The following is a 44,654-nucleotide window of genomic DNA, read 5'->3' as shown; positions in this document are numbered from 1 at the left end:
GTGTTGTCGTCCGCCGGCGGGCTGGTGGGTTGAGTTGGTAGTGCCGGCCGCTGGCCGGCACCCCCCCTCAATCCTGAGGTTGCCGGCCAGCGGCCGGCACTACCCGCAGCACTTGCGCTAAGCTCGGCCTGTCATCGACCTGCAATACGCGGCGCGCGCCGGGGAAGGCGCGTGCCGTCCGGGGATGGCACACAGGGGAGCGTGCCCGTCAGGGCGCGCCGGCATTGCGCATCGAGGGAGGGGGAGGCAATGGCATTGCTGCACGCCAAGACGGCTGCTGGCCGTCAGGAAATCGAAGACCGTGGCCGGCGCCTGCCGGCGGCACTGCGTTCGATCCTGCTGATGGTCGACGGCCATCGCGATGACACTGAACTGCGCGGCCTGTTCGAAGGCCTGCGCGCACCACCGGACGCACTGGAGCAGTTGTCAGCACAGGGCCTGATTGAAGTGGTCGGCGGAAGTGCCGAAGCCGCACCGACGCGCAGCATCAGCGCCGGCCGCGAACAGGACCCGGCGCTGTACCAGCAGCTGTACGACGCGATGAGTGAGGCCGTGCGTCGGCATCTGGGCCTGAAGGGCTACTTCATTCAGTTGAAGATCGAACGCTGCACCGATGCGCTGGCGCTGGAACGCCTGTGCCCGGAACTGCTGGCGGCGGTGGGCAAGGCGCGCAGTCCGGCGCTGGCGCAGCGCTGGTGGCAGGAAACCCAGGCGGCCGTGGTGAATGGTGGCGATGAGGTCGTGCAGGCCTGAGCCACCGCGTAAAGTGATCGGTTCACTTCCCCACAAGGAGTCCCGTGTGCAGGACGACCACGACGTCACCGATACCCCCGGCTGGGACGCGATCAATGCGGCGCTGGCGCCGCTGTATGCCGGGCAGGAGCCGCGCCACTACGGCACCGCGCTGCCGTATACGCTCGGTGGGCAGGATCCGCTCGATGGCATCAGTGTCTACTGGGCGGAGGCGCCGCTGCCGCATTGGCACTACATCACCTATGGCTTCTCCGAGCTGTATGCCAAGGAGAGCAGTGATGCCACCGCCAGTGGCTATGGTTTCGAGCTGACCTTCCGCCTCGCTGCCGACGCCGGTGAGAACGCTGGCAGCGCACCGCCGGTGTGGCCGATGAACCTGCTGCAGAACCTGGCGCGCTATGTGTTCGGCAGTGGCAACGTGTTCGAGGATGGTCACCACCTCAATGCCAATGGCCCGATCGCGCTGGAGACCGACACGCGGTTGTGCCACCTCGCCTTCATCGCCGACCCGCAGCTTCCCGCGCGTGATACCGCCAACGGTCATCTGCAGTTCCTGCAGCTGGTCGGGTTGACTGATGAAGAAATGGAGGCGGTCAAACGCTGGTCGACGCGCGGCGTGCTGCAGGCGCTGCAGCCGGCGATGCCGCTGTGGATCAGCGACCTGCATCGCGGCAACCTGCTGGAGGATCCGGTACTGGCCGCACAGGTGCAGGCCGGCAGCGAGCGCGAGGGCTCCAGTACCGGCATGTTGTTCATCGAGACACTGGATTGGCGGCAGGAGGCGGGCGTCACCACCCTGGTGCTGGGGGGCGGCCAGGTCGCCAGCGTGTGCGAGCTGCTGCCGCTGCGCCTGCGCCATGGCAAATCGCTGGAACTGGTCAGCCGCGAGCGGCAGTGGGAGTTCATCCCGGCCGGGCACGGTGAAGTGGGCGACGTCTCCGCCGACAACGCGCGCTGGGCACTGGATGAGGCGGGACTGCAGGCCCTGGCGGGCGTGCGTGCCGAGCGCGGTATCTACCCGGTGGCGGCGGCGCTGCGCATCGAAGTGGTGCCGACCTACCTGCGCGATGCCAAGGGCGAAGTGATCCGCCAGATCGGCTGATCACGCTGTTGGAACCGAGGGGGTCAGAGCCGCCTGCTGCGCAGACGGATCCGACCCCGGGTCACGCTCAGGCCAGGCCTTCCGCCTTCAGCGCGGCCTGCACGCCGGCGTCGGCATCCATGCGCGCCTTGTAGGCGGCCAGGTTGTCCAGGCCGGACAGGTCGACCTTGGTGCCGGCGGCCCAGCGCAGGGTGATGTAGAAGTACGGGTCGGCGAAGCTGCGGAAACCGGCCAGCCAGGGCTTGTCAGCCAGCTGCTTGTCAGCGGTTTCGAACAGGCCACGCAGGCGCTTGTGCGCGGCGGCGCGGATCGCATCGAACTGGCTCTCGTCGGCGATGAACTTGCCCGGCGCGAACAGCGGCGAGAAGGCCGGATGCACGTCCGAATTGACGAAGGCCAGCCAGCGGGTGGCTTCGGCGCGCTGGCGCGGGCTACCGTCGCCGCCGAGGCCGGCCTGCGGGAAGCTGTCGGCGATGTAGCCCATGATCGCGGCGTTCTGCAGCAGCACGAAGTCGCCGTCGACCAGTGCGGGGACGGCGCCGGCCGGATTGATCTTGAGGAATTCCGGACCCTTCAGGGTGTCCTTGTTCAGCAGTTCAACCTCGAACGGCTGGCCGGTCCACTGCAGGGCGATGTGGTCGGCGGTGGAACAGGCACCGGGCTTGCTGTACAGCTTCATGGGAACTCCAGGTGATGCGGGCGGGAAGCGCCCACTATCCCAGAGCCTGGCGGCGGGCGGCAACGCTGCCGCCAGCACGGATCGTTACGACTGCCGTGGCTTGAGGTTCTGCACCTTATAGAAGGTGTGATCGCCGATGGTGGCCACCTGGTACGCGTTGCGCCAGTTCGGGCTGGCGATGGACAGCGCGGCGAAGTGGCTGGCACCGGGCACGATCTCGCGGCGTTCGCCGGCCGGCAGCGCCCAGTTGCGCTCGGCGTCGAAGGCCACGTTCATCGCCTCGCTCCAGGCCGCGTCATTGCCCAGCTGGGTGCCGGGGGAGACGATGGTCGGCGCGAACTGCTTGCGTGCGGTGACCACCTGGCACATCGAGTCGCCCCACAGGCCACTGTCGAGGCGGCGCAGGGCGACCTCGGCGACGGCCTGCTGGCCACGCAGGGTCTGGTCGCGGGCTTCCAGGTAAACGGTGGTGCTCAAACACAATGAATCAGCGGCCGGCTGCGGCAACAACTGCGACAGCCAGAGAATCCAGGCCAGTTTCATATAACTCCTTGCTCCGTGTGGGCCGCACCCTCGGGTTCCGGCCGCGGGGGCGACAGGAGGCGGGGTACGACTTGGCGTCATGGGGAGGCGGCCATCGGGGCCGCCCCGTGGGCAGCCCCAAAAGAAACGATCAGTACCGATCGAGGGGCTGCGCCGGCTCACCGGAAACTGGCTGGTGAGCGGAAAGATGGCGCAAGGTAGGGGGGCATAGCCGAACGCATCGTGAACCGTCCGGCTTGACATTCAGGTTCGGCAGGGCTGACGGAAATCACATTCCGCCCCCCATTCAGGCGCTCATCAGAGCGCGGCGGCGACCCGGCTGCCCTGGTCGATGGCCCGCTTGGCGTCCAGTTCGGCCGCTACATCGGCACCGCCGATCAGCTGCGCGTTGATGCCGGCGGCCTGCAGTTCGGCCTGCAATGCACGGTTTGGTTCCTGCCCGGCGCAGATCACCACATGGTCGACCGGCAGCAGCTGTTCGCTGCCTTCCACGCGGATGCGCAGGCCTTCGTCGTCCACGCCCAGGTACTCGACGCCACCGAGCATGCGCACGCCCTTGGCCTTCAGCGTGGCGCGGTGGATCCAGCCGGTGGTCTTGCCCAGTCGCGCGCCGGGCTTGCCCGGGCTGCGCTGCAGCAGCCACAGCCGACGCGGTGACGCCTCGACCTCGGGCCGGCCCAGTGAGCCGCGGGCCTCGAAGCTGGCATCCACGCCCCATTCGGCCATCCAGCGCTGCGGGTCCAGCGAGGGTGACTCACCGGCATGGCTGAGGAACTCGCCGACATCGAAGCCGATGCCGCCGGCGCCGATGATCGCCGCATTGGTGCCCACTTCAACCCGGCCCAGCAGCACGTCCAGGTAGCTGACCACCTTGGCGTGGTCAGCGCCGGGGAAGTCGACCTTGCGCGGGGTGATGCCGGTGGCCAGCACCACCTCGTCGAAGCCGGCCAGGGTGGCGGCATCGGCGCGGGTGCCGAGGCGCAGCTGCACGCCGGTTTCGGCCAGCGTGTGGCGGAAGTAGCGCAGGGTCTCGTAGAACTCTTCCTTGCCGGGGATGCGCTTGGCCACGTTGAACTGGCCGCCGATCTCCTCGTTGGCATCGAACAGGGTGACCTGGTGGCCGCGCTGGGCAGCGACCGTGGCACAGGCCAGGCCGGCGGGGCCTGCGCCGACCACGGCGATCTTCTTCGGCGCGGCAGTGGGGTGGTAGACCAGCTCGGTCTCGTGCGCGGCGCGCGGGTTGACCAGGCAGCTGGCCAGCTTGTTCTCGAACACATGGTCCAGGCAGGCCTGGTTGCAGGCGATGCAGGTGTTGATCGCCTCGGCACGGCCGGCGCGGGCCTTGTTCGGCCACTGCGGGTCGGCCAGCAGCGGGCGTGCCAGCGACACCATGTCGGCGCCGCCATCGGCGAGGATGCGCTCGGCGACGTCGGGCATGTTGATGCGGTTGGTCGCCACCAGCGGCACCTTCACATGCGGCTTGAGCTTGGCGGTGACCCCGGCGAAGGCAGCCCGCGGCACCGAGGTGGCGATGGTCGGAATGCGCGCTTCGTGCCAGCCGATGCCGGAATTGATGATCGTCGCGCCGGCCGCCTCGATCGCCTGCGCCTGCTGCACGATCTCTTCCCAGTTGCTGCCGTCATCGACCAGATCCACCAGCGACAGGCGGTAGATGATGATGAAGTCCGGGCCGCAGGCCTCGCGGATGCGGCGCACGATCTCGACCGCGAAGCGCATGCGCTGGCTGGCGTCACCGCCCCAACGGTCGGTGCGCTTGTTGGTGCGCGGGGCGATGAATTCGTTGATGAGGTAGCCCTCCGAACCCATCACTTCGACGCCGTCGTAGCCGGCCTCGCGGGCCAGCTTCGCGCTGCGTGCGTAGTCGGCGATATGCCGCTCGACGCCGCTGGCCGACAACGCACGCGGGGTGAACGGGTTGATCGGTGCCTTCAGCTTCGACGGCGCCACCGACAGCGGGTGGTAGGCGTAACGGCCAGCGTGCAGCAGCTGCAGGCAGATCTTCGCGCCGTGCTGGTGCGCGGCGGCGGTCAGCTGGCGGTGCGGCCGCACTTCCCAGGGCCAGGACAGCTTGCCGCCGAATGGCTTCAGCCAGCCGACCACGTTCGGGGCGAAGCCACCGGTCACGATCAGGCCGACACCGCCCTCGGCGCGCTCGGCGAAGTAGGCGGCCAGCCGCGGGAAGTCGCGGGCGCGATCTTCCAGGCCGGTGTGCATCGAGCCCATCAATACGCGGTTGCGCAGCTGGGTGAAGCCCAGGTCCAGCGGGGCGAACAGGTGGGGATAGGCGCTTTCGTTGGCTGGCGACATGGTCGATACGCTTGCGTACGGAAGCGCGAAGCGTGCCGCGAAACGGCGGCCGGGGCAAGGGCCGCTCTTGGGGTAGTGCCGGCCGCTGGCCGGGTACGCTCGGCACATGCGTGCTGTCGCTCCCGCAATTCGCTGCGCGAACCGCGGGCCCCACTTACCGGCCTCCAACCCCCGCGCCTGCGGCGCTGCCCCCGAACTCCGGGGGGTAGTGCCGGCCGCTGGCCGGGTACGCTCGGCACATGCGTGCTGTCGCTCCCGCAATTCGCTGCGCGAACCGCGGGCCCCACTTACCGACCTCCAACCCCCGCGCCTGCGGCGCTGCCCCCGAACTCCGGGGGTAGTGCCGGCCGCTGGCCGGGTACGCTCGGCACATGCGTGCTGTCGCTCCCGCAATTCGCTGCGCGAACCGCGGGCCCCACTTACCGGCCTCCAACCCCCGCGCCTGCGGCGCTGCCCCCGAACTCCGGGGGTAGTGCCGGCCGCTGGCCGGCATCCCGTTCAGCTCAGGGGGGACTGCGGTTGCCGGCCAGCGGCAGGCACTACCGGGGGACGACCAATCCCGAACCAGCCCAGCGTCACCCCGCACAGCGGGCCGATCAGCAGGGCGAAGGCGAGGGTGCCGAGGCCGACATTGCCGCCCAGCCACCAGCCCAGCAGCAATACGCTGCCCTCGATCAGGCTGCGCACCTTCCAGATCGGCCAGCCGGTGCGGGCGTGCAGGCCGGTCATCAGGCCATCGCGCGGGCCGGGGCCCAGCTTGGCGCCGATGTACAGGCCGGTGGCCAGCGCAACCAGCAGCATGCCGGCACAGAACATCGCCAGCTGCCAGCCCAGGCCGACCGCCGGCGGCAGCAACCACAGGCCAAATTGTGCGGACGGGCCGATCAGCATCACGTTGAGAACGGTGCCGACACCAGGTTTCTGTCGCAACGGCCACCAAAGCAGCAGCACCAGCGCGCCGATCACATTGGTGGCCAGGCCGAACGACAGCGGCGTCTGCGCGGCGATGCCCTGCGACAGCACGTCCCAGGGAGCAACGCCGATCGCGGCACGGATCATCAGCGAGGCACCGAAGCCGTACAGGAACAGGCCGACGGTCAGTTGCAGCAGGCGCAGCGGAAGGGCAGTGGGCATGGGGCACTCGGGGGGAGGAGGATCTGTTCCCACCGTAAATCCGATTCAGTCGCTTCCATAGATACAGATGCCGGCCAATCCGCTGTTACAGGCAGCCTTGATCCTGCATGTGGGGCTGTTCTGCGGAGCCGAGCATGGGCTCGGCTCTGCATCGGCGTTCCAGCCTGGCTAATCGTCCCAGCCCGCCAGTGCCAGCTTGCCAAGCGTGCGCCCGCTGGCCAGGCGCTGATGCGCGATGTCCAGGTTGGCCGCATTGATCGTGCCCAGTGTCTCGCTGAGGGTGCCGCGCAGCTGGCCGGCGTCGATCATGCTGGCCGCGCGGCTGAGGATGCGGTGCTGTTCGATGCGGTCGGCGGTGGCGAAGCGCGCGCGCGCGAACATGAATTCCCAGTGGATACCGATGCACTTGGCCTTGTACGGATCTCCGATGCGCAGCGCGCCGCGCGGTTCGACGATCAGGCCGACATGGCCCTGCGGCGCCAGCAGCTGGCCCAGTTCATCCCAGTAGTGGTCGGTGTCGGCCAGATTGAGTGCGACATGTACCGCATCGATGCCCAGCGCCTGCAACTGCGCCAGCAGCGGTCGGCTGTGGTCGATCACATGCTGCGCACCCATCTGCCGGCACCAGTCGGCCGAGGACGCGCGGGAGGCGGTGGCGATCACCTCGAAGCCGGCATGGCGGGCCAGCTGGATCGCCATCGATCCGACGCCGCCCGCACCGCCGATCACCAGCAGGTACTGGCCGGCATGACGGCAGTCATCCAGCTGCAACGGCATGCGCTGGAACAGCAGTTCCCATGCGGTGAGCGTGGTCAGCGGCAGGGCGGCCGCTTCAGCGAAATCCAGCGTGGTCGGCTTGCGTGCGACCAGGCGTTCATCCACCCATTGGTACTGCGCATTGCAGCCCGGGCGGGTGACATCGCCGGCGTAATAGACCTCGTCGCCGGAGGCGAACAGGCTGGCCTCTTCGCCGATGGCCTCGACCACGCCGGACGCGTCCCAGCCGAGCACGCGGGGCGCCTCGAGCGTGGCCGGATCAGTGGCCGCGCGCTGCTTGCCATCGACGGGATTGACCGAGACTGCTTCGACCCGGATCAGCAGATCACGACCGCGCGGAGGCAGGGGTGGGGGCAGCTGGACATCGCCCAGCGCGGGGGCGGATTCACGACTCAGGGCGACGGCTTTCATCTCGGCTCCGGCTGGGTTCGTGGCCCCATCATAAGGTTCCTCACGTTTCCGCAAGCGCGCTGAACCGTGTGAAGCAATCCGTTGCGGAATATGTCGCTTCCGCCGCCTAAACACCGTCAAACCCTTGCAGCGCGAAGGTCTTGCGGATTTTCATCATCCTGTATAGGGTTTCAACGTCGGACCGGTGGAGGGTCGGGCACAACACTTCACATGTTACGGGACTGTTAACATGACCTTCACCCGCCTGAGCATAATGTTCGCGGCGGTGGCGTGCTGAATCGGCTGTCGAACATCGACGCAGTAGTGCTGGCCCATGCCTCTACCGGTTTCATACCCCCGAAATAGGAGCTGTACTCAATGAACAAGAAGATCCTTACTGCCGCGCTGCTGGGTGGTCTGGCTTTCGCCCAGGCTGCCTCCGCGCAGGAGTTCGATGACCGCTGGTACCTGACCGGTTCGGCCGGCTTCAACTTCCAGGACAGCGACCGTCTGACCAATGACGCTCCGTTCGTGACCCTGGGCCTGGGCAAGTTCATCAGCCCGAACTGGTCGCTGGACGGTGAGCTGAACTATCAGAACCCGAACTTCGATTCGAACAAGGACCTGAACTGGTCGCAGTACGGCGTCTCGCTGGACCTGCGTCGCCACTTCATCAAGGAAGGCCGCGGCTGGAACCCGTACATCCTGGGTGGCCTGGGCTACCAGAAGTCGGAAGAGTCCTACCCGTTCGATGCCACCGGTCCGCGCAAGCGTAAGGACGGCAACGTTGCCGCCAAGCTCGGCGTCGGCCTGCAGACCACCTTCGAGAAGCGCGTTGCTGTCCGCGCCGAAGTTGCCTACCGCGCTGACTTCGACGACCAGAGCGTTGCCGCCAAGAAGGAAGACTGGTTCGGTGACGTGCTGGCTTCGGTCGGTGTCGTGATCCCGCTGGGCCCGGCTCCGGTCGCGGCTGCTCCGGCTCCGGCTCCGGTTGCCCCGAGCTGCGCCGACCTGGATGACGACGGTGACGGCGTCAACAACTGCGACGACAAGTGCCCGAACTCGCAGCCGGGTCAGACCATCGGTCCGGACGGTTGCCCGGTGCCGGTCTCCATCGACCTGAAGGGCGTCAACTTCGACTTCGACAAGTCGAACCTGCGTCCGGACGCCGTGGCGATCCTGAGCGAAGCCACCGAGATCCTGAAGCGTTACCCGGATCTGCGCGTTGAAGTTGCCGGTCACACCGACTCGAAGGGTACCGACGCTTACAACCAGAAGCTGTCGGAGCGTCGTGCTACCGCCGTGTACAACTACCTGACCAAGAACGGCGTTGACGCCGGTCGCCTGGTCGGCCCGATCGGCTACGGCGAGAGCCGTCCGATTGCTCCGAACACCAACCCGGATGGTTCGGACAACCCGGAAGGTCGCGCCAAGAACCGTCGTACCGAGCTGAACGTCCAGAACTAAGTTCTGACGCTCTGCCAGTAAGACACAGCAGGACCCGGCTTCGGCCGGGTCTTGTTGTTTCTGCGGCCGGGAATCTGGAATTTCATGCGTCAGGGCAACCGTTCGTCGGGATTTTTTCCACAAAACCAATGAGTTGCCGTATTCATTGAAAGTGGCGCTTGAAAGCTGGCGCGGCATTGCTAAACTCGCCGCGTCACTTCCTTCCGTGGATGTCCCTCATGCTGCGCTCTGCATCGGCCGCCGTTCTGGCGCTGGCCCTGGTTCCCGCCGCCCACGCCGCGGTCGATTGCTCGGTCAACACCAGCGCATCGCCGCTGCCGTTGCCGGCCACGACCATCGCGCCGGTGGCCGACGAGCTGTACATCCGTGGCAATCAGCTGGGCATGCCGGCCGGCGTGCTGAGCGGCAATTACGATCCGTCGCAGTCGCTGGACCAGGTGCTGCAGCGCCTGCGCATCGATGGCTGCCAGAACATCGCCAAGGCCATCCCGAGCGCGCCGGCAGTGAAGCCGAACGATCCGGCGGCCTACAAGCCGCAGACCGAGTTCGACAATACGCCGTGGCGCTTCGACATGAGCCAGAACGGCAAGCGCATGACCGCCGAAGAATTCGACGCCTGGATGAAGGCGCGTGGCGTGCGTGTGGTCAAGGCGCGTCCTGCTCCGGCCGCCACTCCGGCCCCGGCCGAAGCACCGGCTGAGACCAAGCCGGTCGACAAGAAGTAAGCGCCGCGGGGAGCAGAGGCTTGCGCACGCGCCGCCCACCTGCCGCCCCCGCCGCCCGCTCCCACGCATTGCGTGGGCGTGCGACTCCGAATGTCTCCAGTGGCGTGCGCCATGGCCTGGCGCGCGTGCTGTCCAAGGCCGGCGTGTGCTCGCGCAGCGAGGCCGCGCGCTGGATCGCCGAAGGGCGCGTACGTGTCTCCGGCCGCATCGTGCGTGATCCCGAGTTCCCGATTGGCCAGCCGGCGCCACCCATCGAGGTCGATGGCCAGCCGATGGGCGCGCCGCAGCGCCTGTACCTGATGCTCAACAAGCCGCGCGGGGTGGTGACCACCGCGCAGGACGAGCGTGGTCGCGACACCGTGTACCGTTGCTTTGATGGTGCTGGCCTGCCGTGGATCGCGCCGGTCGGGCGCCTGGACAAGGCCAGCGAAGGGCTGTTGCTGTTCAGCAACGATCCGCAATGGGCGGCGCGCCTGACCGACCCGCAGACCGGGCCGGACAAGACCTACCACGTGCAGGTTGATGGCCTGCCCGATGACGCCACCCTGGCGGCACTGCAGGCCGGCGTGGAGGACGAGGGCGAGTTCCTCGTTGCCCAGGCCGTGCGCGTGCTGCGCAGTGGCGACAAGACCGCATGGCTGGAGGTGGTCCTCGACGAGGGCCGCAACCGTCATATCCGCCGCCTGTTGGCGGCCTTCGACCTGCAGGTGCTGCGCCTGGTCCGGGTCGCGATTGGTGGGCTGGTGCTCGGCGATCTCGGCAAGGGCCAGTGGCGGATGCTGGAGGTCAGTGACCAGCAGCGGCTGGGGGCCGCTGCACCGGGCTGATCATCGCCCGCGGCCGGCAGTTGCCGGCCACCGTTCCAGGCGTAGGGGGCGCCTGGTTGTTGAATTTCCCGAACGGAGCCTGCCATGTACCACCCGACCCTCAACCAAACCCTGCGCTGCGCAGGCCTGCTGCTGCCGATGATGCTGCTGACCGCCTGTGGTGGCCACAAAAAGGTGGCCAAGGCGGAAACGCCGGCCGAAACCCCGGTGGTGGAAGTGAAGACCCCGGAGCTGGATGGTCGCGGCAGCTACCGCTTCCTGATGAGCAACGGCGACAAGAAGATGACCGCCGACGAGTTCGATGCCTGGATGAAGGCCAATGGCATCCGCGTTGCCAAGGGCAACGGCCAGGACGCTGCCGCCAAGCCGGTGGTGGTGGCCAGCAAGGACGAACCGAAGGGCAAGAAGAAAAAGAAATGACGCCTGTGGGTGTCGGCCCGGGTCGGCACACCATCAAGCTCCGGTAGGTGCCGACCTTGGCCGGCACGCCTTGCCTGGTGGGGTCAGAACCCTTTCCGCAGGAAAGGGATCCGGCCCCGGCCATGATCAGCCCTTGATCACGCCCAGCTCGACGCCGATGCGGGTGAACGCATCGATCGCGCGGTCGAGATGCTCGCGGCTGTGCGCGGCGCTGATCTGGGTGCGGATGCGGGCCTGGCCCTTGGGTACCACCGGGAAGAAGAAGCCGATCGCGTAGATGCCTTCTTCGAGCAGGCGCTCGGCGAACTTCTGCGCCAGCGGTGCGTCGTACAGCATCACCGGGCTGATCGGGTGCACGCCCGGCTTCACGTCGAAACCGGCTGCGACCATCTTTTCGCGGAAATAGCGGGTGTTCTCCACCAGGGTGCCGCGCAGATCGTCAGCGGCGGCCAGCATCTCGAACGCTTTGATGCCGGCGGCAACCACATGCGGCGGCAGCGAGTTGGAGAACAGGTACGGCCGCGAACGCTGGCGCAGCAACTCGATCACCTCGGCGCTGGCGCAGGTGAAGCCGCCCAGTGCGCCGCCCATGGCTTTGCCCAGGGTGCCGGTGATGATGTCGATCTTCTCCAGCACACCTTTCACTTCGGCCGAGCCGCGGCCGGTGGCACCCAGGAAGCCGGTGGCATGGCATTCGTCGATGTGCACCAGCGCGTTGTACTTCTTTGCCAGCGCGGTGATTTCGTCCAGCGGGGCGATGAAGCCGTCCATCGAGAACACGCCGTCGGTGGTGATCAGCTTGGTCTTGCAACCGGCGGCATCGGCGGCCTGCAGCTGGGCTTCCAGGTCGGCCATGTCGCAGTTGGCGTAGCGGAAGCGCTTGGCCTTGCACAGGCGCACGCCGTCGATGATCGAAGCATGGTTCAGTGCATCGGAAATGATCGCGTCGTTCTCGCCGAGCAGCGGTTCGAACAGGCCGCCGTTGGCGTCGAAGCAGGCCGCGTACAGGATGGTGTCCTGCTTGCCGAAGAAGTCGGCGATCTGCTTCTCCAGCTGCTTGTGCAGGTCCTGGGTACCGCAGATGAAGCGCACCGAGGCCATGCCGAAGCCGTGGGTATCCAGCGCATCCTTGGCGGCCTGGATCAGGTCTGGATGGTCGGCCAGGCCCAGGTAGTTGTTGGCACAGAAGTTCAGCACCTTGCGGCCGTCCTCGAGGGTGATCTCGGCCGACTGCGGGCTGGTGATGATCCGCTCGGACTTGAACAGGCCCTGGGCGCGGATGGCGTCCAGTTCCTCGGCGTAGTGGCGGGTCAGGGCGGAGGAGGCGTCGGTCATGGCGTGGGCACGGCTCTGAACGGGGAAACCGCTGATTCTACCGGGCATCGCCGCTTGCCGGCCGGCCTGGCCGGGGCATCGCCACGGCCGGCACATGTTGCATCGCAATAGCAAACTGGTTAAGAATTCGTGAACCGGAGCTGTCGCAGCTCCGGCTGCTCCCGCCTTCCACGCCACGCCACCGCCCCCACCGGAGACGCTCATGAAGCACGCCCGTGCCTGCCTCGCCATTGCCGCTGCCCTGACCCTGGCCGCCCCGTTCGCCGCCAGCGCCCAGGAAAGCGAATCGCCGTACAGCTGGAACGTCACCGCTGTTTCCGATTACCTGTTCCGTGGTGTGTCGCAGACCGATGAGGATCCGACCCTGCAGGCTGGCTTCACCTACACCAGCCCGGTCGGCCTGTATGCCGGCGTCTGGGGCTCGGGCGTGGACTTCGGTGCAGGTGATCCGAAGACCGAGGTCGACTACCTGATCGGCTACGGCGTGGACGTCACCGAGCGCGTCAACTTCGACGTGCTGCTGAACCGCTACACCTACCTGAAGTCCAGCCACCAGAACTACAACGAGCTGATCACCACCACCACGCTGGATGACACCTACAAGCTGACGGTGGCCTACACCAACGATGTATGGAACAGCAGCACCGATGGCTGGTACTTCGGCCTGGGCGGCAGCTGGGGCCTGCCGAAGGACTTCACCCTGAATGCCAATGTCGGTCGCAGCACGTTTGAAGACGGCATCGCCAAGGATTACACCGACTGGAATGTCGGCGTTGAGCGCCAGTTCGGGATGGCCAAGGTCGGCCTGGGCTACTACGGCACCGACGGCAACGGCCGCGACAACTCCGGCAAGCTGGCCCACAGCCGCGTGATGCTGAGCGTGGCCATCGGCAAATAACCCTTGCGTCGGTAGGTGCCAGGCTTGCCTGGCACGCTTTACGAAAAAGGCGCCCATCGGTGCCTTTTTCAGCTTCAAGGTGTGCCGAGCAAGCTCGGCACCCACCCATCGCGCGCGGCGAAGGGTCAATTCCAGCTCAATACCACCTTGCCGGCCTTGCCTTCTTCCATCAGGTCGAAGCCCTTCTGGAAGTCGTCGATCGGCAGCTGGTGGGTCATCACCTTGCCGAGCGGGAAGCCGGACAGCACCAGCTGGGTCATCTTGTACCAGGTCTCGTACATCTTGCGGCCGTAGATGCCCTGCACGGTCAGGCCCTTGAAGATGATCTTGTCCCAGTCGCAGCCGGCGCCCTTGGGCATGATGCCGAGCATGGCGATCTTGCCGCCGTGGTACATGCAGTCGAGCATGTCGTTGAACGCACGCGGGTTGCCGCTCATTTCCAGGCCCACGTCGAAGCCCTCCATGTGCAGTTCCTTCATCACGTCCTTCAGCGACTGGTTGGCCACGTTGACCACGCGCGTGGCGCCCATGTCGGCGGCCAGCTTCAGGCGGAAATCATTGACGTCGGTCACCACCACGTTGCGCGCACCGATGTGCTTGCAGATGCCGGCGGCGATGATGCCGATCGGGCCGGCGCCGGTGATCAGCACGTCCTCGCCGATCACGTTGAACTCCAGCGCGCAGTGCGCGGCGTTGCCGTAGGGATCGAAGAACGCGGCCAGCTCGGACGGAATCTGGTCCGGGATCGGCCACAGGTTGCTGGCCGGCATCACCATGTATTCGGCGAACGCGCCGTTGACGTTGACGCCGATGCCGACGGTGTTCGGGCACAGGTGCGGACGGCCGCCACGGCAGTTGCGGCAGTGGCCGCAGACGATGTGGCCTTCGGCAGAGACGCGCTGGCCGATCTCATAGCCGGTCACGGCCGAGCCGAGTGCGGCGACGCGACCGACGAATTCGTGGCCGATGGTCAGACCCGGCTTGATCGTGCGCTGGCTCCACTCGTCCCACAGGTAGATGTGCAGGTCGGTACCGCAGATCGCGGTCTTCTCGAGCTTGATCAGGACCTCGTTCGGGCCCGGGGTCGGCACCGGAACTTCTTCCAGCCAGATGCCCTTGGCCGCTTCGCGCTTGACCAGGGCCTTCATCGTTTGCTGCGCCATCGGGGTGGAACTCATCAGGGGGAAAACGCGGATTATAGGCCTCCCCGGCGATTTCCCATGTTGCGCTGCGGGTGCAGTGGCGGAACGAAAGGCGTGCGCCGGCGGGCGTTTCGAACGTACTGCGAACAGCGGCGTCGCTTCGCTCGCCGGGCATGGCTCGGCGCTACCGTCCGGGGCCAGGGGACTGTGGGGAGGCGAGAGGCCAGGCCGATGCAGGACCGTGAGTGCCATGGATGGCGCGACCGAGCCCCCATGGATGGGTTTACGGCGTGTCCTGCATCGGCCTGGCCTCTCGTCTCTGACCGATCGCAATGGAGACGCTGAACGGTGGAAGCACCTGATTGCATGACTTCCGGGGTTCGGGGCGGGGCAGGGCGGCGGGCTACAATCGAAGGTTCCACTACCAGGGGCCGCTCCATGCGCTCGAACCTGCTTGCATTCTCCATCGTCGCCAGCCTCGGGCTGGCCCAGGTCGCCCATGCCGCTGAAGGCATGTGGGTGCCGCAGCAGCTGCCGGAAATCGCCGGTCCGCTGCAGAAGGCCGGCCTGAAGCTGTCCCCGGAACAGCTGTCCAACCTGACCGGCGACCCGATGGGCGCGGTCGTCGCCCTCGGCGGCTGCACCGCCAGCTTCGTCTCGCCGCAGGGCCTGGTGGTCACCAACCACCACTGCGCGTATGGCGCCATCCAGCTGAATTCGACCGCGCAGAAGAACCTGATCAAGGACGGCTTCAACGCGCCGACCCTGAAGGACGAACTGAGCGCGGGCCCCAACGCCCGCGTGTTCGTGCTCGACCAGATCACCGACGTCACCACCCAGGCCAAGGCTGCCATCGCTGCCGCCGGCAACGACCCGCTGGCCCGCAGCCGCGCGCTGGACGCCTTCGACAAGGCCCAGGTGGCCGCCTGTGAAGCCGACGCCGGCTTCCGCTGCCGCCTGTACAGCTTCTCCGGCGGCAACACCTACCGCCTGTTCCGCAACATGGAAATCAAGGACGTGCGCCTGGTCTACGCGCCCCCGGGCAGCGTCGGCAAGTTCGGCGGTGACGTCGACAACTGGATGTGGCCGCGCCACACCGGCGATTTCTCGTTCTACCGCGCCTATGTGGGCAAGGACGGCAAGCCGGCCGCCTTCGCCGCTGACAACGTGCCGTACCAGCCCAAGCACTTCCTGAAGTTCGCCGACCAGCCGCTGGGCGCCGACGACTTCGTGATGGTGGCCGGCTACCCGGGCCGCACCAACCGCTATGCACTGGCCGGTGAGTTCAACGAAACCGCCAGCTTCACCTACCCGACCATCGCCAAGCACTACAACGCGGTGCTGAAGATGATCGCCGACGCCGGCAAGGCCGACGCCGACGTCAAGGTGAAGTACGCCGCCACCGCCGCCAGCATGAACAACGTGGCCAAGAACTACCTGGGCCAGCTGGAAGGCTTCAAGCGTATCGACGCCGCCGGCCAGAAGCAGGCTGAAGAAGCCGCCGTGCTGGCCTGGCTGAAGAAGCAGGGCGCTGCCGGCAAGCCGGCCCTGGCTGCACACGCGCAGCTGCTCAAGCATCTGGATACCAGCAAGTCCACGCGCGAACGTGACCTGTTCGTCGGCCAGTTCAACAACACCTCGGCCGTTGGCGCAGCGATCACCCTGTACCGCCTGTCGATCGAGCGCAGCAAGCCGGATGCCGAGCGCGAAGCCGGTTACCAGGAACGCGACCTGACCACCATCGAAGGCGGCCTGAAGCAGATGGATCGCCGCTACGTGGCGAAGATGGACCAGCAGCTGCAGACCTACTGGCTGGACCAGTACGTGGCCCTGCCGGCCGCGCAGCGCGACAACGAAGTGCTGAACAAGTGGCTGGCCGGCAGCGATGCCGCTGCGGTCAAGTCGCTGGTGAACAAGCTGGGCGGCACCGAGCTGGGCAGCCTGGACACCCGCCTGAAGTGGTTCAAGGCCGACCGTGCTGCGTTCGAAGCCAGCAGTGATCCGGCCATCCAGTACGCGGTGGCCGTCATGCCGGCGCTGCTGAAGCAGGAAGAGCAGAAGAAGATCCGCGAAGGCGAATCGCTGACCGCACGTCCGCTGTACCTGCAGGCCGTGGCTGACTACAAGAAGAGCCAGGGCGAGTTCGTCTACCCGGACGCAAACCTGTCGCTGCGCATCACCTTCGGCAACGTCATGGGCTATGGCAAGGACGGCGTGAAGTACACCCCGTTCACCACCCTGGAAGGCGTGGCAGCGAAGGAAACCGGTGAAGATCCGTTCGATTCGCCGAAGGCGCTGCTCGATGCGGTCAAGGCCAAGCGTTACGGCGGCCTGGAAGACAAGCGCATTGGTTCGGTGCCGGTGAACTTCCTGTCCAACCTGGATATCACCGGCGGCAACTCCGGCTCGCCGGTGCTGGATGCCAACGGCAAGCTGGTGGGCCTGGCCTTCGATGGCAACTGGGAATCGGTCAGCTCCAACTGGGTGTTCGACCCGGTGATGACCCGCATGATCGCCGTCGACAGCCGCTACATGCAGTGGATCATGCAGGAAGTGGCGCCGGCGCCGCAGCTGCTGAAGGAACTGAACCTGGTCAAATAAGGTTCGCGGTTCCGGGCGGTCCATCCACGCATGGCGTGGATCTACTGCCTGTACCGATGGTAGTGCCGGCCGTTGGCCGGCACCCTCGACTCAATGGCCGGAAGTTTCGAAACCCCGCGACCCATGTCGCGGGGTTTTTTCATGCCCGGCCCGGCCGGGTGCGCCGAACAGGTATCATCCCTGTTCCGCGTACTTCACAGGATGTGAACGAAACGCGGAAACCTCCTCCCCCCAGGACCCCTTGCACGCATGCGCATCCTGCTTGCCCGCCACGGCGAAACGCCGTGGAACGCCGAAGGCCGCTACCAGGGCCAGATCGATATTCCGCTTTCGCCGATCGGTGAAGCCCAGGCCCAGGCACTGGGTGCCCGCCTGGCTTCGGTCGACATCACCCGTGCGGTGGCCTCGCCGCTGTCGCGCGCCCAGCGCACCGCGCAGCTGGCGCTTGGCGCCGCGCGTGCCGACATGCTGCTGACCGAGCCGGAGCTGCAGGAAATCGCCCACGGTGAGTGGGAAGGCCTGCTCGCCAGCGAGATCAACGAGAAGGACCCGTCGCGCCTGCAGGCCTGGCGCGAGGAACCCGATACCGTGCTGATGCCCGGCGGCGAATCGCTGCGGCTGGTGCTGGAGCGCAGCTGGCGTGGCCTGGCCCGTGCCACCGAAGGTCTCGGCGAGCACGACACGCTGCTGGTGGTTGCCCATGACGCGGTCAACCGCGTGATCCTGTGCAAGGTGCTGGGCCTGCCGATTTCCCGCCTGTGGACCTTCCGCCAGGCGCCGACCACGCTCAACCTGCTCGAAGGCGCCGACCTGGACAGCCTGGAAGTGGTGCGCCTGAACGACTGCGCCCACCACACGCCGTTCTTCGGCGAAGCCAAGCACCGCGCACTCTGACCTGCCACACCGAACCACCTGTACCTGTTGGAAGCACTGCCGTGACGAACACCCCGACCACCCTGGCCGATTGGCTGGATTACATTGAACGCCAGCACCCGGCGACCATCGACATGGGCCTGGAACGCGTGCGCACCGTGGCCACGGCGATGGGTCTTGGCGCGCCGGCTGGGCGCACCATCGTGGTCGGTGGCACCAACGGCAAGGGCTCCACTGTGGCCTTCATCGAGGCCATCGGCCGTGCTGCCGGCTGGAAGGTCGGCGCGTATACGTCGCCGCACCTGCTGCGCTACAACGAACGTGTGCGCATCGATGGCCAGGATGTCGACGATGCGGCGCTGGTTGCTGCGTTCAATGCCGTCGAAGCGGCACGCGGCGACACCACGCTGACCTATTTCGAGTACGGCACGCTCGCTGCTTTGCAGCTGTTCGCCGACGCCGGTCTGGACCTGGCGGTACTGGAAGTGGGCCTGGGCGGGCGTCTCGATGCGGTCAACATCGTCGACGCCGACGTGGCGGTGATCACCACCGTGGACATCGACCACGCCGAGTGGCTGGGCGAGGACCGCGAAGCGATCGGCGCCGAGAAGGCCGGCATCATCCGCGGCTGGAAGCCGGTGATCCTGGGCGAGACCGATCCGCCGTCCAGCGTGCTGGCGCGTGCCTACCTGGTGGGTGCCAACGCGATCCGCGGCGGCAGCGATTATTTCTACGAGCCGATCGACGCCCAGCGCTGGCGCTGGCGCGACGTCGGCCTGCGCATGGAGCTGCCGACCCCGGCGCTGGCCGGCCCGATCCAGCTGGCCAATGCCGGTGCCGCCATCGCCGCCCTGCGCGCGCTGGACAAGCCGGTGCCGCGTGCGGCGTGGGCCGCCGGGATCGCGGCAGCGCGCATTTCTGGGCGCATGCAGGCATTCGAGCGGGATGGCGTGCAGATCCGTGTGGACGTGGGCCACAACCCGCAGGCGGCGGGCCAGCTGGCGCGTGCGCTGAAGGCCGAGGTCTCGGCCGGGCGTACCCTGGCAGTGTACGCCGCGCTGCAGGACAAGGATGCGGTGGGCGTGGTGCAGGCGCTGCAGGATGTGGTGGGCGAGTGGACCCTGGCCGGGCTGGATGGCCTGCGTGGGCAGAGTGCCGCCCAACTGCAGTCGCGCCTGGCCGGCACGGCGGCGGCCAAGGCGCCGCTGGCCGATAGCGTCGAACAGGCACTGGCGCAGGTGCTGGCCCAGGCCGGGCGCGGCGACCGTGTGCTGGTATTCGGCTCCTTCCATACCGCCGCGGCGGCCCTGCAGATGCTGCAGGGCGATGCCTGATCCGCGTTCAGCCAACGCCGACGCCGTCCGGTCCGGCACCCGTATAATCGACCGCAACCCCCGGACAGTTGCCTGCCTCACGTGGATACGCCTCTGAAACAGCGTCTGATTGGTGCCATCGTGCTGGTGGCACTGGCCGTGATTTTCCTGCCGATGCTGGTCAAGGGACCCGCACCCGACAGCGGTGTCGCCAATGTGCCGATCGCCGCACCGGATGCGCCGGCCGATGGCCAGTTCGAAACCCGTGAGCTGCCGCTGGTCGCCCCGGCCGGTGGTGCCACCGGCCTGCAGACCGGGCAGGCCAAGCCGCTGCAGGACGCCGCCCCGCCGGCCACGCCGCCGACCGTGGATACGTCGCCGGCGGTCGCCGCCGGCAACTATGCGGTCACCTTCGGTGCCTACGGCAGCAAGGCCGATGCCGATGCCGTGATCGCCTACCTGAAGCGTTCGCAGCTGCCGGGCTTCACTGAGACCGCCACCATCAGTGGCCGTCAGGCATGGCGTGTGCGGGTCGGACCGTATGCCGACCGTGCCCAGGCCGAAGCGGCCCGCCTGCAGGCGGTGAAGATCCGTGCGGATGTGAAGGCCGAAGTGATCACCCTGGACGCGGCGGCCGGCAGCAGCGCCCCGGTTGCGGCCACCCCGGCACCGGCTGCGCCGAGCGCCAGCACCCCGTCCGCAGCCACTGCGCCCTCGGCCAGCAGCAATCCGGTCCGCAGCGAAAGCCTGCCGCCGAGTACGCCGGCCGCCAAGCCGGAACCGCCGAAGCCGGCGCCGAAGCCCGAGCCGAAGCCCGAGGCCACCGCCAGCAAGCCGGCGACGGCGCCAGCCACACCGGCGGCACCGGCTGCCAGCGGCGTCGGCTTTGCCGTGCAGCTGGGCGCGTTCGGTCAGGCCAACGATGCCAATGCCCTGCGCGACAAGGTCCGCGCCGCCGGCTTCAGCGCTTTCGTCGAACAGGTCCGCACCGAAAAGGGCACCCTGCATCGCGTCCGCGTCGGGCCGGTGGCCAACCGCGCCGATGCCGAGCAGCTGAAGGCGCAGGTCGCCGCCAAGGTCGGCGTGGCCGGCATGGTGCGACCGCACCCATGACCCACGCGCAGCCCCGTTGCCAGCGCCGCCGAAGGAGCGGGGCGCCATGATCGACGTGGTGCTGCTGATCGTGATCGCCGCCTCCACCCTGCTGGGGATGCTGCGCGGCTTCGTGGGAATCGTCATCGGCACCCTGTCGTGGCTGCTGGCCGCGTGGGCGGCCTTCGCCTTCGGCAATGATGCCGCTCATTGGTGGGCCGCCCCGGCGGCCCCTGGTGGCGAACACTTCGTCGGTGGCTACCTGGGGGTCGGCATCGGCGTGATGATCGTGGTCGCGGTGATCGGCATGGTCATCAAGGCCCTGGTCCATCGCAGCATGCTGACCAGCCTGGACCGCCTGCTGGGCGGGGTGCTGGGCGCCGTGCGGGGCGGCCTGATCGCCGCGATCCTGCTGCTGCTGGGCAGCTTCACCCCGTTGACTGCCGAGCCGTCCTGGCAGCGCTCTGCGGTGCGCCCGCTGCTGAACCCCACGGTGGCCTGGATGAACAGCAAGCTGCCGCACTGGGAGGTTCCTGGCGCCGATCTGCTGCCCAAGGGCTTGCCGACCGACGCCCTGTCCCCATCTGCATTGATGGAGTTGGGCAAGAACGCTGGCGCCGGGTTGGGAAAGCCGGGCGCGGCAGGCGATAATGGCATCCTCAACCAGGTAGTGGCAGGCAGCGGATGGCTGCGGCCTGCGAAAGCGGAACAGGGCGATTCCTACGATCCGGCCGAAGTGCGCCCGGACGCTCCTGCACTGCCGGACAGTATCGAGCCGGGCGATCCGGCCAACGTCGACCGCGCGCGCGGCGACCACCGCGGCCAGGTACGGCCACCTTCCTTGTAACTGGGCACAGCCCAGCGGAGACCTCGCACCATGTGTGGCATCGTCGGAATCGTCGGCAACCAGAACGTCGCCGGGCAGTTGTATGACGGCTTGACCGTCCTCCAGCATCGCGGCCAGGATGCGGCGGGCATTGCCACCGTCAATGGCAGCCGCCTGCGGGTGCAGAAGGCCACCGGCCTGGTCCGCGATGTGTTTGATGCCCGCACCATGTCCACCCTGGAAGGCAGCGTCGGCATCGCCCATGTGCGCTACCCGACCGCCGGTTCGGAAGGCATGGACGAGGCGCAGCCGTTCTACGTCAATTCGCCGTACGGCATCGCGCTGGCCCACAACGGCAACCTGATCAATACCGAAGCCCTGCGCCAGCAGGTGTTCGAGCAGGACCGCCGCAACGTCAACACCGATTCGGACAGCGAAGTGCTGCTGAATGTGTTCGCCTATGAACTGGAACAGCAGCGCCAGCTGAGCCCGGAAGCTGCGATTCGCGCGGTGGCCGGCGTGCACCGCCGCTGCAAGGGTGGCTACGCGGTGGTCAGCGTGGTGCTGGGCCTGGGCCTGGTGGCCTTCCGCGACCCGCATGGCATCCGTCCGCTGGTGCTGGGCAAGCGCAGCCATGCCGAGGGCGACGAGTACATCGTCGCTTCCGAGTCGGCCGCACTGGATGTGCTGGGCTTCCAGCGCGTGCGTGACGTGCAGCCGGGCGAAGCGCTGGTGATCACTGCGCGTGGCGAGCTGTTCTCGGAGATCTGTGCCGAGCCAGCCGAGCACACCCCGTGCATCTTCGAATACGTGTACTTCGCGCGCCCGGATTCGATGATCGACAACGTCTCGGTGCACAAGGCGCGCATGCGCATGGGCATCAAGCTGGGCGAGAAGATCCTGCGGCTGCGCCCGGACCACGATATCGACACCATCATCCCGATCCCGGATACCTCGCGCGATGCCGCGCTGGAGATCTCCAACGTGCTCGGGGTGAAGTACCGCGAAGGCTTCATCAAGAACCGCTACATCGGCCGCACCTTCATCATGCCGGGGCAGGGTGAACGCGTGAAGTCGGTGCGCCGCAAGCTCAACCCGATCCATCTGGAATTCCGCAACCGCGTGGTGCTGCTGGTGGACGACTCGATCGTGCGTGGCACCACCAGCCAGCAGATCGTGCAGATGGCCCGTGATGCGGGCGCGCGCAAGGTCTACCTGGCCAGCGCGGCACCGCCGGTGCGTTACCCGAACATCTACGGCATCGACATGCCGGCGGCCGAAGAGCTGGTCGCGCACAACCGCACCGTGGAAGAGATCGAGGCCCACCTGGGCTGCGACTGGCTGATCTACCAGGACCTGGAAGACATGGAAGCGGCGGTGAGCGAGGGCAACCCGGCGCTGCGCAACTTCGATTCGTCCTGCTTCAACGGCCATTACCCGACCGGCATCGAGCCGGGCTACTTCGAGCGCATCCAGCAGCTGCGTTCGGACGACGCCAAGCACAAGCGCCGCGCCTGAGGTCCAGGCGTGGTTGACGTGCCCGACGTTGGTGGCGACCTGCTGCGCGCCGCGCAGCAGTGCCTGGCCGAAGCTGACCCGCTGCGCAAGGTCGCGCTGACCCAGGCGTATGCGGCCGCGTTCCGTGCCGGCCGCCTGAAGGTGGCGGCCGATGCGCCGCCGCCCGAGCCGATCCGCATGCCGGGCCGGCCGCCGCAGCTGGTACTGGTGCATCCGCGCGAAGTGCCGCGGCGCGGACTGGGCGGGGTGGAAGGGCGTGCCGCGTTCATCCACGCCATCGCCCACATCGAACTCAATGCGATCGACCTGGCCTGGGATGCGGTGTATCGCTTCCGTGGCCTGCCGCCAGCGTTCCATGCCGACTGGGTCAGCTGTGCCGACGACGAATCGCGGCACTTCATGCTGCTGCGCGAGCGCCTGCAGGTGCACGGCCACGACTACGCTGATTTCCCCGCGCACAACGGCCTATGGGAAATGTGCGAAAAGACCGCGCACGATGGCCTGGCACGCATGGCGCTGGTGCCACGCGTGCTGGAAGCGCGCGGCCTGGACGTGACGCCCGGCATGATCGAGAAGCTGCGCAATGTCGGCGATGGCGAGACCGCCGACGTACTGGAAGTGATCCTGCGCGAGGAAGTGGCGCATGTCGCTGCCGGTTCGCGCTGGTACCGCTGGTACTGCGATCGCGCCGGCGTCGAGCCGCGCGCACGTTTCAAGGAACTGCTGGTGGAGTACGCCGGCGGCTACCTGCATGGGCCGTTCAACATCGAAGCGCGCCTGCTGGCCGGATTCGATGCGGATGAGCTCGCCAACCTGGTTGAACAGGCCGGTTGAAGAAAAGGGGACGGAGGGGATCAAGTCGTTTGTGCCACAAACGACTTGATCCCCTCCGTCCCTTTTTTCAGGCGTTCGGCAACACCACGCGCCTGCCATCCACTGTGGGCCGGTTGATGTAGAACAGGCCGGGACCGGGCCGGTACGGCAGTTCGCTGACACCGGCATCGGCGGCGTAGGTCAGTGCGGTGTCGCCCAGTGCATCGAAGTTCCAGTGCGCCGACTGCATCAGGTAGCGCCGCCGCAGCAGCGCCTCCTGTGTCTGCGTCAGCGGCTGTCCCGCCACCAGGCGCCGTGCGATCGGCTGCAGGGCGGACGGCAGCTCCCAGCCGGGAACTCCAGCGGCATTGGCGGTCCATTGCACGCCAGCGTCGATGGCCTGCTGCTGCATCACCTGCAGTGCGATCAGCTGGTAACGCCAGTCGATGCGCCGACGCAGCACCACCGCTGCGGTCACATACAGCACCGGTGACAACAGCACGCTGCGGCTGCCGGCGCGACGCTGCTGCTGCCACTGGTGCCAGACATCCACCCAGACCTCCTTTTCACCCACGCCCAGCTGCTGCCGCCAGCGTTCGGCGTCGGCCTGCGTTTCGGCGTAGGCCGTGGTGGCCTGCAGCAACGCCAGTGGAGGGACCTGGTAGTCGGAAACCGCTGGGCGGCGCAGCTGCTGCCGGCGCGGACGGCTGAGCAGCTTGGGCCCTTCTTCCAGCTGGTTGTAGCCACCGCCGATGTTGGCGTGCACGCCGGGCAGGGCGATCTCGGTGAACGTTGGCGCGACGCTCGTCAGCGGGTAGTGCTGGCGATGTTCATCACGCGCGGTGAGCTGTACCACGTGTGCGGCGATGCCACTGCGCAGCGCCAGTTGTGGCTGTTCATCGGCGCGGCCGCCATTGACCGCGACCACGGTGTCGAACAGGCCGATGAAGCGCAGCACCGGCATGGCAGGTGCGAAGTCGGTTGCACAGGCAAGGCCTGAGGCCTGCAGCAGCTGGCGCCAGCGCGCGCTGTCCCAGCCCTGCAGCTGGTTGGCGATATCACGCGCCGCGGCAGCGCCTCGTGAAAACCCGAACAGATCCAGCTGCACGCGACGCAGCGGCTGCCGCCAGCGCGTGGACAGCTCGGCAAGCGCGGCCGGCAGCAGCACCTGCAGCGCGCGCTGCACTTTCGCCCGCACGCCGCTGGCACCGATACCGAAGGCCAGGCCGATCAGATCATCATCGGCATCATCGCGGGTGCCCACGCCTTCCACGTAGATCGACAGCGAAGGCGTGGCCATCGCATCGTGGCGGCTGTCCGGATACAGCTGCTGCAGGCGCGCGATGTTGGTCGGGCCGTTGTCGTAGCTGCTGGTCAGCCGGCTCTGATAGGTCGAATCGTCATCCGCACGCAGCTGCACCGGGCGTGGCTGTGGCAGCTGCGGACGACCGCGCGCCAGGTTGTGGGCGTTGTTGCGGGTGCCATCGAAGAACAGGCCGATCCGCAGCAAGCCGACATCTTCGTCCGTGTCCTGCGATGGTGCCATGTGCATGTCCCGTCGTGACTCCGTCACGGTAGCGCGAAAGCGGTGTATTGGCGAAGTGTAGTGACGCTTTTGACCTTACTTAACGCAGATGCGGTCGATCACAGTTCCTGATTTTCATTCCCATCTTCTATTGAATTCACACGACCCGCGCAGGCCATATGGCCAAACCCGGCAAACCCGGGCGTGCTGCATCAACGCTGTTCACATCATTCAAGGAGCGACGCAATGTTGTCCAGATCGATTGGCAAAGCGGCAGGTGGCCTGGTGTTGGGTTTGTCGGTGGCAGCGGCCGCGCATGCGGCACCGTTGTTCGAGCCGGTGACGGTCATCAGCCGGGCATCGGCAAACAGTGAGCCCGCGCTGGGCAAGCTGCTGGCCACCCCGTCCACGGCGACGGTACAGGAAGTGCGAGTCGATGCTGCTGCCACCGCGCAGCCGCAGCTGGAGTTCGAACTGCTTGGCCAGCACGTGCAGGCGGTGCGCAGCAAGGTTGAAGCACTGCCTGATGGCGGCAGCATCTGGTACGGCCAGTTCCGCTCACCCTCGGACAAGCTGACCGCCGCCACGTCCAATGGCCAGGACGATCCGGGCAATTCGCTGATCCTGGTGCGTTCGGGCAATACCATCACCGGTTCGATCCGCAAGGACGGCAAGCTGTATCGCCTGCGCCCGCTGGGCAACCGCCATGTGCTGGTGGAAGTGGATGAATCGCGGATGCCGGCCGATCATCCGGCCGACTACAACCAGCTGCCGAAAATCCCGATGGGCAACAACGATCGCATCGGCATCGCGCAGGCCTCGTCCGGTAGTCCGGCCACCATCCGCGTGCTGGTGGTGGCGACCAATGCAGCGGTAACGGCCTATGGCGGCAACATGCAGTCGCTGGTGCAGCTGGCGGTGGCCGAGTCCAACCAGGGCTACGTCAACAGCAACGTCGGCATCACCCTGCAGCTGGCCGGCTACGAGACCACCAGCTACACCGAGTCGGGCAGCTTCGACACCGACCTGGCGCGTTTCCGTGGCACCAGCGACGGCTACATGGACAGCATCCACACCAGCCGCAACAGCACCGCAGCCGACGTCGGCGTACTGCTGATCAACAACACGGCGTATTGCGGCCTGGCGTCGGGCATCGGCTCGACGGCGTCGACGGCGTTCGCGGCGGTGTACTGGGATTGCGCGACCGGCTACTACTCGTTCGCGCACGAGATCGGCCATCTGCAGAGTGCACGGCACGATATCGCCAGTGATCCCAGCACGTCGCCCTATGCATACGGGCACGGCTATCGCTACGAGCCTTCCTCCGGTTCGCGCTGGCGCACGATCATGGCCTATGACTGCTCGGCCGGCTGCCCGCGCCTGAACTACTGGTCCAACCCGAACATCAGCTACAACGGCATCCCGATGGGCAATGCCAGTACCGCCGACAACCAGCGCGTGCTGGTCAATACCAAGGCCACCATCGCGGCCTTCCGCTGAGGCCAATCGCCGACCGGGGTCGGCGTCTACCCGGGTGCGTGCACCTGCCCTGGTAGATGCCAACCTTGGTTGGCACCCCGCGTCCATCATTCGCGGGCGAGGGTATCCAGCGACCAGCCGTTGGCGTCCACGCGCAGCACCGAGCCCTGTTCGTACCAGTCCCCCAGCACGATGCGGGTGCAGGCACGGCCACCGGCCTGCAGGCTGTGCACCGCCGGGCGGTGGGTGTGGCCATGGATCATGGTGTCCACGCCATGGCGCACGAAGGTGGCATCGACTTCGGCCGGCGCCACATCGGTGACGGACTCGAACTGCGCACGATCATCCTGCTTCATTTCCGACTGGCGGGCCTGGCTCGCTTCGCGCGCTTTCTGTGCGAAGGCGATGCGCGCGGCCAGCGGCTGCGACAGGAACTGCGCCTGGAACACCGGGTCGCGCGTCTGTGCGCGGAACTGCTGGTAGGGAATGTCGTCGGTGCACAGCAGGTCACCGTGCTGCAGCAGCACCGGGCGGCCGTACAGCTCGATCATGCACGGGTCGGGCAGGATGCGCAGGCCGGCACGGCGCGCGTAGTCCTCGCCGAGCAGGAAATCGCGGTTGCCGCGGATGAAGTACACCGGCACGCCGCTGTCGGACAGTACCTTCAGCGCATCGGCCACCGCATCGGCGGCGGGCGAGGGCGTGTCGTCGCCGATCCAGGCTTCGAACAGGTCGCCGAGGATGTACAGCGCATCGGCGCCGGGCGCCTGCTCGCGCAGGAAGCGCAGGAACAGGTCGGTGATCTCCGGACGGCTGGGGTCCAGGTGCAGGTCGGAAATGAACAACGTGGTCATGCGGCCATTCTAGGACATCAACGATGGCGGTAGCGCCGTCGGCATCGTGGGGGTCCATCGTGGGGGCAGATCCCTCTCCGAAGGAAAAGGGATCTGACCCCGGGGGCTACACCGGCAGCGGCAACCAGGCCAGGCTGGCCGACGCCAGCAGCACCGCGATGCCCGTCGCGGCCAATACATCGCTGGGATAATGCAGGCCCAGCACCACCCTCGACAGCGCGACGCCGGCGGTGAACGGCACCAGCAGCGGAGCCAGCCACGGGTAGTAGGCCAGTGCCACGATGGTGAACGACACCGCGTGCAGGGTGTGCCCGGAGGGGAAGCTGAACTCGTCCAGCGGTGCCACCCACGCGCGGATGCGCAGGTCGGCCGCATACGGGCGCGGGCGCCGGGTCCAGCGCTTGAGGCCCTTGTACAGCAGCAACGCGGCCAGACCGGTGGCGGCCATGTGCACGGACGCGCGCAGGCCGTCGAAGCCATCGAGCAGCACCAGCGCGCCCATCAGCACGTACCAGAACACGCCATCACCGAGCCGGCTGATGACCGCGAACAGGCGGCGCACGCGGCGGCGGCGGCAGTAGTGGTTGGCCCGCCGGCACAGGCGTGCTTCGCGGTCGGCCAGCAGTTCAAGCCGCGTGGTGCGCATGGCCGCTCCTCCGCGACTGCGCCAGTTCGGCCAGCAGGGCATCGAATTCCGCCACTACCTGCTGCGGATGCAGGCGCTTCATCGCGCGTGCGGCGTTGCTGCCCAGCGTCTGGCGCTGCGTGTCATCGGCGGCCAGCTGCACGGTCGCTTCGATGAACTGCTCATCGTTGTCCACTGCCGCGCCATTTTCGCCATTGCGCAGGTACTCGCGGGCAGCGCCATAGTCGAAGGCCACGGTCGCCACGCCGCTGGCCATGCTTTCGAGGGTCACGTTGCCAAATGTCTCGCTGCGGCTGGGGAACAGGAACAGGTCGCCGCTGGCGAAATGCCGGGCAAGCGCGTCACCACGCTGGATGCCGCAGAAGATGAAGTCGGGGTTTTCATGCGCCAGTTTTTCGCGGGCAGGGCCATCACCCACCCACACGAAGCGGGCCTTGGGACGGATCTGCTGCAGGCGGCGGAATGCTTTCACCGCCAGACCAAGGTTCTTTTCCGCGGCGATGCGGCCGACGTAGATCGCCACCAGGCCGTTGCCGTCCACACCCCATTCCTCGCGCAGCGCAGGGTCACGGCGGCTCGGATCGAACTGCTGGCTGTCGACCGCGCGCGCCAGCAGGCGTACGCGTTCGAAACCCTGTTCGCCGAGGAACTGCTGCAGTTCGCGGGTGGGTACCAGCGTCGCATCGGCCTGGTTGTGGAAGCGACGCATCCAGCGCATCGCGGCCGCCTGCAGCCAGGCCACACCGTAGTCGGGCAGGTATTCGTCGAAACGGGTGTGGAAGCCACTGGCCACCGGGATGCCGAGGCGCCGTGCAGTGCGCACGGCCGACCAGCCCAGCGGGCCTTCGGTGGCGACATACACGGCATCCGGGCGTTGCTGCTGCCAATGGCGGCCGAGCCTTATCGGGGCCGGCAGGCCAAAGCGCAGACCGGGGTAACGCGGCAGGGCGGCGCCAGGAACCAACAGGGTGCCCGCTGCGGAGTCCAGCGCTTCACTGGCCTGTCGCGGGCGGATCAGGTCGATCTCGTGGCCGGAGTTGCGCAGTCCCTGTTCCAGCCCCTGCACGGTCAGGGCAACGCCGTTCACTTCCGGCGGGTAGGTCTCGGTGACGATGGCATAGCGCATGGCGGGCCTCCGGGTTTCCGGCATGCTCGGTGCTGGCGATGTAGCCGATATGACCGCTTTACGACCACCAGATGACGCGGGTCGGGCCCCCGTGCCACTACGGCCCCGAAGGGCCGTAGTGGGTAACGCGTGCGGTGCCTGGATCAGAAGCGCTGCTGGTATTTCATGTAGATGAAACGGCCGATGTCGAAGCCGCCGTAGTAAGAGAAGTTGGCGCTCGGCTGGCTGTACATGATCGGTCCCTGGCGACCGAATACGTTGTTGGCGCCGATCGAGACGGTCGCATCCCACGGCAGGCTGTAACGCGCCTGCACGTCGTGGAAGGTGACCGACCCGCGACGGTTGTAGTCGCGCGTGCCGCTGAACCACGGTGCGCGCTGGTCGGGGTGCGAACACTCGTTCGGATACTCATCAACGCCCAGGCAGCGCTCCTTGACCGCAGAGAAGTAGCGCAGGCCCCAGGTGAGGCCGAGATTGCCGCGCTCCCAGCCCAGCGAAGCGTTGGAGCGCACGCGGAAGCCGATGCCGCCGTCGGTGGCGATGCCATTGCTGGGAATCGGCGGCACATCCGCCTCATTGGTGGTGCGCTCCACCGCGGCAACGACATAGGTGGTTTTCCAGTCGGCGCTCAGCGTGCCCCAGGACGTTTCGATCTTGTGGCCGACCTCCAGGTCATAGCCTTCGGCCTGGCGGAAGCCGCTGTTGCGGCTGCCATAGTTGAGCTTGTCGACGATGCCCAGCTCCGGGTCGCGGGTGAAGCTGCCGCAGCGCTCGGCAATGCCCAGCTCATAGCAGTCACGGAGGATGTCGTTGGGGTGATCGGGGACGATGGTGTTGTCGATGCGGATCTTCCACCAGTCCAGTGCGATGTGCAGCCCTTCAGCGAACGTCGGGCTCCAGACCAGGCCCAGGGTGCGGCTGGTGGAGGTTTCCGGCTGCAGATCCGGATTGGAGCCACTGGTGAAGGGCAGGGGGGACTGCCCGCTGCTGCCGGTGATCGGCTGGTTGCCCTGGCCGAGCTGGCGGTAGCTGTCCGCGTTGGCGATGTCGGCGGCGCAGCGCGCACGCACCTCCGGGCTGCTGGCGGCGGCGCCATAGACCGTATCGCAGGGATCACGGAAACCGGTGGTGAAGGTCTGCGAGCCGCCGCCGTAGAGGTTGGAGATGGTCGGTGCACGGAAGCCCTGCGCCCAGGTGCCACGGACCAGCAGCTGATCGATCGGCTTCCAGCTGAAGCCGAACTTGCTGTTGAGGGTTCCGCCGAAGGTGGAGTAGTCCGAGTAGCGCGTCGCTGCATTGAGCGTCAGCTCGCGCGCACCGGGGAGGTCGCGCAGCACCGGCACGCTCAGCTCCAGATAGGCCTCGTCGACGCGGTAGCCACCGCCGGTAGGGCCTGCGGCGAGGTTGGTGGTGGCCCCGGTCTGCGCCAGCGCGTCGGGAATGAAGCGACCGTCCTCGCGGCGGCTCTCGGCGCCCAAGGCAAAGCCCAGTTCGCCCGCGGGCAGTGTGGCGAGGCTTCCACTGAGGCTGGCGAACAGGTTGCGGGTGGTGGTGCGGCCACGAGTGAGTTCTTCGGGGAACAACCAGTCCTGCAGTTCCTTGTTGCCGGTCAGGCCATAGGCATCATCCTGGCCATACGGCACCAGAGGATTCCATGGTCTGCAACCGGCAATCGGTGCCCCCGGGGTGCCGCATTCAACCTTGCCGGTTTCCGGGTTGAAGAACGAAGGGCCGGTGGCATCGGCCACGCGCTGCTTGTGCAGGTTGCCGGTGGCACGCTGGGTCAGTTCGCTGCGGTTGTACTGGTAGCCGGCTTCCCAGTCGAAATCCCGGCCGCCGAATTCGAAGCTGCCTTCAAAGGCGGCAACGCCCTGCCAGGTGGTCAGTTCGCTGGTGCTGACCCGCGGAACCTCCCACGTACGGCGGTTCCAGTGCACATCGCTGGGCGTTTCGTAACCGTGGTGGCTGCCGAACGGGTTGAACCAGCTGTCGGCGGACATCGGCGTGATGCCGCCTGCGCCGGACTGGAACGGATAGCCGGCAATCTGGCGGGTGGTGGTGCGCCGGTTGTAGGACAGCTGGGTATTGAAGCGGACCTGCTCGTTCAGATCCACGCGCGCGTCGACGAAGATCGAATCGCGCTTGATCGGCGTCTGCAGGTGCATCTGCTCGTTGCTGTTGCTGACATCACCGGTGAACGGCGTGTTGTCACTGAGGTGGAAGCTGTCCGGCCCGCCCGGCTGGCTGCCGCGATCCAGCGAATAGCTGCAGCCACGGCTGTTGCTGCAGCCTGGGCCATTGAAGCCGACGATGCGTCCCCACTGTCCGACCGTGGTCCAGCCATCGTCCGGATGGCGGTCGGTATAGGTGTAGGCACTGAAGCCGCGATCCTTGGCCCACACCCCCTTCTCTTCGACATGCTCGGCCGCGACGCTGATCGAGGCGCGGTCATTCGACCAGCCGGCAACCACGTCGTACTGGGTACGGGCGCCATCGCCCTCGCTGTACTGGCCGTGGTAGACGCTGGCGGTGACGCCTTCAACGTTGCGGCGGGTGATGATGTTGACCACGCCGGCCATCGCGTCGGCGCCGTAGATGGCCGAGGCGCCGTCCTTGAGCACTTCCATGCGCTCGACGGCGGCTGCGGGAATGCTGGAAATGTCCTGGTAACCGCTGGTGGTCATGCCCAGGCGCTTGCCGTTGACCAGCACCAGGGTGCGCTGTGCACCGAGGCCGCGCATGTCCACGTAGCTGCCGCCCGCGGCCTCGCCCGCACTGAGCGGGCTGGCACGGCTCAAGGCCGGGCTGCCGGTTGCGGTCAGGTTCTGAAGGATGTCGGCAACGGAGTTGAAGCCCTGCCGCTCGATGTCGGCGCGGCTGATGGTCAGTACCGGTTGTGCGGTTTCCAGATCGACCTGGCGGATGCGCGAACCGGTGATCTCGATGCGGTCCAGCGTGGTGGCTTCCGGTGCCTGCTGTGCGAGTGCCGGGGTGGCCAGTGCTGCGGTTGCCGTCATCGTCAGTGCACGACGGATCGCCAACCCCAGTTCGGGAATACGGATGGTCATGGATCTCTCTCTCTTCTAGGTCTTCGGTGCGCTGCCAAGCGGACGGCGCAAATGCCACCGCAGGCGGTGGAGATTCGACGCTAGTGAAGGTCGGATGAGAGAGGTATGGGGAGGGTAGTAATGTGGACTCAAAGAGGCTGACGCATCTGCACAAAGCCGATGCGAATCAAACAGCTGCGAGGCTTAGGAGGCTTCATCGCCGTTCCAGCATTACTGCACCCACGAAGCGGCGAAGGGGGCCAGGCCTGCCAAATGCGTCAGCCTGCGCGGAAGCAAAAAAAACCACGGCCCCGAAGGGCCGTGGTCGTCGAGCTTCAACTGCGCGGATGGATCAGAAGCGCTGCTGGTACTTCATGTACATGAAACGACCGATGTCGTAGCCACCATAGTAAGAGAACGACGAGTTCGGCTTGCTGTACATCACCGGAGCTTCCTTGCCGAACACATTGTTCGCGCCCACCGAAACGGTGGCATCCCACGGCAGGTTGTAGCGGAACTGCACGTCGTGGAAGGTCACCGCACCACGCTCGTTGTAAGCAGTCGGCGACTTCAGCCACGGAGCCAGGAAGGTCGGATCGGAGCATTCGTCCGCATACCGCGAGGCGTTGAGGCAGCGCTCCTTCACACCGGAGTAGTAGCGTGCCGTCCAGCTGACGCCGAAGTCACCCACATCCCAGCCCAGCACCAGGTTCGAGCGCACGCGGAACGCAAGGCTGGTAGCGGTGCCGATGGTGTTGGCAACGCCGTTGATCGGCGTGATCGCTTCGCGGACATCGTTGGTGGAACGGTAGACGTTCTTGCTGACGTAGGTGCTGGTCCAGCCCGCGCTCAGCTTGCCGTAGCTGGTGTCGACGCGGTAGCTGACATCCAGGTCGTAACCTTCGGTCTCGGCGAAGCCGGCGTTGCGGTTGCCGAACTTCAGGCCGGTGACGATGCCGTTGGACGGGTCGCGGGTGAAGCGGCTGCAGCGCGATTCGATGCCCTGCTCGTAGCAGTCCCTCAGGATCTGGTTCGGGCTGTCACCGACGATGGTGTTGTCGATGCGGATCTTCCACCAGTCCAGCGCCACGTTGAAGTTGCTGATGAAGGTCGGGCTCCACACCAGGCCCAGCGTCTTGCTGGTCGAGGTTTCCGGAACCAGCAGCGGGTTGGAACCGGACACGAACGGCGTCGGGGTCGCATCCTGCGCCGTGGTTACCGGCGTGTTGCCCTGCTTCAGCTGGCGGAAGTTGGCGGCATCGGCGATGTCACGTGCGCAGCGCGAGCGGACTTCAGCACTGCCCTTGGCCGAGCCGAACACGGTGTCGCACGGGTCGCTGAACTGCGCGAAGGTTTCCGAACCGCCACCGTACAGATCGTTGATGGTCGGTGCGCGGAAGCCTTCGGCCCAGGTACCACGGACCAGCAGCTGGTCGATCGGCTTCCACTTGAATCCGAACTTGCTGTTGAGCGTGTTGCCGAAGGTGTTGTACTTGGAATAGCGGGTGGCGGCACTGAAGCTCAGCTCGCGCGCGCCGGGCAGGTCGGCCAGCACCGGCACGCTGAGCTCCAGGTAGGCTTCCTTCACGTTGTAGCTGCCACCGGTCGGGCCTGCGGCCAGGTTGGTGGTGGCGCCGGTCTGGGCCAGGGCATCGGGGGTGTAGCGGCCATCTTCCTTGCGGCTTTCCACGCCGAAAGCGAAGCCCAGGTCGCCGGCCGGCAGGGTCATGATGCTGCCGGACAGGTTGGCGAACGCGTTCTTGGTGGTGGTCCGGCCGGTGGTCTTCTCCGCCGGGAACAGCCAGGCCATCAGTTCTTCATTGCCGGTCAGTCCGTTCGGATCGTTCTTGCCGTAGGGCACCAGCGGGTTCCACGGCGTGCAGCCGCTGATCACCGCGCCCGGACGGCCACACATCACCTTGCCGGTGGCCGGATCCAGGAACGACGGACCCACGGCGTCACGCACGCGCTGCTTGTGCAGGTTGCCGGTGGCGGTAGCGGTCAGCTCGTTGCGGTTGTACTGGTAGCCCACATCCCAGTCGAAGTAGCGCTGACCGATCTCGAAGGTGCCATCCAGCGACACTACCGCACGGTAGGTCTTCAGTTCGCTGGTGCTTACACGCGGGATTTCCCAGGTACGGCGGTTCCAGGCCACGTCGGTTGGCTTGGCATAACCGTGCTGGTTGCCGAACGGATTGAAATAGCTGTCCTTGGACATCAGGCCGGTGGCGGTCGGGTCACCCGAGATCGACACCGAGCTGGACTGCAGCGGGTAGCCTGCAATCTGGCGCTCGGCCGAACGCTTGTTGTAGCCGAATTCGGTGCGCAGGTTGACCTGATCGGTGATCTTGAAACGGCCGTCGAAGTACACCGAATCACGCTTGAGCGGATACATGACGTGCATCTGCTCGTTGGCGTTGCTGACGTCGCCTGTAAACGGGGTCGCGTCGGTCAGGTGGTAGTTGGCCGGGTTGGTCGGGTCAGCGCCACGGTTGAGCGAGTAGCCGCAGCCGTCCTTGGTGTTGGTACAGCCCGGGCCACCCTTCAGGCCGGTGACCTGGCCCCACTGGCTCAGCGTGGTCCAGTTGGAGGCGTCGTTCGGGTGGCGGTCGCTCACGCCGTACTTGCTGAACCAGCGGTCCTTGGCCCAGACGCTCTTTTCTTCGGAATGCTCCAGTGCCAGCGTCAGCGACACGCGGTCGTTGCTCCAGCCGCCGACCACGTCGAAGCGGTCACGGGCGCCGTCGCCTTCGCTGTACTGGCCGTGGTAGACGTTGGCGGTCACGCCGTTGACGTTGGAACGGGTGATGATGTTGACCACACCGGCCATCGCATCGGAACCGTAGATGGCCGAAGCGCCATCCTTCAGCACTTCGATGCGCTCCACCGCCGACACCGGCAGCGAGGACACGTCCTGCAGGCCCGAGGTGCTGATGCCCAGACGCTTGCCGTTGACCAGCACCAGGGTGCGCTGCGCCCCCAGGTTGCGCATGTCGATGTAGGTGCCGCCGGTGTTTTCGCCCGAGCTCAGTGCGTTGGCACGGCTGATCGCCGGGCTGCCCATGGCGGTCACGTTCTGCAGGATGTCGGCGACCGAACTGAAGCCCTGGCGCTCGATGTCCACGCGGGTCATTGCCAGCACCGGCTGGGCGGTCTCCACATCGACCTGGCGGATGCGCGAGCCGGTGATTTCAATGCGATCCAGATTGGTCGGCGAAGCGCTGCCGCTGTCCTGGGCGAAGGCCGGCAGCGCGGCCAGGGCGGTGGTCGTCACCAGGACGTGGGCAATGGCCTTGCCCAGCACGGTACGTGAAGTCATTACGTTCTCTCTCTCAAAGACGTAGGGAGATGCCCAAAAAAGCACCCAATTGCCCAGCGGAAGTGCGCCGGTGCCCCAATACTAGTCTCGGTAGTTAAGAGTTTGTAAATAGCCCATGTCGAAATAATTCATCACGTGTCATGCCGGTGATGAAAATGTGAAGGAAATCGCGGGCTTGCAGATGACATGCGTCTATAGCGACGGCGGGTTGATGCTGCGGCGCAGCGCGAATTGCGCGCAGGCCGGACGTCATCCTGGTCCGGATCAGGCCACGAACGGCCGGAACTGGATGCCCAGCCCGGCGATGCCGTCGGTCTCGCCGATCAGGTCCGCGCGCAGCAGCGGGCGGGCGTCGATGAAGGCCTGCGGCACGATCAGCGACAGGCGGTTGTCGTCGGCGGTCAGTTCCAACGCAGGCAGTGGATCGTCCTCATGGGCACGATTGAGCAATACCGCCAGACGCAGCAGGGCGGCCAGCCGGCGAGCGGTCAGCAGCAGGCGCTCGGGCAGGGCGTCGAAGGCGGTCTTGGTCACGCTGCGGCGATGGCTGCGCACCAGGGCGGCCAGCATCTGCTGTTCCTGCCGCGAGAAGCCAGCGATATCCGAGTGTTCCAGCACGTAGCTGCCATGCACGTGGTAGCCGCTGTGCGCGATCATCAGGCCCAGCTCGTGCAGGCGCGCGGCCCAGCCGAGCATCCGCGCGTCGTCGGCATCGAGCCGCCAGCGCTCCTGTACCTGTTCCAGCAGTGACAGCGCGGTGTCCTGCACACGGTCGGCCTGCACGGTATCGATGCCGTAGCGCTGGCTGAGCGCGGACACCGATTCATCGCGCAGGTCGTTCTCGCCAGCGCGGCCGACGATGTCGTACAGGATGCCTTCGCGCATCGCCGCTTTGCTGACCAGCAGCTTCTGCAGGCCCAGCGCCTGGAAGGCGGCCTCCAGCACCAGGATGCCGCCGGCGATGATCGGACGACGGTCGCTGGACAGGCCCGGCAACTGGATGTCGTCGATCTTCTTGGCCTTCAGCAGTTCATCGCGCAGCTGCGGCAGGGCCTCGGCGGTGATCGCGCCCTTGCTCAGCTTCATCGTCGCGCAGATCTCGCTGATCGCCTTGTGCGTGCCGGACGAGCCCAGGGCTTCCTGCCAGCCCAGCGCGCGGTACTTGCTGGCGAAGGGCTGGAACTCGCGGCCGATCTCGGCCAGCGCGTCCTTCCAGCGCTTCTTGCTCAGCTTGCCGCCGGGGAAGAAGCGCCGGGTGCTGGCGATGCAGCCGGCCTGCAGGCTTTCGCGCTCCAGGGTCTGCATGCCCATGCCGATGATGAATTCGGTGGAGCCACCGCCGATGTCGATCACCAGCCGGCGCTGGCCGGGCTTGGGCGGTTGCGCGTGGGCCACGCCCAGATAGATCAGGCGCGCTTCTTCGCGGCCGCTGACCACTTCGATGGCATGCCCCAGTGCGGTTTCGGCCGGAACCAGGAACGACTGCGGCGAGCGCAGCTGGCGCACGGTGTTGGTGGCCAGCGCACGTACCCGGTGCGGCGGCACGTTGCGGATGCGCTGGCCGAAGCGGGCCAGGCATTCCAGTGCGCGCTGCCGCGCAGCGGAGGAGAGCCCACCTTTGCCGTCCAGGCCATCGGCCATGCGCACGGTCTCGCGCAGGCGGTCGATCACCCGCAGCTGGCCGAGCGTGTAGCGCGCGATGACCATGTGGAAGCTATTGGAGCCAAGGTCGATGGCGGCCAGCAGGTCGCCATCCTGCAATGCGGGCGGAGTCGTGGTGGTGTGCGGCATGGACGAATGTTAGCCGAAGGGGCGGTGTGCTCGTCACCGCGCGGCCTTCACATTTTGGAAGAGGGGAGTGCGGCAGGGCTGCGCCCTGCACCTGCCGAATCAACGGCAACGGCAACGGCAACGGCAACAGCAACAGCAACAGCAACAGCAACAGCGGGCTATCCGTGGGATGGCGGGGTGGGTCCGGTTGAGGGGGACGCTGCAAGTACGTCCATGTAAGCTCGGTCGCGCTTGCTCGTGTGCGCTGTCCTGCGCACACGGCAAGACCGGGGTTGGGCGTCCTGCCCAACCCGCCCGAGGCATGCCTCGGGCCCATGGCGCTCACGCCCCCTCAACCGGACCCACCCCGCCTTCGACAGTTCTCTGCGACCTGATGGTGGGTGCCTACCGCTCCTGGTAGGTGTCGACCTTGGTCGACACACCGGGTTACAGCCCCTGCATCAACGCCATCTGTGCCGAATGCGGGGCTTCGTCGTGCGCCGGGGCACGCTTGTGGTAGATGCCGTCGGCGTCCAGTTCCCAGGCGTTGAGGTTGTCGTCCAGGTAGTTCTGCAGGACCTCGCGGTAGACCCGCTTGGCCAGCTCCGGGTCGAGGATCGGGAAGCAGGTCTCGACCCGGCGCAGCAGGTTGCGCTCCAGCCAGTCGGCGCTGGCGCAGTACATTTCCGGTGCGCCGTTGTTGCCGAACCAGTAGACGCGGCTGTGTTCCAGGAAGCGGCCGACGATCGAGCGCACGCGGATGTTGTCCGACACGCCCGGCACGCCCGGGCGCAGGGTGCAGGCGCCACGGATGATCAGGTCGATCTGCACGCCGGCCTGCGAGGCGGCGTACAGCGCGCGCACCACCTGCGGTTCGTTCAGGGCGTTCATCTTGGCGATGATCCGCGCCGGGCGGCCGGCGGCGGCGATGCGCGTTTCGCGCTCGATGCGGCCGAGGATGCCGGTGTGCAGGGTGAAGGGCGACTGCAGCAGGCGCTTGAGCTTCATCTTCGAGGCCAGCCCGGACAGCTGCTGGAACAGCAGGTGCACGTCGTTGCCGATGTCCGCATCGGCGGTGATCAGGCTGATGTCGGTGTACGCGCGGGCGGTGCCGCTGTGATAGTTGCCGGTGCCCAGGTGCACGTAGCGGCGCAGCTTGCGGCCCTCGCGGCGCACGATCAGCAGCATCTTGGCGTGGGTCTTGTAGCCGACCACGCCGTACACCACCTGCACGCCGGCCTCCTGCAGGCGATCGGCCAGGCCCAGGTTGGCCTCTTCGTCGAAACGTGCGCGCAGTTCGACCACCACGGTCACGTCCTTGCCGTTGCGCGCGGCCTGGATCAGTGCGTCGACGATCAGCGAATCCTTGCCGGTGCGGTACAGGGTCTGCTTGATCGCCAGCACGTTGGGGTCGATCGCCGCCTGCCGGATCAGGTCCAGCACCGCGGTGAAGGCATCGAACGGGTGGTGCAGCAGCAGGTCCTGGCGCGCCGTGGTCTCGAAGATGCCGTCGCTGTCGCGCAACGTGCGCGGCGTCATCGGCGGGTATTTCAGGTCCGGCTGTGCGATCAGGTCGTACAGCTGGATGATGCGGTTGAGGTTGACCGGGCCGTCGATGCGGTACACCGCGTTCTCGGTCAGGCCGAAGTTCTGCAGCAGGGTGCGCACGATGTCGCGCGGCATGTCCTGCGCGATTTCCAGGCGCACCGCCGGCCGGTAGCCGCGGTCGACCAGTTCGTCGCGCAGTGCCAGCGCCAGGTTCTCCACTTCCTCCTCGTCGACCACCAGCTCGGAGTTGCGGGTGACGCGGAACTGGTAGGCACCCTGGACTTCCATGCCCGGGAACAGTTCATCGACGAACGTGGACAACACCGAGGACAGGAACACGAAGTTCTGCGGACCGCCGAGCTTCTCCGGCAGCTGGATGATGCGCGGCAGCGAGCGCGGCGCACGCACGATGGCCAGGTGGCCGGCGCGGCCGAACGCGTCGGTGCCCTTCAGCACCACCACGATGTTCAGCGACTTGTTGAGGATCTTCGGGAACGGATGCACCGGGTCCAGGCCCAGCGGCGACAGCACCGGCATGATCTCGTTGCGGAAGTAGGCGCGCAGCCAGCGCTTCTGGCGGTCGGTCCAGGAATGGCGGCCGAGCACGCCGATGCCGGCCTCCATCAGCGCCGGCCGCAGCGTCTCGTTCCAGCAGCGGTACTGCTGGTCCACCAGTTCGGCGGCGCGGTCATGGATGGCGGTGAGGATGGTCTGCGGGCTCATCCCGTCCGGTGCCGGTGGCAGGCCGAACTCCTGCGCGTGGCGTACGGCGGCGGCGCGGATCTCGAAGAACTCGTCGAGGTTGGTGCAGGAGATGCACATGAAGCGCAGGCGCTCCAGCAGCGGCACCTGCGGGTCCATCGCCTGCGCCAGCACGCGGAAGTTGAAATCCAGCTGTGACAGTTCGCGGTTGATGTAGAGCGCCGGGTCGCGCAACGGATCGTTGTCCGGGCTCACGGGGAGGGGGAGGGATCCGAGGCTGCTCATGGCGTCATTCTTCGATGGAAGTCAGGGGGGCGGACTCGCGCGGGCGCACGTGGTCGGCATCGAAATGGCAGGAAAACACCGAGCCCTTGCCGACCTCGCTTTCAATCTCCAGCCGCGCGTGGTGCAGGCCGAGGATGTGCTTGACGATGGACAGGCCCAGGCCGGTCCCGCCGCTTTCGCGGGAACGGCTGCTGGAGACACGGTAGAAGCGTTCGGTCAGGCGTGGCAGGTGGGTGGCCGGGATGCCGTAGCCGGAATCGCGCACTGCCAGCACCGCGCCGTCGCCTTCGCGGCGGAACTCCACCGCGATGCGGCCACCGGCGGGGGTGTAGCGCACGGCGTTGGTGACCAGGTTGGAGAACGCGCTGTGCAGCTCCTTGGTCGAGCCCTGCAGGTCAACGCCGGCGAGGTCGTCGATGCTGATCTGGTGGCGGCCCTGGCTGTGCGCTTCGGCTTCGCGGCGCAGGGTGGCCAGCATCGGCTGCATGGCCACGGTCTCATCCTCGCTGTGCTCCTGCGATTCGAGGCGCGACAGGGTCAGCAGGTCTTCCACCAGCTGGGCCATGCGTTGGCTCTGCTTGCGCATCTCTTCCAGCATCGGACCGGTGCCCGGGAAATCTTCCGGGTCCATCATGTCCAGGTAGCCGTGGACCACGGTGAGCGGCGTGCGCAGTTCGTGTGAAACGTTGGCCACGAAGTCGCGACGCACCTGTTCCAGGCGCAGCAGTTTGCTGACGTCGCGGGCGATCAGCAGCCAGTAGTCCGACGAATACGGAATCAGGCGCAGGTTCAGGCGGATCGCAGGATCGACCGGCGAGGGCACGTCCAGGATCGGCTCGGCATTGCGGCCACCGGCCAGCCAATGCGCCAGCGGCATCGGCTGCAGGCGCTCGACCAGGGCTTCGCCGAGGTCGCCGGGATGGTGCAGGCCGAGCAGGGCGGTAGCGGCCTCATTGAACCACTGCACGCGCTGGCTGTTGCGGTCCAGTACCACCACGGCATCGGGTAGTGCGGCGGCGGCAGCGCGGTAGCTGCGCAGCATGTCGAGCAGGCGGCGCTTGCGAACGCGCATTTCCACCTGGTTGCGGTACAGCAGGCGGTCCAGTTCGTTCCAGACGCCGGTGCCCTCCTCGGCGGTGTCCCAGCGCTGGCGTGCGGTCAGCCGGCGCAGCACGCTGCGCAGGCGCCAGTAATGCCAGGCCAGCGTGGCCAGTGCGCCAAGCGCGATGCACAACCACAGATGGCCCGTGAACCACCCCACCAGTCCGGCGAACAGCAGTACCGCGGCAACGGTGGCCAGGGTCTTCAACCAGGCAGAGCGGATGTGGCGGGGCATTGCGATCTCGTCGTTGAGGTGCGGCGGTTCACTGGGGTGAACCGAGGGTTATAGCAGAGTTGCCGGCGCCGGCACCCGCGGGTGCGTGGCGCCGGCACGACGAGACTCAGGTGGCAGTGGAGAAGCGGTAGCCGGCGCCGCGCACGGTCTGCACCATGTTTTCGGCGTTGAACGGTTCCAGCGTTTTGCGCAGGCGGCGGATGTGCACGTCGATGGTGCGTTCCTCCACGTACACACTGCCGCCCCACACATGGTCCAGCAGCTGGGCGCGGGTGTAGACGCGCTCCGGGTGGGTCATGAAGAAGTGCAGCAGGCGATATTCGGTCGGGCCGATCGGTACCGGCTGGTCGTTGGCGAACACGCGGTGGGCAGCACCGTCGATGCGGATCGAGCCGACTGCCACGCTGCCGTCCTCGTCGTCCTCGCGGGCACGGCGCATGACCGCACGGATGCGGGCCAGCAGTTCGCGCGCCGAGAACGGCTTGACCACGTAGTCGTCGACGCCGGCTTCAAGGCCACCGACGCGGTCATTCTCTTCGCCGCGGGCGGTGAGCATGATGATCGGCACTTCGCGGGTCAGGGTTTCCTTGCGCCAGCGGCGGGCCAGGTCCAGGCCGCTGGTGCCGGGCAGCATCCAGTCCAGCAGGATCAGGTCGGGGACGCGATCGGCGATGGCGGTCTGGGCCTCACGGGCGTCGCCGGCGTGGACCGGTTCGTAATCGCCCTTGCGAAGGGCGAAGGCGACCATTTCACGGATCGCGGGCTCGTCATCGACGATCAGGATGCGTTTCTGCACGAGGACACCGTAGGGCTCGGTTACTGGAGTGGTGCCAGTAGACTACGGTTTGATGACATGTTTGTGACTACCAGGCCGGAACCGGCCTGGATTGCCATCGACCGGTCATGCAGCGCTCAGCGGCGGTCCAGGTCCGGGTCCTGCACGCCCTGGCGGCGCAGTTCCAGCACGGTGGGAGTGATCGCTTCGATGCGCGCGTCCACCCGGGCCCGGCCGACATAGTCCAGTGCCGGGTTGCGCTTGAGCGCCTGCAGCTGCATCAGCGACTGTTCCGGGCGGCCGCTGAGGAAGGCCGCCTCGGCATAGGCCTCGCTGGCGCGCACGCTGTCGCCGGCCAACTCGCTGGCGCGGGCGTACCGCTGCTGGAAGACCGGATCGTTACCGCTTTGCGACAGCAGGGGCCGCAGCATGGCCTGCGCGCGCTGGCCCGCCTCGCGGCTGCCCTGTTCGTTCAGGATCTCGGCATAGGTCAGTGCCACCGGACGGCTGTTGGGGTGCTCGCGCAGCAACTGCTCGAAGCGGTTGTTGGCCTGGGTGGCCTGGCCGGCGCGGGATTCGGCCTCGCCCAGGCCCAGCGCCAGCCACAGGTTGTCCGGCCGGCTCTGCAGCAGGCCCGCCAGGGTCTGCCGGGCCTGGGTGGCGCCGGCACGACCGCCGCGCATCACGGCCAATGCCTGGCCATAGCGCTGGGCGTCGTTCAGGCCATCCTTCTGGCGCTTGGCCAGATCGGCATACTCGCGTTCCAGTTCGGGGGTGGAGTCCGCGCTGAGCACGCGCAGGCGCTCGCGCGCCCAGTCGAAGTCGCCGCTGGCGCCGCGGGTGAGCTGGCCCATTGGAATGCGCAGCACGCTGCTGGGCAGCAGCGGGTTGTTTCCGCGCAGCATCGGCTCGGCCAGACTCGGGTCGGCCGGATCGACCCGCTCCCTGCGCTCGCCGCTGGGGGTGGTGGTGGTCAGCAGCACCGTGTCCTTCTTCATCTGCTCGGCGCGGGCCTTGGCCTCGCTGATGCGGGTGATGTTGACCGGATGGGTGCGCAGGAACTCGGGCACGCTGTAGCCGCCGTCGTTGCCGCGCATCGCCGATGCCATCCGCTCGAAGAAGCCGGCCATGGCATCCACGTCGTAGCCACTGCGCGACAGGGTGCGGATGCCGAGGCGGTCGGCCTCGGACTCGTTGGAGCGGGTGTAGTTGATCTGGCGCTGCTGCATCAGGCCCATGCCCGAGCTGATCGCAGCCATGGTCGCGTTGCCCGAGGAGGTGCTGTTGCTGGCCTGGGCGGCCACCACCGCCGCCAGCATGCCGAGCAGGATCGGGATCTGGTCGCGCTGGGCGCGCTCGACCCCGCGCAGTACGTGCTGCTGGGTGACGTGGGCGATTTCGTGCGACAGCACTGCGGCCACCTCGTCCTCGCGCTCGGCGGTCAGCACCAGGCCGGCATTGACCCCGATGTAGCCGCCCAGCGTGGCGAAAGCGTTGATCTGGCGGTCCTTCATCACGAAGAAGGTGTACGGCTGCCGCGGCTGGTCACTGTTGGAGCCGAGCCGGGTGCCCATGGTCTGCAGCCAGTCGTTGACCAGCGGATCGTCCAGCAGGTAGCCGTAGTTGCGCAGTTCGCGCAGCATCATCGCGCCGTATTCGGCCTGCCGCGCCGGGGTCAGCAGCTCGCCGGCCGACGAGCCGATGTCGGGCAGCTTCTCCTGGGCCTGGGCCAGCGGCATGGCCAGGGCCAGGGTGACGGCGGTAGTCAGCAGCAGGGCTCGCAAGCAGGAGGTCCTCGGGCGGGGCGCGCCAAGCGTGGCAGGGCAGGGGGCAACCATTCGTTAATCCACAGTGTTGCGGCCGTGGCGTGGAAATTCCAGCGCACCGGTACCATATGTAGACCGTCGATCCATCGTGGAGTTTCCCGTGACAGCCCAGACCGCCGGCGGTGCCCCCGCCATCACCATCTATTCCACCGCCGTCTGCCCGTACTGCGTGGCCGCCAAGAACTTCCTGAAGAGCAAGGGCCAGCAGTGGACCGAGGTCCGCATCGACCTGGACCCGGCCGAGCGCGAGAAGATGATGGCGCTGACCCGCCGCACCAGCGTGCCGCAGATCTTCGTCGGCGACGTCCATGTCGGCGGGTACGACGACATGATGGCCCTGCACCGTGAAGGCAAGCTCGAGCCGCTGCTGGCCGGGCAGGGCCAGGCATGAGCGCGGCCGACGACGGCAGCAAGGACCGCATCGCCGAGTTCACCGAGTTCCGCAAGCGCATGAACGAGCGCATCCTGGGTGAACCGAACCAGGTGGTGCGCCGCTTCTTCGCGCTGGATACGCAGACCTACCAGGCCGGCGCGCTGGACGTGAAGACCAAGGAGCTGCTGGGCCTGGTGGCCTCGATGGTGCTGCGCTGCGACGACTGCATCAGCTACCACGTGGCCCAGTGCAAGGACGCCGGGGTGACCCGCGAGGAGTTCTTCGAGACCTTCTCGGTCGGCCTGGTGGTCGGCGGCTCCATCGTGATCCCGCATCTGCGCCGCGCGGTCGACTTCCTCGACCAGCTTGAAGGCGGCGCCGCCGCCCCGGAAGCGCACGAGCATTGAGGGTAGTGCCGGGGGGCGGGGGGCGGCCCCCCGAACCCCCCAAGCCCGGGGTGGCGGGCCCGCGGCGGCCCCAACCCAAC

35 protein-coding genes are annotated in these 44,654 nt (G+C 66.9%); 17 read left to right on the top strand and 18 right to left on the bottom strand.

The features are described from left to right. The first annotated feature begins 249 nt into the window (after window positions 1-249). Together ACJ7C5_RS05840 and ACJ7C5_RS05835 are read left to right on the top strand one after the other, a co-directional pair. Entirely contained in the window at window positions 250-753 is a 504-nt protein-coding gene (locus ACJ7C5_RS05840; RefSeq protein WP_088024570.1) for a hypothetical protein, read from the top strand. 46 nt (window positions 754-799) lie between these two features. Continuing rightward, the gene (locus tag ACJ7C5_RS05835; RefSeq protein WP_412703306.1) at window positions 800-1,855 is read left to right on the top strand and encodes a suppressor of fused domain protein; all 1,056 of its coding nucleotides are present in this window, start codon (window positions 800-802) and stop codon (window positions 1,853-1,855) included. A gap of 67 nt (window positions 1,856-1,922) precedes the next feature. On the opposite strand, the gene ACJ7C5_RS05830 is transcribed toward ACJ7C5_RS05835, so the two are convergent. The 5 genes from ACJ7C5_RS05830 to ACJ7C5_RS05810 form a co-directional block, all read right to left on the bottom strand. After that, window positions 1,923-2,534 carry a glutathione S-transferase N-terminal domain-containing protein gene (locus ACJ7C5_RS05830; protein ID WP_049434020.1) on the bottom strand — a complete coding sequence of 204 codons (612 nt, stop codon included), beginning with the start codon at window positions 2,532-2,534 and terminating at the stop codon, window positions 1,923-1,925. A gap of 84 nt (window positions 2,535-2,618) precedes the next feature. Beyond that, complete coding sequence (locus ACJ7C5_RS05825) at window positions 2,619-3,077, bottom strand: cell wall hydrolase (protein WP_004154513.1); 459 nt, start codon at window positions 3,075-3,077, stop codon at window positions 2,619-2,621. A 297-nt stretch (window positions 3,078-3,374) separates the two neighbouring features. Continuing rightward, on the bottom strand, window positions 3,375-5,405 hold the full coding sequence (locus ACJ7C5_RS05820) for an NADPH-dependent 2,4-dienoyl-CoA reductase (protein WP_094000342.1): 2,031 nt from the start codon (window positions 5,403-5,405) through the stop codon (window positions 3,375-3,377). Between the two features lie 498 nt (window positions 5,406-5,903). After that, on the bottom strand, window positions 5,904-6,539 hold the full coding sequence (gene yczE / locus ACJ7C5_RS05815) for a membrane protein YczE (RefSeq protein WP_094000341.1): 636 nt from the start codon (window positions 6,537-6,539) through the stop codon (window positions 5,904-5,906). A 168-nt stretch (window positions 6,540-6,707) separates the two neighbouring features. Then, window positions 6,708-7,727 carry a zinc-binding alcohol dehydrogenase family protein gene (locus tag ACJ7C5_RS05810; protein ID WP_088024587.1) on the bottom strand — a complete coding sequence of 340 codons (1,020 nt, stop codon included), beginning with the start codon at window positions 7,725-7,727 and terminating at the stop codon, window positions 6,708-6,710. Window positions 7,728-8,084: 357 nt separating this feature from the next. Here ACJ7C5_RS05810 and ACJ7C5_RS05805 point away from each other — a divergent pair, with 357 nt between their 5' ends. From ACJ7C5_RS05805 to ACJ7C5_RS05790, 4 genes are all read left to right on the top strand, one after another. Further along, window positions 8,085-9,173 (top strand): OmpA family protein, encoded by a 1,089-nt coding sequence (locus ACJ7C5_RS05805; protein ID WP_088024590.1) that lies wholly within the window; start codon window positions 8,085-8,087, stop codon window positions 9,171-9,173. Window positions 9,174-9,391: 218 nt separating this feature from the next. Further along, window positions 9,392-9,898 (top strand): hypothetical protein, encoded by a 507-nt coding sequence (locus ACJ7C5_RS05800; RefSeq protein ID WP_012510168.1) that lies wholly within the window; start codon window positions 9,392-9,394, stop codon window positions 9,896-9,898. A gap of 20 nt (window positions 9,899-9,918) precedes the next feature. After that, window positions 9,919-10,725 (top strand): pseudouridine synthase, encoded by an 807-nt coding sequence (locus ACJ7C5_RS05795; protein ID WP_412703305.1) that lies wholly within the window; start codon window positions 9,919-9,921, stop codon window positions 10,723-10,725. 84 nt (window positions 10,726-10,809) lie between these two features. Beyond that, window positions 10,810-11,145, top strand: coding sequence for a hypothetical protein (locus tag ACJ7C5_RS05790; protein ID WP_088024599.1), 336 nt, complete (start codon window positions 10,810-10,812; stop codon window positions 11,143-11,145). A 126-nt stretch (window positions 11,146-11,271) separates the two neighbouring features. Here ACJ7C5_RS05790 and kbl read toward each other — a convergent pair whose 3' ends face one another. Beyond that, a complete protein-coding gene (gene kbl / locus ACJ7C5_RS05785) occupies window positions 11,272-12,480 on the bottom strand; it encodes a glycine C-acetyltransferase (RefSeq protein ID WP_088024602.1) in 1,209 nt (402 codons plus the stop codon). Window positions 12,481-12,682: 202 nt separating this feature from the next. Here kbl and ACJ7C5_RS05780 point away from each other — a divergent pair, with 202 nt between their 5' ends. Beyond that, entirely contained in the window at window positions 12,683-13,378 is a 696-nt protein-coding gene (locus tag ACJ7C5_RS05780; protein ID WP_412703304.1) for a TorF family putative porin, read from the top strand. Window positions 13,379-13,503: 125 nt separating this feature from the next. Here ACJ7C5_RS05780 and tdh read toward each other — a convergent pair whose 3' ends face one another. Continuing rightward, complete coding sequence (gene tdh / locus ACJ7C5_RS05775; protein WP_010483949.1) at window positions 13,504-14,526, bottom strand: L-threonine 3-dehydrogenase; 1,023 nt, start codon at window positions 14,524-14,526, stop codon at window positions 13,504-13,506. A 432-nt stretch (window positions 14,527-14,958) separates the two neighbouring features. On the opposite strand from tdh, the gene ACJ7C5_RS05770 reads away from it, so the two are divergent. The 7 genes from ACJ7C5_RS05770 to ACJ7C5_RS05740 all read left to right on the top strand — a co-directional run bounded on the left by ACJ7C5_RS05770 (window position 14,959) and on the right by ACJ7C5_RS05740 (window position 23,577). Further along, window positions 14,959-17,121, top strand: a complete 2,163-nt coding sequence (locus ACJ7C5_RS05770; protein ID WP_412703303.1) for a S46 family peptidase — start codon at window positions 14,959-14,961, stop codon at window positions 17,119-17,121. Between the two features lie 249 nt (window positions 17,122-17,370). Further along, complete coding sequence (locus tag ACJ7C5_RS05765) at window positions 17,371-18,015, top strand: histidine phosphatase family protein (RefSeq protein WP_010483945.1); 645 nt, start codon at window positions 17,371-17,373, stop codon at window positions 18,013-18,015. A gap of 41 nt (window positions 18,016-18,056) precedes the next feature. Continuing rightward, the gene (gene folC / locus ACJ7C5_RS05760) at window positions 18,057-19,328 is read left to right on the top strand and encodes a bifunctional tetrahydrofolate synthase/dihydrofolate synthase (RefSeq protein ID WP_412703302.1); all 1,272 of its coding nucleotides are present in this window, start codon (window positions 18,057-18,059) and stop codon (window positions 19,326-19,328) included. An 81-nt stretch (window positions 19,329-19,409) separates the two neighbouring features. Then, the gene (locus ACJ7C5_RS05755; protein WP_412703301.1) at window positions 19,410-20,420 is read left to right on the top strand and encodes an SPOR domain-containing protein; all 1,011 of its coding nucleotides are present in this window, start codon (window positions 19,410-19,412) and stop codon (window positions 20,418-20,420) included. Between the two features lie 46 nt (window positions 20,421-20,466). Beyond that, window positions 20,467-21,246: a CvpA family protein gene (locus tag ACJ7C5_RS05750; RefSeq protein ID WP_019336370.1), complete on the top strand. Its 780-nt coding sequence runs from the start codon at window positions 20,467-20,469 to the stop codon at window positions 21,244-21,246. A 30-nt stretch (window positions 21,247-21,276) separates the two neighbouring features. Further along, on the top strand, window positions 21,277-22,743 hold the full coding sequence (gene purF, locus ACJ7C5_RS05745; protein ID WP_012510177.1) for an amidophosphoribosyltransferase: 1,467 nt from the start codon (window positions 21,277-21,279) through the stop codon (window positions 22,741-22,743). A gap of 9 nt (window positions 22,744-22,752) precedes the next feature. Beyond that, window positions 22,753-23,577 carry a ferritin-like domain-containing protein gene (locus ACJ7C5_RS05740; RefSeq protein ID WP_088024615.1) on the top strand — a complete coding sequence of 275 codons (825 nt, stop codon included), beginning with the start codon at window positions 22,753-22,755 and terminating at the stop codon, window positions 23,575-23,577. Between the two features lie 67 nt (window positions 23,578-23,644). Here the strand turns inward: ACJ7C5_RS05740 and ACJ7C5_RS05735 are convergent, their stop codons facing one another. Beyond that, the gene (locus ACJ7C5_RS05735) at window positions 23,645-25,102 is read right to left on the bottom strand and encodes a DUF2235 domain-containing protein (protein WP_412703300.1); all 1,458 of its coding nucleotides are present in this window, start codon (window positions 25,100-25,102) and stop codon (window positions 23,645-23,647) included. Between the two features lie 225 nt (window positions 25,103-25,327). On the opposite strand from ACJ7C5_RS05735, the gene ACJ7C5_RS05730 reads away from it, so the two are divergent. Next, on the top strand, window positions 25,328-26,581 hold the full coding sequence (locus ACJ7C5_RS05730; protein ID WP_412703299.1) for a zinc-dependent metalloprotease: 1,254 nt from the start codon (window positions 25,328-25,330) through the stop codon (window positions 26,579-26,581). A gap of 86 nt (window positions 26,582-26,667) precedes the next feature. On the opposite strand, the gene lpxH is transcribed toward ACJ7C5_RS05730, so the two are convergent. The 10 genes from lpxH to ACJ7C5_RS05680 form a co-directional block, all read right to left on the bottom strand. After that, on the bottom strand, window positions 26,668-27,414 hold the full coding sequence (gene lpxH / locus ACJ7C5_RS05725) for a UDP-2,3-diacylglucosamine diphosphatase (RefSeq protein ID WP_097049410.1): 747 nt from the start codon (window positions 27,412-27,414) through the stop codon (window positions 26,668-26,670). A 106-nt stretch (window positions 27,415-27,520) separates the two neighbouring features. After that, the gene (locus ACJ7C5_RS05720) at window positions 27,521-28,060 is read right to left on the bottom strand and encodes a phosphatase PAP2 family protein (RefSeq protein WP_088024626.1); all 540 of its coding nucleotides are present in this window, start codon (window positions 28,058-28,060) and stop codon (window positions 27,521-27,523) included. Next, window positions 28,041-29,186, bottom strand: a complete 1,146-nt coding sequence (locus ACJ7C5_RS05715) for a glycosyltransferase family 4 protein (protein ID WP_412703298.1) — start codon at window positions 29,184-29,186, stop codon at window positions 28,041-28,043. The genes ACJ7C5_RS05720 and ACJ7C5_RS05715 overlap by 20 nt, the downstream gene beginning before the upstream one ends. Before the next feature lie 143 nt (window positions 29,187-29,329). After that, window positions 29,330-32,254, bottom strand: coding sequence for a TonB-dependent receptor domain-containing protein (locus ACJ7C5_RS05710; RefSeq protein WP_412703297.1), 2,925 nt, complete (start codon window positions 32,252-32,254; stop codon window positions 29,330-29,332). Window positions 32,255-32,585: 331 nt separating this feature from the next. Continuing rightward, window positions 32,586-35,552 carry a TonB-dependent receptor domain-containing protein gene (locus ACJ7C5_RS05705; RefSeq protein WP_412703296.1) on the bottom strand — a complete coding sequence of 989 codons (2,967 nt, stop codon included), beginning with the start codon at window positions 35,550-35,552 and terminating at the stop codon, window positions 32,586-32,588. Between the two features lie 264 nt (window positions 35,553-35,816). Then, window positions 35,817-37,343: an exopolyphosphatase gene (gene ppx / locus ACJ7C5_RS05700; RefSeq protein ID WP_010483920.1), complete on the bottom strand. Its 1,527-nt coding sequence runs from the start codon at window positions 37,341-37,343 to the stop codon at window positions 35,817-35,819. A 426-nt stretch (window positions 37,344-37,769) separates the two neighbouring features. Further along, entirely contained in the window at window positions 37,770-39,857 is a 2,088-nt protein-coding gene (gene ppk1, locus ACJ7C5_RS05695) for a polyphosphate kinase 1 (RefSeq protein ID WP_412703295.1), read from the bottom strand. A gap of 4 nt (window positions 39,858-39,861) precedes the next feature. Beyond that, window positions 39,862-41,193 (bottom strand): phosphate regulon sensor histidine kinase PhoR, encoded by a 1,332-nt coding sequence (phoR, locus tag ACJ7C5_RS05690; protein ID WP_061479944.1) that lies wholly within the window; start codon window positions 41,191-41,193, stop codon window positions 39,862-39,864. Window positions 41,194-41,299: 106 nt separating this feature from the next. Beyond that, entirely contained in the window at window positions 41,300-41,989 is a 690-nt protein-coding gene (phoB, locus tag ACJ7C5_RS05685; RefSeq protein WP_331600696.1) for a phosphate regulon transcriptional regulator PhoB, read from the bottom strand. A gap of 116 nt (window positions 41,990-42,105) precedes the next feature. Then, window positions 42,106-43,752 (bottom strand): M48 family metalloprotease, encoded by a 1,647-nt coding sequence (locus ACJ7C5_RS05680; protein WP_097049404.1) that lies wholly within the window; start codon window positions 43,750-43,752, stop codon window positions 42,106-42,108. 142 nt (window positions 43,753-43,894) lie between these two features. Between ACJ7C5_RS05680 and grxC the strand changes: the two genes are divergently transcribed. Both grxC and ACJ7C5_RS05670 read left to right on the top strand, forming a co-directional pair. Continuing rightward, complete coding sequence (grxC, locus tag ACJ7C5_RS05675; protein ID WP_004154541.1) at window positions 43,895-44,185, top strand: glutaredoxin 3; 291 nt, start codon at window positions 43,895-43,897, stop codon at window positions 44,183-44,185. Beyond that, window positions 44,182-44,574: a carboxymuconolactone decarboxylase family protein gene (locus ACJ7C5_RS05670; protein ID WP_164082272.1), complete on the top strand. Its 393-nt coding sequence runs from the start codon at window positions 44,182-44,184 to the stop codon at window positions 44,572-44,574. The genes grxC and ACJ7C5_RS05670 overlap by 4 nt, the downstream gene beginning before the upstream one ends. Window positions 44,575-44,654: the final 80 nt, after the last annotated feature.

The sequence above is a fragment of the Nocardiopsis yanglingensis genome (assembly GCF_045809185.1).
In the GTDB taxonomy this organism is placed as follows: domain Bacteria; phylum Pseudomonadota; class Gammaproteobacteria; order Xanthomonadales; family Xanthomonadaceae; genus Stenotrophomonas; species Stenotrophomonas yanglingensis.
Note: the sequence above shows the minus strand (reverse complement) of the source record. Positions and strands in the feature narration are given on the sequence as shown.

Excerpts from the sequence above, each read along its gene's own strand:
- ACJ7C5_RS05840 (WP_088024570.1), top strand. The coding sequence starts at position 250 with ATGGCATTGCTGCACGCCAAGACGGCTGCTGGCCGTCAGGAAATCGAA.
- ACJ7C5_RS05830 (WP_049434020.1), bottom strand. The coding sequence starts at position 2,534 with ATGAAGCTGTACAGCAAGCCCGGTGCCTGTTCCACCGCCGACCACATC.
- ACJ7C5_RS05825 (WP_004154513.1), bottom strand. The coding sequence starts at position 3,077 with ATGAAACTGGCCTGGATTCTCTGGCTGTCGCAGTTGTTGCCGCAGCCG.
- ACJ7C5_RS05820 (WP_094000342.1), bottom strand. The coding sequence starts at position 5,405 with ATGTCGCCAGCCAACGAAAGCGCCTATCCCCACCTGTTCGCCCCGCTG.
- yczE (WP_094000341.1), bottom strand. The coding sequence starts at position 6,539 with ATGCCCACTGCCCTTCCGCTGCGCCTGCTGCAACTGACCGTCGGCCTG.
- ACJ7C5_RS05810 (WP_088024587.1), bottom strand. The coding sequence starts at position 7,727 with ATGAAAGCCGTCGCCCTGAGTCGTGAATCCGCCCCCGCGCTGGGCGAT.
- ACJ7C5_RS05805 (WP_088024590.1), top strand. The coding sequence starts at position 8,085 with ATGAACAAGAAGATCCTTACTGCCGCGCTGCTGGGTGGTCTGGCTTTC.
- ACJ7C5_RS05800 (WP_012510168.1), top strand. The coding sequence starts at position 9,392 with ATGCTGCGCTCTGCATCGGCCGCCGTTCTGGCGCTGGCCCTGGTTCCC.
- ACJ7C5_RS05790 (WP_088024599.1), top strand. The coding sequence starts at position 10,810 with ATGTACCACCCGACCCTCAACCAAACCCTGCGCTGCGCAGGCCTGCTG.
- kbl (WP_088024602.1), bottom strand. The coding sequence starts at position 12,480 with ATGACCGACGCCTCCTCCGCCCTGACCCGCCACTACGCCGAGGAACTG.
- ACJ7C5_RS05780 (WP_412703304.1), top strand. The coding sequence starts at position 12,683 with ATGAAGCACGCCCGTGCCTGCCTCGCCATTGCCGCTGCCCTGACCCTG.
- tdh (WP_010483949.1), bottom strand. The coding sequence starts at position 14,526 with ATGAAGGCCCTGGTCAAGCGCGAAGCGGCCAAGGGCATCTGGCTGGAA.
- ACJ7C5_RS05770 (WP_412703303.1), top strand. The coding sequence starts at position 14,959 with ATGCGCTCGAACCTGCTTGCATTCTCCATCGTCGCCAGCCTCGGGCTG.
- ACJ7C5_RS05765 (WP_010483945.1), top strand. The coding sequence starts at position 17,371 with ATGCGCATCCTGCTTGCCCGCCACGGCGAAACGCCGTGGAACGCCGAA.
- ACJ7C5_RS05750 (WP_019336370.1), top strand. The coding sequence starts at position 20,467 with ATGATCGACGTGGTGCTGCTGATCGTGATCGCCGCCTCCACCCTGCTG.
- purF (WP_012510177.1), top strand. The coding sequence starts at position 21,277 with ATGTGTGGCATCGTCGGAATCGTCGGCAACCAGAACGTCGCCGGGCAG.
- ACJ7C5_RS05735 (WP_412703300.1), bottom strand. The coding sequence starts at position 25,102 with ATGGCACCATCGCAGGACACGGACGAAGATGTCGGCTTGCTGCGGATC.
- ACJ7C5_RS05730 (WP_412703299.1), top strand. The coding sequence starts at position 25,328 with ATGTTGTCCAGATCGATTGGCAAAGCGGCAGGTGGCCTGGTGTTGGGT.
- lpxH (WP_097049410.1), bottom strand. The coding sequence starts at position 27,414 with ATGACCACGTTGTTCATTTCCGACCTGCACCTGGACCCCAGCCGTCCG.
- ACJ7C5_RS05720 (WP_088024626.1), bottom strand. The coding sequence starts at position 28,060 with ATGCGCACCACGCGGCTTGAACTGCTGGCCGACCGCGAAGCACGCCTG.
- ACJ7C5_RS05715 (WP_412703298.1), bottom strand. The coding sequence starts at position 29,186 with ATGCGCTATGCCATCGTCACCGAGACCTACCCGCCGGAAGTGAACGGC.
- ACJ7C5_RS05710 (WP_412703297.1), bottom strand. The coding sequence starts at position 32,254 with ATGACCATCCGTATTCCCGAACTGGGGTTGGCGATCCGTCGTGCACTG.
- ACJ7C5_RS05705 (WP_412703296.1), bottom strand. The coding sequence starts at position 35,552 with ATGACTTCACGTACCGTGCTGGGCAAGGCCATTGCCCACGTCCTGGTG.
- ppx (WP_010483920.1), bottom strand. The coding sequence starts at position 37,343 with ATGCCGCACACCACCACGACTCCGCCCGCATTGCAGGATGGCGACCTG.
- ppk1 (WP_412703295.1), bottom strand. The coding sequence starts at position 39,857 with ATGAGCAGCCTCGGATCCCTCCCCCTCCCCGTGAGCCCGGACAACGAT.
- phoR (WP_061479944.1), bottom strand. The coding sequence starts at position 41,193 with ATGCCCCGCCACATCCGCTCTGCCTGGTTGAAGACCCTGGCCACCGTT.
- ACJ7C5_RS05670 (WP_164082272.1), top strand. The coding sequence starts at position 44,182 with ATGAGCGCGGCCGACGACGGCAGCAAGGACCGCATCGCCGAGTTCACC.